The following is a 56,268-nucleotide window of genomic DNA, read 5'->3' as shown; positions in this document are numbered from 1 at the left end:
GGTCCAGCACTGCTGCTCGCGCAGGGACTCCGTGACGCGCGAAAGCTGCGTGACCGTCGCGACGTAGACCGTCAGCACCCCGCCCGGCACCAGGTGGGCGGCCACGTTCGGCAGCTGGTCCCACGGCGCCAGCATGTCCAGCACGACCCGGTCGACCTCACCCTCGTGCGAGGCCAGGTCGGCGACCGTGAGCGACCAGTTGGCCGGCTTCTCGCCGAAGAACTTGACCACGTTGCGCTCGGCGTGTTCGGCGTGGTCGTCGCGGATCTCGTAGGAGTGGACGTGCCCGGCCGGGCCGACCGCGCGCAGCAGCGAGCACGTCAGCGCGCCGGAGCCGGCGCCGGCCTCGAGCACGCGCGCGCCGGGGAAGATGTCGCCCCACATCACGATCTGCGCCGCGTCCTTCGGGTAGATCACCTGCGCGCCGCGGGGCATCGAGAGCACGTAGTCCGGCAGGAGCGGGCGCAGCGCCAGGTACGTCGACCCGCCCGCGGACGTCACCACCGAGCCCTCGGGCCTGCCGATCAGGTCGTCGTGGGCGAGGGCGCCGCGATGGGTGTGGTACTCACCGCCGTCGGCCAGGGTCAGGGTGTAGTGCCGCCCCTTCGAGTCGGTCAACTGCACCCGATCACCCGCGCGAAACGGTCCGCTGACCGACAACACTTCCTCCTGTACTGTGCTGCTCGTCACCCATCCAGCCACAGCCACGGCCGGATGACTTTCGCGGCAAGGTCACTTACTGCTCGGGGGCCGGATCGGTGACCCCGAATGGCCGACGACAGATCTTCGCAGGCCGTCCGGGGCCCGGCCTCAGCGGGTGCGGCGGTTCATCGCGGCGCGCAGGTCGTCCCGGCGCAGCACGCCCGCCGGGCGGCCCTCGTCGTCGACGACGAGGAACTGCCACGCGGCGGTTTCGCGGACCCGCTCGATGACGTCCTCGCCCGGCTCCGACGCCAGCAGCACGGTTTCGGCCCGGATCGGCTCGGCGGCCAGTTCGGCGGGCGCGTGCGGCGAGGAGCCCGCGAGCCGCTCCGCCGCGCCTTCGTCGAGGAGCCCGGCGGCCACCCCGTCGGCGCGGACCAGCACGACTCCCCGGCCGGCCGACGCGGCCAGCGCGTCCGACACCGGGCTTTCGGCCGGCAGCTGCAGCACCGGCCGGACCAGCTCGCCGAGGACGAGCCCCTCCGGCCACGTGCGGCGCGCCTCGGCGGCCAGCTCGGAGCGGGCGCCGAGGATCACGAACCACGCCGTCACGACGCAGACGCCCAGCCGCAGCCAGCGGTCCGGGCTCGCGGTCGCCAGGCCCCACAGCGCCCAGACGAGCAGCCCCGCGGCGACGACGGCCCCGCCGGCCACCGCGGCCCGCGTGCCCTTCGCGCGGATGCCGGTGACCGCCCAGACACCGGCGCGGACCAGCCGGCCGCCGTCCAGCGGCAGCCCGGGCAGCAGGTTGAACACGCCGACGGCGAGGTTCGCCACCGCGCACTCGCCGATCAGGAGCCAGACCGCGCCGTCGGCGGGGACGGCGAACATCAGCAGGCCGCAGAAGCCGCCGAGCAGCAGCGACACGGCGGGCCCGGCCGCGGCGACCAGGCCTTCGTCACCGGGGCGCTTCGGGGTGCGGGCCACTTCGGACAGGCCGCCGAGGAGGAACAGGCGCAGCCGCCGCACCGGGATCCCCAGCCGCAGCGCGACCAGGCAGTGCCCGAGTTCGTGGGCCAGCACCGACAGTCCGAGCAGCAGCGCGAAGGCACCGGCCAGCAGCCACGACGTCCCGCTGGAGGCGTCCGGCAGCAGCCGCCCGACCAGCGGCGCGTACAGCACGACGACGATCAGCGAGCCGACCCACCAGGACGGGGCGAGCAGCACCGGCACCCCGGCGACCCGGAACAGCACGAGGCCACCGTCCGGGTGGACGGCCTGCCGGGTGCCCCCGGTGCCCTGCTCACTGGTCGCGGCCATGCGGAGAGCCTAGAGCCCCGGGTGTGGGCCCCGGGTGATCCGGGTCGGCGGGTGTCGCCCGGCCGGCCCGCGTACCTGCACAGTCACCTCGCGTACCTGGAGGGTCGGTTCGCGTACCCGGAAGGTCGGCTCGGTGCCCGACCGTCCGGGTACGCAAACCGACCCTCTGGGTACGCCAACCGGCCGTCCGGGTACGCGAACCGGCCGTCCGGGTGCTGATGGGCGGGGCGGCGGGCGTTGCGGTCGCCGGAACTGTCGGACCCCGGCGTTACGCTCTGCCCATGCCCGACGCCGACACTGTCACCACCGACACCCCAGCCTCCGCCGTCGCCACCGAGGTGCGCCGGCGGCCCGCGCTGTCGCCGTCGAGGGCCAGCGACTTCAAGCAGTGCCCGCTGCTCTACCGGTTCCGCGCGGTCGACCGGCTGCCGGAGGTCCCGACGAAGGCCCAGTTACGCGGCACGCTCGTGCACTCCGTCCTGGAGCGGCTGTTCGCGCTGCCCGCCGCCGAGCGCGTCCCGGCGCAGGCGCGGGAGCTGCTCGGCCCGGCGTGGACCGACCTGTCCGCGGACCGTCCGGAGTGGACCGAGCTGTTCGACGGCGGGAAACCCGAAGACCACGCCGACTGGCTGCGCTCGGCGGAGAAGCTCCTGGACGCCTACTTCGAACTCGAGGACCCGCGGCGGCTCGAACCCGAGGCCTGCGAGCTGCACGTCGAGATCGAGCTCGGCTCCGGCGTCCTGCTGCGCGGCTACATCGACCGGCTCGACGTCGCGCCGACCGGCGAAATCCGGGTCGTCGACTACAAGACCGGTGCCGCGCCGCGCGAGATCGGCGAGGCCAAGGCGATGTTCCAGATGAAGTTCTACGCCGTGGTGCTGTGGCGGCTGCGCGGGATCGTGCCCCGCCAGCTGAAACTCATGTACCTCACCGACGGCCAGTCGCTGGCCTACACGCCCGACGAAGCCGAGCTGCTGCGCTTCGAGCGCACGCTGGAAGCCATCTGGCAGGCCATCCTCAAAGCGGGCAGGACCGGCGACTTCCGGGCGAACAAGAGCAAGCTGTGCAACTGGTGCGACCACCAGGCGCACTGCCCCGAGTACGGCGGCACGCCACCGGAATATCCCGGCTGGCCGGAGCCCGACGCGGGCGACGAGACGCCGCTGGACCGGGCCGACTGATGGCCGACGCCTTCTACGTCCCGCTCGGCGACGGCCGGTTCACCGCGACCGCGCACACCGCCGGGCCCTGGACCCCGGACGCCCAGCACTTCGGCCCGCCGTCGGCGTTGCTGGTCCGGGCCCTCGAAAACGTCGAATCCGCGCACCCGGCGGAACTCGCGCGGGTCACCGTGGAGATCCTCGGCCCGGCACCGGTCGCGGAACTCACCGTGCGGGCCCGGATCGAGCGGCCGGGCCGGTCGGTCGAACTGCTGCAGGCCGAACTGGCGAGCGCCGAGCGGGTGGTGGCGCGGGCGTCGGCGTGGCGCATCGCGACGTCCGACACGGCGGAGGTCGGCACCGACGCCGGCCCGCTGCTGCCCGGGCCCGGCAGCGTCGAAGAGTCGCCGTGGCCGGAAGGGTGGCAGGGCGGCTACCTCGACGCGGTGGAGTGGCGCGCGGTGCGCGGCGGCATGGACGTGCCCGGCCCGGCGGCGGTGTGGGCCCGCCAGCGGGTCCCGCTGGTCGACGGCGAGGAACCGAGCGGGCTGCAGCGGCTGTTCGCCGTCGCCGACTCCGGCAACGGCGTGTCCAACTACCTCGACCCGCGCCAGTGGTGGTTCATCAACTCGGAACTCACCGTGCACCTGCGCCGGGTGCCGTCGGGCGAGTGGATCGGCCTGGACGCGGTCACGCTGGTCGGCAGGCACGGCATCGGCACGGCGACCAGCATCCTGCACGACGGCGACGGCCCGGTGGCCACCGGCGCGCAGGCGCTGATGGTCCGGCCGCGACAGGCCGGGGGCGGATAGCCACCCACAACGGGCCCGCATCCAATAACCTTCGCGGAACGACCGACTTGAGGAGCGCTCGGGCATGCAGATCACCTCGGTGGTCAACCAGAAAGGCGGGGTCGGCAAGACCTCACTGAGCGTCGGCACCGCGGCCGCACTGGCCGAGCGGGGCCGGCGGGTGCTGCTGGTCGACCTCGACCCGCAGGGCCACGCGACGACCGAGATGCTCGGGTTGTCCGAGGTCGCCGCGGACCAGCCGAGCCTGGCGAAGGCGCTGGCCAAGACGTGGAAGGGCCCGATCGAGGAACTCGTCGTGCCGCACCCGCGCAGCAACCTCGGCAAGGGCGGCGCGCTCGACGTCGTGCCGACGTCACCGGGGATGTTCGACCTGATCCGGCGGCTCGACTCGTTCCGCGTCCCGGGCTGGCAGCTCGCCCGGGTCATCCAGTTCGCCAACTACGACCACTGCGTCATCGACTGCCCGCCGGCGCTGGACGTGCTGACGAACAACGCGCTGGCGGCCTCGCACGGCATCCTGGTGCCGGTCCAGCCGGACAAGACGAGCATCCGCGCGCTGCGGCTGCTGGCCGACCAGGTCCGGTACGTCGAGCAGACCGTAGGACGCCAGCCGCTGTCCTGGTTCGGCCTGGTGCCGAGCCTGTACCGGCGGCCGATCTCGCACTACGCGGCCGCGGCGCTGCAGGAGATGTACGACTTCGGCATCCCGATGCTGTCGCACCTGCCGCTGGGCGTGGTGATGAACGAGGCGGCGGCGCACGGGGTCCCGGTGACGACGTACGCGCCGGAGACGCTGCAAGCGCTGTCCTTCCGCGAGATCGCGGAGACCCTGGACGGCTACCTGGCGGAGAACGCGGCCCCGGCGGTGGTCCCGGCCGACGAGGAGTTCGTCTTCGAGGACTTCATCTCGGAGGTCGCGGTGGCCCGCAACGTCAACGACAACGGCGCCCGCAAGGGCCTCTACGACCTGCTGCCGAAGAAACCCAACCGTCCCCGGTCGTGAGTGGTGAGGCGGGTTCCCACCCGCCTCACCACCCACGACGGGTGTGCGTCAGAGGCGGCAGGAGCGGATGTCCGACGCCAGGATCGCCTTCGCGCCGACCTCGGCCAGCTCGTCCATGATGAGGTTGACCTTCTTGCGCGACACCATGGCGCGCACGGCCACCCAGTCCTCGTCGGCCAGCGGGGCGACCGTCGGCGACTCCAGGCCCGGCGTGATCGCGATCGCGCGCTCCACCAGCGTCCGCGGGCAGTCGTAGTCCAGCATCATGTACTGCTGCGCGAACACGACCCCGCGCAGCCGTGCGGCCAGCTGCGTCTTCGCCTTGCTCTGCTCGGTCCCGCGGCGCTGCAGCAGCACGGCTTCCGACACGCAGATCGGATCGCCGAAGGCCACCAGGTTGTTCTGCCGCAGCGACCGGCCGGACTCGACGACGTCGGCGATCGCGTCCGCGACGCCGAGCTGGATCGAGATCTCCACCGCGCCGTCGAGGCGGATCACCTCGGCCTCGACGCCGTGGCGGGCGAGGTCGTCGCGGACCAGCCGCGGGTACGACGTCGCCAGCCGCTTGCCGTGCAGGTCGGCCGGCTTCCAGTCCCGGCCGGCCGGCGCCGCGTAGCGGAACGTCGAACCGCCGAAGCCCAGCGCCTGGATCTCCTCGACCGGGGCGCCGGAATCGAGCGCGAGGTCGCGGCCGGTGATGCCGAGGTCGAGCTCGCCGGAGCCGACGTAGATCGCGATGTCCTTGGGCCGCAGGAAGAAGAACTCGACCTCGTTGACGTGGTCGAGCACGGTCAGGTCGCGCTGCTCATGCCGCTTCCGGTAGCCCGCCTCGCCGAGCATCTCCGTCGCCGCGGCGGCGAGGGCTCCCTTGTTCGGCACGGCAACACGCAGCATTTCGCTTTTCTCCTCGTTGTCAGAGCGACCCGTCACAGGTAGCGGTAGACGTCCTCGGTCGACAGGCCGCGGCCGAGCATCAGCACCTGAAGCCGGTACAGCAGCTGGGAGATCTCCTCGGCGAGGCGCTCGTCGGACTCGTGCTCGGCGGCGATCCACACCTCGCCGGCTTCCTCCAGCACCTTCTTGCCCTGGGCGTGCACCCCGGCATCGAGGGCGGCGACGGTGCCGGACCCGTCGGGACGGGTACGCGCGCGCTCGGCAAGCTCCGCGAACAGCTCATCGAAGGTCTTCACAGTCCGGAATCCTTCCATCCCGGGCCGCCGCCCGCCGCCCCGGCCCGCCGGGGATGCCGCCCATCTCACACGCACGTGGACGGTGTTTCCCACGGGTTGGGAATCAGAAGAGCGCGCCCTGCTCGAAGTCCAGCAGGTACCGCTTGCGCTCGAGCCCGCCGCCGTAGCCGGTGAGGGAGCCGTTCGAACCCACGACCCGGTGGCACGGGACGATGATCCCGATCGGGTTCTTGCCGTTGGCCAGGCCGACCGCCCGCGATGCCGCCGGCTTGCCGAGGCGGTCGGCCAGCTGGCCGTACGAGATCGTCGTGCCGTACGGGATCTTGCGCAGTTCCGCCCAGACCAGCTGCTGGAACGGCGTGCCCGCGAAGACCAGCGGTACCTCGAACTCCTGGCGCTGCCCGGCGAAGTACTCCTTCAGTTCGGCCTCGGCGCGGGCGAAGACGTCCCCGCCCGGGTCGGACGAGCCGAAGGTCAGCTCGTCCGGGCGGTGGCGCTGGTCGACCATGTAGAGGCCGCAGAGGGCGCCGCCCTCGGCGACCAGCGTCAACGGGCCGCACGGGCTGTCGACGACGGCGTGGGATCGCATGGTTCCTCCGGTCGGGTTCATGCCGCGGGCATCCGGTTGATCGCGTGGTCACCGGTGGCCCACAGGTGCTGGGTGGCGTAGGCGCGCCAGGGGCGCCACGCGGCGGACCGGGCGACGACGGCGGCCTGGCCGCCGAGGCCGAGGGTCTCCGCCGCGTACTTGATGCCGAGGTCGGTGGGGAGGAAGGCGTCCGGGTCGCCGAGCGCGCGCATCGCGATGCTTTCGACGGTCCACGGCCCGAACCCGGGCAACGCGGTCAGGGCCGCCCTGGTCGCCTCCCAGTCGCTGCCCGCGCCGAGGTCGAGGCCGTCCGTCAACGCCGAGACCAGCGTCAGCAGCGTGCGACGGCGGGTACGGGGCATGGCCAGGGTCTCCGGGTCCAGCGAAGCCAGCGCGTCGGGCGACGGGAACAGGTGGGTCAGGCCGCCTTCGGGGTCGTCGACCGGTTCGCCGTGCGCGACGACCAGCCGGGCCGCGTGGGTCCGCGCGGCCGCCGTCGAGACCTGCTGGCCCAGCACGGCCCGGACGGCGAACTCGGCGCCGTCGACCGTGCGCGGGACGCGGCGGCCGGGCGCGGCCGCGACGAGCGGGGCGAGCAGCGGGTCGGTGGCGAGCTGGTCGTCGACGGCGACCGGGTCGGCGTCGAGGTCGAGCAGGCGGCGGCACCGGCTGGTCGCGGCCGGCAGGTCCCGGAGGTCGGCCAGGGTGAGCCGGCAGGCGATGTGGCCGTCCTCCGGCCGCAGCGCGACGACGCCGTGGCCGTGCGGCAGCCGCAGCGTCCGGCGGTAGGCGCCGTCCCGCCACTCCTCCACCCCCGGCACGCCGGTCGCGACGAGGTGCCCGAAGAGGTTGTCCGGGCACAGCGGCTTCCGGTACGGCAGCCGCAGGACGAGCGCCCCGGCCGCCGACGGCTTGCCCTTCGCGCGCTGCCGCAGCTCGGTCGGCGAGAGGGCGAACACCTCACGGACGGTGTCGTTGAACGTCCGGATGCTGCCGAACCCCGCGGCCAGGGCCAGCTCGGTCATGGGCAGCGTGGTCGTCTCGATCAGGGTCCGCGCGGTCTGCGCGCGCTGGGCCCGCGCCAGCGCCAGCGGGCCCGCGCCGAGCTCGGCGAAGACCTGGCGTTCGACCTGCCGGACGCTGTAGCCGAGCCGGGCGGCGAGGCCCCGGACGCCTTCGGTGTCGACGACGCCGTCGGCGATCAGCCGCATCGCCCGCGCGACGAGGTCGGCGCGCTCGTTCCACAGCGGTGAACCGGGGCTCGCGTCGGGACGGCAGCGTTTGCAGGCCCGGAACCCGGCCTGCTGGGCGGCCGCGGCGCTCGGGTAGAAGCTCATGTTCTGCCGCTTGGGCGGCACCACCGGGCAGCTGGGCCGGCAGTAGATCCGGGTGGTCAGGACCGCGCAGTAGAACCACCCGTCGAACCGGGCGTCCTTCGCCTGCACGGCCCGCACGCACCGTTCGAAGTCCTCATGCACCGCATCAGCATCGCGGACGCGGACCACCCGGGCTAGCGGAAAAGCGACATGGTCGTGGTCAGCCGAGCAGGGCCGCCAAAGCCGGTACGTCGATGCCCGCCAAGGAGTCGCGGAACACCCGCCGCTCCCCCGCTTCGACCACGACGTCGTTCGGGATCACCAGCACCGTGCAGCCCGCCGCGACCGCGGACGCCGTGCCCGGCGGCGAGTCCTCGACCGCCACACACCGCTCGGGCGAAACGCCGAGCAGTTCGGCCGCCTTGAGGTACGGGCGCGGGTGCGGCTTGTTCAGACCTTCGACCTCGTCACCGCACACGGTGACGTCGAAGAAGTCCCGGCCGATCGTGTTCAGCGCCAGCTCGGTCAGGTCGCGTTCGGTGGAGGTGACCAGCGCCGAGCGCAGGCCCGCTTCGCGCACCGCCGTCAACGCTTCACGCGCACCCGGGCGCCACGGCAGCTCGTCGTCGAACAGCCCGGCCGTGCGGCGGCGGATCTCCTCCCCCGTCGAGGCGATCGCCTCCGGCGTCGCCGGAAGGCCGACCACCTCGAGGAGGTACGCCGAGGTGTCGTCCATGTTGGACCCGACGAGCGTCATCCGCTGTTCTTCGGAGAGGCGGCCACCCAGCCACTCCGCCGTTTCGTAGAGGGCGACGTCCCACAGCTTCTCGGAATCGACGAGCGTGCCGTCCATGTCCCAGAGCACGGCGGCCAATCCGTCCACAGTGGAGTCTCCCTCAGGTGTTGAAGTACTTGGCTTCCGGGTGGTGGCAGACGATCGCGTCGGTCGACTGCTCGGGGTGCAGCTGGAACTCCTCGGACAGCTTGACGCCGATCCGGCCCGGTTCGAGGAGGGCGACGATCTTCGCCCGGTCTTCGAGGTCGGGACAGGCGCCATAGCCCAGGGAGAACCGGGCTCCACGGTAGCCGAGCTTGAAGAAGTCCTCGACGTCGTCGGGGTCCTCTGAGGCCACCGCCACACCGCCGGGGAAGGTGAGCTCTCCCCGGATGCGGCAGTGCCAGTACTCGGCGAGCGCCTCGGTCAGCTGGACGCCGAGGCCGTGGACCTCGAGGTAGTCGCGGTAGGCGTCGGCGGCGAACAGCTCGTTCGCGTAGTCGGCGATCGGCTGGCCCATGGTGACCACGGTGAACGGCACGACGTCGACCTCGCCGGACTCCCGCGGCCGGTAGAAGTCGGCCAGGCAGAGCCGCCGGTCGCGGCGCTGCCGCGGGAACGTGAAGCGCAGCCGTTCCGGCGCGTCGGGCGAAGGTTCGGTGAGCACGACCAGGTCGTCGCCCTCGGCGACGCACGGGAAGTAGCCGTAGACGACGGCCGCGTGGGCCAGGACGCCGTCGGCGGTGAGCCGGTCGAGCCAGTACCGCAGCCGCGGCCGGCCTTCGGTCTCGACGAGTTCGTCGTACGTCGGCCCGGCGCCGCCACGGGCGCCCTTGAGCCCCCACTGCCCCATGAAGGTCGCGCGCTCGTCGAGCATGGCGGCGTAGTCGGCGAGCGGGACGCCCTTGACCACCCGCGAACCCCAGAACGGCGGGCTCGGCACCGGCACGTCGGTGGCGACGTCCGAGCGCGCGGGCGGCGGCCCTTCGAGGGCTTCCTCGCCGGCCTTGCGGGCTTTGCGCGCCTCGGCGATCCGCAGCGAGCGTTCGCGGCGTTCCTTGCGCTCCTGGCGCTTCTTCTCCGCGTCGGCGTCCACCAGCGGCGATTCGCCGCGTTTGGCGGCCATGATCGCGTCCATCAGCCGCAGTCCCTCGAACGCGTCCCGCGCGTAGCGGACGTCGCCGAGGTACAGCTCGGTCAGGTCGTTCTCCACATAGGACCGCGTGAGCGCGGCGCCGCCGAGCAGCACCGGCCAGCGCGCGGAGACGCCCCGGGAGTTCATCTCCTGGAGGTTCTCCTTCATGATCACCGTGGACTTGACCAGCAGCCCGGACATGCCGATCGCGTCGGCGCCGTGTTCGTCGGCCGCGTCGAGGATGGTCGTGATCGGCTGCTTGATGCCGAGGTTGACCACTTCGTAGCCGTTGTTGGACAGGATGATGTCGACGAGGTTCTTGCCGATGTCGTGGACGTCGCCGCGCACGGTGGCCAGCACGATCCGGCCCTTGCCCGAGTCGTCGCCCTTCTCCATGTGCGGTTCGAGGTGGGCGACGGCCGCCTTCATCACCTCGGCGGACTGCAGCACGAACGGCAGCTGCATCTGCCCGGAGCCGAACAGCTCGCCGACGGTCTTCATGCCCGACAGCAGCGTGTCGTTGATGATCTGCAGGGCGGGCCGCTGCTGCAGGGCCGCGTCGAGGTCGTCGGTGAGGCCATTGCGTTCGCCGTCGACGATCCGGCGTTCCAGGCGTTCGAACAGCGGCAGCGCGGCCAGCTCTTCGGCGCGCGACGCCTTCGACGACGCCGCGCTCACGCCCTCGAACAGGGCCATCAGCTCCTGCAGCGGGTCGTACCCCTCGCGGCGGCGGTCGTAGACGAGGTCGAGGGCGACCGCGCGCTGGTCGTCCGGGATCCGCGCCATCGGCAGGATCTTGGACGCGTGCACGATCGCGGTGTCCAGCCCGGCTTGGACGCACTCGTGCAGGAACACCGAGTTGAGCACCTGCCGCGCGGCCGGGTTGAGGCCGAAGGAGATGTTCGACAGGCCGAGCGTGGTCTGGACCTCGGGGTGGCGGCGTTTGATCTCGCGGATGGCTTCGATCGTTTCGATGCCGTCGCGGCGGGATTCCTCCTGGCCGGTCGCGATGGTGAAGGTCAGGGCGTCGACGATGACGTCGGAGGTGCGCAGCCCCCAGTTGCCGGTGATGTCCGCGATGAGCCGGCTCGCGATGTCGGCCTTCTTCTGCGCGGTGCGCGCCTGGCCTTCCTCGTCGATGGTCAGGGCGACGACCGCGGCGCCGTACTCCCTGACCAGCTCCATGACCTGGGTGAACCGGGATTCCGGGCCGTCGCCGTCCTCGTAGTTGACGGAGTTGACCGCGCAGCGGCCGCCGAGCCGTTCGAGCCCGGCGCGCAGGACGGCGACCTCGGTGGAGTCGAGCATGATCGGCAGGGTCGAGGCGGTGGCCAGGCGCCCGGCCAGTTCCGCCATGTCCGCGGTGCCGTCGCGGCCGACGTAGTCGACGCACAGGTCCAGGAGGTGGGCGCCGTCGCGGGTCTGTTCGCGGGCGATCTCGACGCAGTCGTCCCAGCGGCCTTCGAGCATCGCGGTGCGGAAGGCCTTCGATCCGTTGGCGTTGGTCCGCTCGCCGATCATCAGCACGCTGGCGTCCTGCTTGAACGGCACGGCCTGGTAGAGCGACGACACGCCGGGCTCGGGCCGCGGCCGCCGCGGAACCGGCGCGGTGCCGGCCACGGCCTCGGCGAGCTGCCGGATGTGCTCGTCGGTCGTCCCGCAGCAGCCGCCGACCAGGCCGACGCCGAACTCGCGCACGAACCCGGTCAGCGCCTCGACCAGCGCTTCCGGGCCGAGCGGGTACACCGCGCCGTCCGGGCCGAGTTCCGGCAGGCCGGCGTTCGGCATCACCGACAGCGGCACCCGGGCGTGCTTGGCCAGCTGCCGCAGGTGCTCGCTCATCTCGGCCGGCCCGGTGGCGCAGTTGAGCCCGATGACGTCGATGCCGAGCGGCTCCAGCGCGGCCAGCGCGGCGCCCACCTCGGTGCCGAGCAGCATCGTGCCGGTCGTTTCGACGGTGATCGAAGCGAGGATCGGCACGTGCCTGCCCTCGGCGGCCATCGCCCGTTTCGCACCGATGATCGACGCCTTGGTCTGCAGGATGTCCTGGGTGGTCTCGACGATCACCGCGTCGACGCCGCCGGCGAGCAGGCCGCGGACCTCCTCGCGGTAGGCGTCCCGCAGTGTGGTGAACGGCGCGTGGCCGAGGGTCGGCAGCTTCGTGCCCGGGCCGACCGAGCCGAGCACGAACCGCGGGCGGTCCGGCGTCGCGAACTCGTCGGCGGTCTCGCGGGCCAGCCGCGCGCCGGCCTCGGCGAGCTCGAAGATCCGCCCGGTGATGCCGTACTCGGCGAAGTTGGCGAAGTTGGCCCCGAAAGTGTTGGTCTCGACGGCGTCCGCGCCGGCCTCCAGATACCCGCGGTGGACCGAGCGGACCACGTCCGGCCGGGTGACGTTGAGGATCTCGTTGCAGCCTTCGAGACCGGCGAAATCGTCCAGGGCGAGGTCGTGGGCCTGCAGGGCGGTGCCCATCGCCCCGTCGGCCACCAGGACGCGGGACTGCAGGGCGAGCAGGAACGGTGACGACAGGCGGTCGGACATGCTGAACAGCGTAAGGCCGGTGGTCGTAGGCTGGTCCGGTGAGTGAGCCCGTCGACGAGACCCCGCGGCCGCCCGGCGACCGCACCGAACCCACCCGGCCGCTGATGGTCGTCGCCTTCGAAGGCTGGAACGACGCCGGTGACGCGGCGAGCCGGGCGGTCGAGCACCTGCAGCTGAACTGGGACGCCACCCCGCTGGCGGAACTGGAGCCCGACGACTACTACGACTTCCAGGTCAGCCGCCCGACCGTCCGGATGGTGGACGGTGTCACTCGCCGGGTGGACTGGCCGACCACGACGCTGTCGGTGTGCCGGCCGGACGGGTTCGACCGGGACGTCGTCCTCGTGCAGGGCCCCGAGCCGAACATGCGCTGGCGCGCCTTCTGCGCCGAGCTGCTGGACCACATCAAGCAACTGGACGTCGCCACCGTGGTGACGCTGGGTGCGCTGCTCGCCGACACCGCCCACACCCGGCCGGTCCCGGTCACCGGGACGGCCTACGACAAGGACACCGCGTCGCTCTACGGGCTCGACCTGAACAACTACCAGGGACCGACCGGGATCGTCGGGATCCTGCAGGACTACTGCGTGCAGGCGGGCATCCCGGCCGTGTCGATCTGGGCCGCGGTGCCGCACTACGTGTCGCACCCGCCGTCCCCGAAGGCGACGCTGGCGCTGCTGCACAAGCTGGAGGACATCCTCGACGTCGAGATCCCGCTGGGGGCGCTGCCGGAGCAGGCCGAGGAGTGGCAGCGCACGGTCACCGAGATGGCCGACGAGGACGAGGAGATCAGCGAGTACGTCCGCAGCCTCGAGGAGCGCGGGGACGCCCAGACCGAGGTGGCGGAGCAGGACGTCAGCGGCGACAAGATCGCCGCGGAGTTCGAGCGCTACCTGCGCCGGCGCGGCCGCGGCGGCGGGCAGGAAGGCTTCGGCCTGCGCTGAGTCACTTGCGCCAGCTGGTGGCGAACGCCCGGGCGGGGTTCGCCACCAGCATGGCCGTGACGACGTCACCGCCGAGCTGCCTGGCCAGCCGCGGTGCGAGCGTGGTGAGCAGGTAGGACGCGCCGGGCTGGTCCCGCGCGGCGGCGGTGGTCGTGTCGCCGCCGAGCAGGATCTGCCCGCCGTGCCCGGCCTCGACGAGCGCTTCGAGGCCGTCGAAGAGCCGCCAGTCGGTGGCGTGGTTGGCCCGCGACGGGCCGTCGAAGCCGAGGAACACGCCGGTCTCGGCGATCTCCCGCTGCAGCGGCGGGTCCGGGTTCCGGTTGAGGTGCCCGAGGATCACCTTGTCGGGTGAAACGTCGAGCTTGTCGCAGAGCAGTTCGGCCGTCTGCAGGCCCGCCGTGCCGAGTTCGAGGTGCACGGCGATCGGCGCGCCGGTCTCCTCGTGGGCGACCGCGGCGGCGGTCATCGTCAGCCGGGCGTGCGAATCGATCGTGTGGAAGGCGCCGGCCACCTTGATCAGCCCGGCACGCGGGCCGGTCCGCGGCTCGTCGGGCAGGTCGGCGGGCTGGGTGCCCTCGGTCAGGTCGGCGACGAACTCCTGGACCAGATCGTCGATGACGCGGCCGAGGATCACCGGGGCGTAGTGCTCCGCGCGGTGCAGGCCGGTGGCCGCGACCACGTGCACGCCGATCTGCTCCGCCATCCAGGCGAGCTCGCGGGTGCGCCGGGTCAGGCCGTACGGCGTCCACTGGACGAGCGCGTCCCCGCCCCGCGCCTTGAACTCGAGGAGCGTGTGGGCGGCGGCGGCCGGGTCGTCGAGCTCCTGGCCCGGCAGCAGCTTCGAGGCGAAGAAGAGGTGGTCGTGCGAGTTCGTCACGCCGAGCTGGGCCGGATCGACGTCACCCAGCACCGTGCGGACCTTGGGTTCCCCAGTCACGATCGCGAGTGTAACGTCTCAACCGTTACGATGGCGAGGTGTCCGAAGACTTCCGCCTCGACATGGGCGCACCCTGGCTGAACCTGCTCGCCACCCGCGGCCGCCACTTCGGGGCCCAGCCGGTCGAGCGCATGATGACCGTCGAGCAGCTGCGCGAGTGGCTGGCCCGCTCCGAGCTGACCCCGCTCGCGCCGGTCACGTACGCCGACGTGCGCGCGGCCCACCAGCTCCGCGAGGCGCTGCGCGAACTCGCCTTGGGCGCGCTCGACGGAGTTCCGCCCGGCGCCGACCAGGTGAGCGCACTGCGGCCCTTCCTCAACACCGAGCCGGTGCACCTGGCCGCGCTCGACCGGCTCCAGCGGAGCGCCCCGGCGACCGCCGCCGACGCGCTGGGCCGGCTGGCCCACCAAGCCGCGGACTGGCTGACCGGACCCCTGCGGCACGACCTGCGCGCCTGCCCCGAGCAGGACTGCCGGGGGGTGTTCGCCGACCCGGGCGGACGGCGGCGGTGGTGCCCCTCCCCCGCCTGCGCCAGCCGCGGCCGCGTCCGCGCCCTCAGGGAGCGGCGGCGCGAGGAATCATGACGGCCAGAGGATGCGGCGCATCGGAACCGCGCCCCGCGCCCGCTTCCGCCACTCCCGCGGGTAGCCGAGCGAAACCTCTTCGAACCGGACGCCGTCGGCCTCCGTGCTGCGCGGGATGTGCAGGTGCCCGTACACCGCGATCTCCGCGCGGTAGCGGACGTGCCAGTCCTCGGTCTTCGTCGTGCCGCACCAGAGCGCGAACTCCGGCCAGTACAGCGGCGCCGTCGGGTGGCGGTGCAGGGGCCAGTGGGACATCAGGATCGTGCCGTGGTCGTCGGGAATCGCGTCGAGGCGCTCGGTGCTGATCTTCAGGCGGTCCTCGCACCACGCCTGGCGGCTCGGGTACGGGTCCGGGTACAGGAAGTACTCGTCCGTGCAGACCACCCCGGCCTCGCGGGCCTGCCGCAGGGCTTCCTCGAGGGGCTTGCCTTCGGCTTCCGGGGTCCGCCAGCTGTAGTCGTAGAGCAGGAACAGCGGCGCGATGGTCAGGGGCCGCGGACCGGACCGCCAGACCGGGAACTCGTCCTCCGGGGTCAGCACGTCGATCTCGCGGCACTGCTCGACCAGGTACTCGTACCGGGCCTGCCCGCGCAGCTGGCAGTCGTCGTTCTTCGTCGTCCACAGTTCGTGGTTGCCCGGCACCCAGACGACCTTCGCGAACCGGCTGCGCAGGGTCTTCAGCGTCCCGATGGTGGCTTCGGCCAGCTCGGCGACGTCGCCGGCGACGAGCAGCCAGTCTTCGGGGGTTTCCGGGACGACCGAGTCGAGGATCGGGCCGTTGCCCTCGTGGGTCACGTGGAGGTCGCTGGTGGCGAAGAGGTGCGGCACCCCTCCACCGTAGCCACCGCGGGCGGGGAAGCCGGCCGGATCCCGCCTTTCCGGACCAACATCAGAGCACCGGCGAGGACGTGGACCCCGGCCTGGACGTTCAGCAGCACGGCGGGCCCGGTCGTCGCCACCAGGGTCCCGGCCAGCAACGCGCCGGCCGTCGTGCAGGTGGCGATGGCGGCGAACGTCGTGCTCAGCACCCGTCCGGCGCGCTCGGGGGCGACCGCGCTCTGGATCTCCGACAGGGTCCCGGCGCCCACGACCACGCCCGGTGCGCCGGCCACGACGAACAGCCCGACGTAGACCCCCAACGCCGTCGTGACCAGCGAGAGGTTCCAGATCACCGCGGACAGCAGGCCCAGCGCGAGGGAACCCCAGCCGAGCAGGGCGGCCGGCGCGACTCGCCGCGCGACCGTGGCCAGAGCGAACCCGGCGGCCAGCCCGCCGAGCGCCTGCACGCCCCGCAGCAGGCCCACGTCGGCCTCGCTGCCGCCGAGCACCTGCAGGACGTAGACCACGAACAACACCAGGAACATGCCCTGCGCGAGCGAGGTGAACACCAGCGCGGCACCGGTGCGCCGCAGCCGCCGGTTGCCGACCAGCTCGCGCAGGCCGTCCAGCCAGGCCCGGACCACCGGTTCCCGCGCGGGCGCCGGCGGGGACGCGGCGACCCGGCGGAACGGCTTGGCCAGCAGGGCCGCAGCCACCGCGAGCACGGCCAGGTAGCCGGTGACCACGTCGGCGAGCCCGCCGGAACCCAGCAGGGCACCCCCCGCCCAGCCGCCGGCCAGCCGGGCGACGCTGCCGTTCACGCTCATCAGCCCGTTCGCCGCGGTCACGTCCGCGACGCCGACCAGCTCCGGCACGAGCGCGTTGCGGGCCGGTTCGAACACCGAGGCCAGCGCCGCCTGGGCGGCCATCACGGCGTACACCACGGCGACGCCGGGCTCGGCCAGCAGCGGGAGGGCCACGACGGCGAGCCCGAGGCAGACGCCGAACAGCACCGCGCGGCGGTTCCACCGGTCGGCGACGACCCCGGCGACCGGGCTGAGCAGCACCGCGGGCAGCAGGCCGAGGACGATGCTCAGCGCCGTCGTCGCGGCGGAGCCGGTGCGCTGGAAGACGTGGACCGGCAGCGCCACCTGCAGCATCCACTCGGCCGTTTCGCCGAAGAACGCCGCGACCCACAGCCGCGCGAACGCAGGCACCCCCAGCAGCTGCTTCATTCCTCCGCCTTTCCCGAGTGCTCGATGCGGGGGAACGCCCGCAGGCCGACGTGCACCGAACGCGCGTCCGCGGGAGCGTCGGTCCGGATGGCGCCGATGTAGGGGCGGAGCAGCGCGTCGATCGCCTCGGTCAGCCGGGTCAGCTCCGCCGGGCTGACGCGCAGGGCGTAGGTGGACAGCCCGGTCGCGGCGCGCCATTCCGGGGCGAGGTCGTCGAGGGAGTCCAGGTAGCGCTGGGTCAGCTCCTGTTCGTGGGTCAGCGTCGCGCCGACGACGCCCAGCTGCGCCGCCCGGTGCGCCGGGTCGTCGGCCAGCTCCCCCATTTCCAGGCCGACCTGCCGGGCGCGCCACGGCCGTTCGCGGCCGTCTTCGCCCTCGGCGCGCTCGACCAGGCCGTACTGGGCCAGCTGCCGCAGGTGCCAGCTGCAGTTGGACGCCGTCGAGCCGACCGCCTCGGCGCACTCGCTCGCGGTGCGCGGGCCGACGGCGGTCAGGTGGTTCAGCAGCGCCGACCGCAGCGGGTGTGCCAGGGCCCGCAGCAGCTCGACGTCTTCGATCCGCTTGCGCGGCGGCAGCCCGGCCATCGGTCGTCCAATCTGAAAGAAGTATTTCGAAAGCTCTCTTTCATACTTGGTCCCGCCTGCGGCTTTGTCAATCGGCTTCGCTATCCTTCGCGGTGCAGTGACTGCACCGGGCAGTGACTGCGTCGTGACCCGACCTTGGATGGACGTTGCCCGACCAGCGCGAACTCGCCACCGCCGCCGCCCTCGCCCTCCCCCGCTTCGTGGGTTCGACCGCACTCTTCCACGCCGCGGTCGCCGAGCGGATGGGCGTCACCCCGACCGAGCTGCACTGCCTGCACCTGCTCCACGGCGGGGTCAGCGATTCGCCGTCGGAACTCGCGCGGCTGCTCGGGATGAGCACGGGCGCGTTCACCCGGCTGCTCGACCGGATGGAACGGCACCGGCTCGCCGAGCGCGCCCCCGATCCCGCCGACCGCCGGCGGCTCGTCGTCCGGCCGCTGCCCGACCGGATGGCCGAGCTCGCCGAGCTCTACGCGCCGATGGCCCGGTTCGTCGGCGAACGCCTCGCCCGCTTCGACCGCCGTCAGCTGACGGCGCTGCTGGAGTTCCTCACCGACGGCACCGCGGCGGCCGAACGGTCGACGAGCGAGCTCCCGGATGTGACCCAGGCCATAACGAGTTGACTAACTCTACTGATGTTGCGTTAACCTGGTTCCACTATGAGGAACTGAACCGCGCCCATCCCGCCTGAGGCGGCACCCGGTCGAGCCGACGCTCCCGCGTGCCACGACGCCCGGTGTGGATATCCGCTTTCTTCCCCCAGGGCCCGGTGATCGCACATGTCTCCCGTTTTTCCGTTGCAGGCCAAGGACGTCGTCTTCGGCTACGGCACCCGCGTCGTCCTCGACGGCGTCTCCCTGACCGCGTCGGCCGGGCAGCGGCTCGGCCTGGTCGGTGAGAACGGCACCGGCAAGTCCACGCTGCTGCGCCTGCTCGCCGGGCTGGAAGAACCCCGCTCCGGCGAGGTGCTCCGCGGCCCCGACGTCGGATTCCTGGTGCAGGAACTGCCGTTTCCCATGGACGCCACGTTCTCCGACGTCATCGACGACGCCCTCGCCGAGATCCGCACCGCGGCGGCCCGGCTCGACGAGCTGACCGCGGCCATGACCGACCGGCCCGACGACGGGGGCGTGCTCGAGGAGTACGGCCGCGTCCTGGAGTGGGCCCAGGCCCACGACCTGTGGGACGCCGACCGCCGCGCCAAGCTCGTCTGCGACGGGCTCGGCCTCGGCGGCGTCGAACCGGACCGGCGGCTCGGCACGCTGTCCGGCGGGCAGCGGTCCCGGCTCGGCCTGGCCGCGCTGCTGGTCCGGCAGCCGGAGACGCTGCTGCTCGACGAGCCGACCAACCACCTCGACGACACCGCGATGGCGTTCCTGGAACGCCACCTCACCGAGCTGACCGGGATCGTGGTGCTGTCCTCGCACGACCGGGTGTTCCTCGACGCCGTCTGCACCGACATCGTCGACCTCGACCCGGCCGCGGCCGACCGCCAGGCCGGCGGCGCGGTCCGCTACGGCGGCAGCTACACCGCCTACCTCGGCCACAAGAAAGCCGAGCGGGCCCGGTGGGAGCAGCGCTACGCCGAAGAGCAGGAGGAGCTGAAGGAGCTGCGCGAAACCGTCGCGGTCACCGCGCGGAACGTCGCCTACGGCCGCGGCCCGCGGGACAACGACAAGTTCATCCACGCCTTCAAGGGCGCCCGCGTCCAGAAGACGATCTCGCGGCGGGTGCGCGACGCCGAGCAGCGGCTGGAGCACCTGGAACGCGACCAGGTGCGCAAACCCCCGGCGCCGCTGCGGTTCCGGGCGGAGCTCACCGGCCGCGCGACCGGCGACGGCCCGGCGATTTCGGTACGCGCACTGGAAGTTCCGGGACGGCTGCGGCTGCCGCGGCTCGACGTCGACGGCTCGGCCCGGCTGCTCGTCACCGGCGGGAACGGCGCCGGGAAGTCGACGCTGCTGTCGGTGCTGGCCGGCCGGCTGGCCCCGGCGGCCGGGACGGTCCACTTCGGACACGGCGTGCGGGTCGGCCTGCTGGAGCAGGACGTCGTGTTCGCTTCACCCGAGCGGACCGCCGCCCGGGTCTACCGGGACACGCTCGGCGAGGACGCTCCCCCGCTGAGCCGGCTCGGCCTGCTGGCGTCCCGGGATCTGCGGCAGCCGGTCGGGGCGCTGTCGGTCGGGCAGCGGCGGCGGCTGGCGCTGGCCATCCTCCTCGCCGAGCCACCGGACGTGCTCCTGCTGGACGAGCCGACGAACCACATTTCGCTGACCCTGGCGGAAGAGCTGTTCGCGGCCCTGGAGACGGCGCCGGGCGCGGTCGTCATCGCGTCCCACGACCGGTGGCTGCGCCGCGACTGGCAAGGCGACCACCTGGAGCTGGCTGCGGGCCAACCGGTCGCCGTATAGGTCGTTATACACCCGGAGGGCCCGGTGGTGAGCCGGGCCCTCCGGGGTCAGAGCTCGATGCCGAGGAGGGCGTCGACGGCGTCGCGGATCAGGCCCGGGGCCGTCGGGTCGGTGCCGTCGCGGCGCAGGGCCTCGTTCGCCCACGCGTCGATCGCCGCCAGGGCCTTCGGTGTGTCGAGGTCGTCGGACAGGTGGTCGCGCAGCCGCGTGACGGTCTCCTCCGCCGCCGGGGCGGTCGAGAGCGAGACGGCTTCGCGCCAGCGCGCGAGCCGGGTTTCGGCTTCGGCGAGGAGGGCGTCGGTCCACGGCCGGTCTTCGCGGTAGTGGCCGGAGAACAGGGCCAGCCGGATCGCGCCCGGGTCGACCCGGTCGGCGCGCAGGCGGGAGACGAACACGAGGTTCCCGCGCGACTTCGACATCTTCTCGCCGTCGAGGCCGATCATCCCGGCGTGCACGTAGTGGCGGGCGAACGGCCCGTCCTTGGCGACGGCCTCGGCGTGCGCCGCGCTGTACTCGTGGTGCGGGAAGATCAGGTCCGAACCGCCGCCCTGGAGGTCGAACCCGAGGCCCAGCCGGTTGACCGCGATCGCGCTGCACTCGATGTGCCAGCCCGGGCGGCCGGCCCCGAGCTCGGACTCCCACGACGGCTCGCCTTCGCGGGCCACGCGCCACAGCAGCGCGTCCAGCGGGTGGCGCTTGCCGGCGCGGCCGGGGTCACCGCCGCGCTCGGCGAAGAACTTCGCCATCGTCTCGGCGTCGTAGTTCGACTCGTAGCCGAACCTGCCGGTGGCCGTGTGGTCGAAGTAGACGTCCGGGAACTCCGGGTCGTCCGCGCGGTAGGCGGCGCCGTTGGCCAGCAGCTTCGCGATGACCTCGACGATCTCCGGGATGCTCTCGACCGCGCCGACGAACTGCCGCGGCGGCAGTACCCGCAGGGCGACCATGTCCTCGCGGAACAGCGCCGTCTCGCGCATGCCCAGCACGACCCAGTCGTCGGAGTCCCGCTCGGCCCGCTCCAGCAGCGGCTCGTCGATGTCCGTGACGTTCTGCACGTAGTGGACGTCGTGCCCGTTGTCCCGCCAGACGCGGTTCACCAGGTCGAAGGCGAGGTACGTCGCGGCGTGCCCCAGATGCGTCGCGTCGTAGGGCGTGATGCCGCAGACGTACATCCGGGCGGTGGCGCCGGGCGCGGTCGGGCGGATCTGCCCGGTGGCCGTGTCGTGGAGCCGCAGCGGGCGGGGGGTGCCGGGGATGCGGGGCACGTCGACCGATGACCAAGTCTGCATACCCTCGACTGTAAGGGCTGGTGGGTCAGGCCTTCCCGAGCGGTGGGACGAGCCTCACGCGCGCGTAGGCTTCGATGGCCCGCGCCAGCCAGCCCGGCAGGTCCGGATCGGCCCGTGCGGCCAGCTCCCGCTGCCGGGGATCGGTCCGGTAGAGCCCGCCCAGCGCGGCGTAGGCCGGCGCCGTCGGCTGCCAGAAGTGGCTCACCGACCGGTAGTGCTCGGCGACCGCGTCGAGCGCGGCCGGGTCGTCGGGGGCCGCGCCGGAGCGCATGACGGCGGCCAGCCGCCGGAACAGCGCCGCGCTCTGCGCCGCGGCGTGCTGGTAGTCCGCGGCGGTGAGCCCCTCCTGGGCGGCCTGGGCGGCGTCGAAGGCCGCCGCGGCCCCCTCGCCGAACGTCTCCCGGTAGGTCCGCCGCATGGCGGCACCGTCCTTGCGCAGGCCGGCGAAGAACCGGCCGGGGTCGTCGATCCGGGTGTCGCCGAGGTCGGCGATCGTCTCCTCGACGGTGGCGATCACGCGGTCGAGGCGGCGCCGCTCCTGTTCGAGCTGGGCCAGGTGCCCGCGCAGCGCGGCGGCCTCGTCGCCCTGTTCGCCCAGTACGGCGCCGATCTCGGCCAGGCCGAGCCCGAGCCGCCGCAGCAGCAGGATGCGCTGCAGGCGCAGCAGTTCGAACCGGCCGTACCAGCGGTACCCGTTCGCCGCCACGGACGCCGGGGTGAGCAGGCCGATCGCGTCGTAGTGGCGGAGCATCCGCGCCGACACGCCGGACGCCTTCGCGACCTGGCTGATCGAATACTGCATCCGTTCACCTTGGAATTGACCTTCACACGGTGTCAACTTCTACCGTGGCCGCCGTGACCACGACCACCATCACCGGCGCCCGGATCTTCGACGGCGAGCGCCGCACCGAGCACACCGCCGTCCGGCTCGCGGACGGCCGCGTCGACGCGGTCGGCGACGACACCCTGCGCCGCCCCGGCGACGAGCACGTGGACGCCCGCGGCGGCACCCTGCTGCCCGGCCTGATCGACGCCCACGTGCACCTGCTGCCCGGCGCGCCCCGGCAGGCGCTGACCTTCGGCGTCACGACCGTGCTCGACATGTTCAGCAAGCCGGACACAGTCCGCGAGGCCCTCGCCGCCGGCCCCGGCGGCGCCGACGTGCGCTCCTCCAGCGTCGGAGCCACGGCGCCGGGCGGGCACCCGAGCATGATGTACGCGCCCTTCCCGACGGTGACCGGCCCGCAGGACGCCGAGCGGTTCGTCGCCGGCCGTCTCGCCGAAGGCGCGACGCATCTGAAGGTGCTCTACGACGATGGCACGGGCGGCCCGATGCCGATGCCGTCACCGGACGTGCCGACGATCGCGGCGCTGACCGAGGCCGCGCACGCCGCCGGTGTGGTCGTCGCCGCACACGTGTCGACCGCCCGCGCGGCCATGGACCTGCTCCCCACCGGAGTGGACGTGCTGGCCCACGTCCCGTTCGACGCCCTGGCCCCTCGTCAGGTCGACGCGATCGCCGCGGCGGGCGTGGCGGTGATCTCGACGCTGTCGATCGCCGACGGTTTTCCCGGTTTCTCCTTGCTCGACGAGCCCGCGCTCGTGGCCCGGCTGGGCCCGGCGTGGTGCGCGGTGCTCGAACGGCAGGCGCAGCGGTGGCTGCCGCCGCAGCTGCCGGACTTCGCGGTGGCCCGGGAGAACGCCCGGCTGCTGCACGCGGCCGGGGTGCCGGTGCTGGCCGGAACGGACGCGCCCAACCCGGGCACGGTCCACGGTGCCAGCCTGCACCGGGAGCTGGGGCACCTCGTGGGCGCGGGTTTCTCGCCGTCCGCTGCCCTGACCGCGGCGACCGCCCGTCCCGCGGACGCGTTCGGGCTGGCCGACCGCGGCCGGATCCGTCCCGGCCTGCGCGCGGACCTCGTCCTGGTCGACGGCCGCCCGGACGAGGAGATCACGACGACGCAGCGACTCAGGGCGGTGTGGAAGCAGGGGGTGCGCGCGGATCTCGCGAGTTACGTCGGCTCGGCCGACGAGGGGGCCGGTTTGGCCGCCCTCCGGGCGCAGACGGAGAAAGTGATCGCCGCCGTCCGCGACCGGCTGGGGATCACCCTGTGACGCCGGGCGGGCGCGCCTGCGCGCCCGCCCGGGATCAGCGTCGCGTGCGCAGGTAGTCGCCGACCACGGCGGCGCCCAGGCCGTCGAGGTCCGGGGCGATCACCCGGCCGCCCGAGCGGCGGGCGATCAGGTCCACGAACGCCGTCAGCCGCGGGTCGTCACCGAGGCGGAACACCGAGATCGACGCGCCCAGCTTGGCCAGCCGGTCCACTTCGGACAGTGTCTTGTGGAGGGTCCGTGGCTGGGGCGGGTAGTCGAAGACCGCCTCGCCGTCGGGTTCCAGGTGGGCCGTCGGCTCGCCGTCGGTGACCATCAGGACCACCGGCTGGGCGTCCGGGTGCCGCCGCAGGTGCTGTCCGGCCAGCAGCAGCCCGTGGTGGGCGTTCGTGCCCTGCTCCCACGCGCCTTCCAGCCCGACCAGCTCCGGCAGCTCCATCGACTGCGCGTAGCGGCCAAAAGTGATCAACTGCAGGGCGTCGTTGCGGAAGCGGGTGCTGATCAGCTGGTGCAGCGCGAGGGCCGTGCGCTTCATCGGCAGCCAGCGCCCTTCCTGCACCATCGACCACGACGTGTCCACCAGCAGCGCCACCGCCGCGCGCGTCCGGTGCTCGGTCTCGACCACTTCGACGTCCTCGACGTCGAGCCGCACCTGCCGCTCCCCCACGGAAACCGAGCGCAGCACGGCGTTGCGGATGGTCCGCGGCACGTCCCAGGGCTGCATGTCCCCGAACCGCCACGGCCGCGACGCGCCGGTGGGCTCCCCGGCCGCGCCCGCCGACTCGGTTTCGCGTTCGCCGGTCTTGCCGCGCAGCGCGTTCACGATGTCGGACAGCACCGTCTCGCCGAGGCGCCGCAACGCCTTGGGCGACAACCGGAGCGAACCGTCGGCGGCCCGTTCGAACAGGCCCTGGCGGCGCAGTTCGCGCTCCAGCTCGGCCAGCCGGCGGGCGTCCACCCCCGCGTCCTTGCCGAGCTGACGCTCGAGCGCCTCCAGGTCGATGTCCTCCAGCCGCGCGCCGGGGTACGACTGGCCGAGCTGCTCGGCCAGCGCGTCCAGCTCGGCGAGTTCCTGCATGGCCTGGGCGCCCTCGCCCATGCCCAGCGGGTTGTTGCCGCGGAAGCGCGCCGAACCCGTCCAGTCCTCGCCCGGCCGCGCCGCCCGCAGCTGACTGTCCAACCGGGACAGCTGCTGGGCCAGCCGCGGGTCGCCGAAGGCCTGCTGGGTCAGCTCGGCGAGTTCCGCGCGTTGTTCGGCGGACATCGAGTTGAGCATCCGCTGCGCGGCCGCCGACCGCTCGGCCAGCGCGTCGATCAGCTCCTCGACGTTCCGCGGATTCTCCGGGAAGAACTCGCCGTGCTTGGCCATGAAGTCGTCGAAGCGCTGCTGGATGTCCTCGGCGCCGCGGGCGTGTGCTTCCAGGAGGCCGTTGAGGTCGTCGAGCATCTCGTTGATCCGCTCGACGTCCTCGGGCCCGGCGTTCTGCAGCGCCTGCTTCATGCCCTGGAACCGGGACTCCATCAGCTCCTGGCCGAGCAGATCCCGGATCTTCTGGTAGTTCTCCCGGCCCTGTTCGGACTGCCAGTCGTAGTTCGCCAGCTCGTTGACGGCCGCGGCCGTGCCCGGTGGCAGCGCGTCGAGCTGGGCTTCCCGGAACCGGGCGTCGTCGTCCGGGTCCGGGAACAGCTCGCGGCGCTCGGCGTCGAGGGCTTCCTGCAGCAGGCGCTGGACCTCCTGCAGGGTGCCGTCGAGGTTGTTGCGCCGCTGGATCTGCGACCGGCGCTGCCAGAGCCGCCGGGTCAGCTCGTCGAGGCCGGCGGTGCGGTTCGTACCGCGCCGCAGCATCTCCTCCAGCGCGGCCCGCGGCGAGGCTCCGGCCATGACGTCCTGGCCGATCTCGTCGAGTGCGTCGCGCAGGTCGGCCGGCGGCGCGAGGGGATCCGGCCCGTCGTGCCACGGGCCGTAGGAGTAGCCGTCGGGAAGCGGGACCGCGGTCATCGGCCGTAGACGGTCGTCGCGTCGTCGGAGTCCTTTGCGAGCCTTCGCGAGAGGAACAGCGATTCGAGGGCGAGTTCGACGGCGGCCGCGATCCGGCCGGCGGGCTCGTCGGCGGCGACGCCGGCGCGCTGGGCGACCTCGTGCAGCACCGGAAGCTCCGGCAGCGCTTCGAGGACGTCCTTGCCCGGCACGCGCTCGCCGGTGGCGACCAGGTGGCCGTCACCGACCGCGTCGGCCAGCGGCCGCAGGTCCAGACCGGCGAACCGGTCTCGCGCGGTCTCGGCGATCGCGAGGCGCAGCAGGTGCACGAGGTGCTCGATCTCGCGGCCTTCTTCGCCGGGCTCGAACTCGATCTTGCCGCGCAGCACCGAGGGGACGGCGTCCAGGTCGACCGGGCGGGCCACCGCGGGCTCCTCCCCCGTCAGCGCCGAGCGCCGCAGGGCCGCGGCCGCCACGGTTTCCGCCGCGGCGACGGCGAACCGCGCCGAAACGCCGGAGCGCTGGTCGATCACCGTGGATTCCCGGAGGTTCCGGACGAACCGGGCGAGGACTTCCAGCAGCGGCTCGCCGACTTCGGCGACGAGGTTCGCCTCCTGCCGGACGACCGCGACCTCCGCCTCGACGTCGAGGGGGTAGTGCGTGCGGATTTCGGCGCCGAAGCGGTCCTTCAGCGGGGTGATGATCCGGCCGCGGTTGGTGTAGTCCTCGGGGTTCGCGGTGGCGACGAGCAGCACGTCCAACGGCAGCCGCAGGGTGTAGCCGCGGACCTGGATGTCGCGCTCCTCCATCACGTTGAGCAGGGCGACCTGGATGCGCTCGGCGAGGTCGGGCAGCTCGTTGATGGCGACGATGCCGCGGTGGGCGCGCGGGACCAGGCCGAAGTGGATGGTCTCCGGGTCGCCGAGGCTGCGGCCTTCGGCCACCTTCACCGGGTCGACGTCGCCGATCAGGTCACCGACCGAGGTGTCCGGGGTGGCGAGCTTTTCGGTGTAGCGCTCGGAGCGGTGGCGCCAGGTCACCGGCAGGTCGTCGCCGAGTTCGGCGGCGCGCCGGATCGACGCGGGCGTGATCGGCTGCAGCGGGTGTTCGCCCAGCTCGGAGCCTTCGATGACGGGCGTCCACTCGTCGAGCAGGCCGGCCAGGGTGCGCAGCAGGCGGGTCTTGCCCTGGCCGCGTTCACCGAGCAGGACGACGTCGTGCCCGGCCAGCAGCGCGCGTTCGAGCTGCGGCAGGACCGTGCGCGAGAACCCGACGATGCCGGGCCAGGCGTCCTCGCCGTTCTTCAGCGCGGTCAGCAGGTTGTCGTGGATCTCTCGGGCGATCGGGCGCGGCTCGTAGCCGGCCGCGCGCAGGGCCCCGGCGGTGCGGGGAAGAGCGTCGGGAACAGCGTTCACCCGTTCGACGCTACTGCGGGATCGGCGGTGCGTCGACGTGGAGCGGCTCCAGCGTGGGCGCACTGCTGTGGTGTCCGCCCGCCCGGTAAAATAGGGCGTCGTGTGCCGTCCCAGTGCGACTTTCGCCGTCTGGTCGAGCGCGTGGCTCAACGGGGCCGCCGCGTCCGACGATGTCCTCGATGCCCTGCTCGCGTGGGGTGAGGCCCATGACGTCGTGGCCGCCGACGCGGCCGCGGCCGAGGCGTTCGCGCTGCCGCTGGCGTTCAACCGGGCGGCCACGCCGGTGCAGCTGCTGATGGCGCTGCGTTCGCAAGGAGCGAAATCGCTGCAGCTGGTGCTCCCGGTCCCGGGCGACGTCCGCGGCCTGGGCGGCGGTGGCCCGTTCACCGAAGCGGCCTTGCGCGCGGGCGACGCGCTGGTGCTGCCCGACCTCGGGTTCGGCCTGGTGCCGGAGCCGATCGCCGAAGGACTGGTCCGCTGGACGGTCTACTCGCTGGCCACCCCGACGGCGCCGGAGCACGTCGCGCTCGGCGAGGCCGAGCACGGGCTGACGGACGCGATCCGGGCCAGCGCCGGGGCGTTGCAGACCCTCGACGTGGCCTCGGACCGGCCCGGCGTGCGCGCGGAGCTGTCGGCCCACCTGCGTTCGCGGCCGGAGGTCGACTGGCCGGCCGGCACGCCCGGGCGCGCCCTGCGGGTCCTGCAGCGGGCCGAGGAGATCGCGGCGATCCTGGTGATCGCCTCGACGGACGAGCCGGGCGGGGCCCTGTCGGCTTCGGCTTCGACCCTGCGGGCCCAGGCCCTGCGGCCGCTGTCGGACGCGGTCCGGACGGCCCGGTGCGCGGCGGTCAACGAGGCGGTGCGGGTGTTCGCGGAGCAGACGGCCCGCGAAGGCTGAGCGGTGCCGGACGACACCTGGGCCGCGGTGGCCGACGATTTCGCCGACGGAGCCTATGCGTCGGCCAAGGGGCGCGTGCGCACCTCGGTGATGCACCGGCAGCTGCTGGAGCACCTGCCTGCCGCGCCGGCCTCCGTGCTGGACGTCGGCGGCGGGGCCGGTCACCAGTCGCTCCCGCTGGCCCGGGCGGGCTACGACGTCACCCTGCTCGACTCCTCGGCGGCGATGCTGGCCAAGGCCCGGCAGCGGCTCCCGGCCGCGGTGAGGTTCGTGGAAGCCGGCGCCGCGGACGCCGTGGCCGCGGTCGAGGGGCGTCTCTTCGACGCCGTCCTGTGCCACGGCGTGCTGGGGTACCTGGAGCGGCCGGAACCCGTGCTCGACCAGTTGTGCCGGTGCGCCGCGCCGGGCGGTCTCGTGTCGATCATGACGGGCAACGCCGACGCGGCCGCGGTCCGCCCGGCGCTGGAAGGACGCTGGGAGGACGCCCTGGCCGCCTTCGACGCCCGCACCGAAATCGGCGTGCTGGGCCTGCCGACGCGCGCCGACACCGTGGCGGAACTCAGCGAGTCACTGCGCAGCCGTGGGGTGGAACCCCTTGCGTGGTACGGGGTCTGGCTGTTCGTCGACTGGCTCGACCTCAGCGGCGCCGCCCCGGACCCGGCCGAAGCCGAGCGCATCGCGGCCGTCGAGTTCGAAGCCGGCCGTCGGGATCCCTACCGCCGGCTCAGCCGCGTCTTCCACCTCGTGGGGCGCCGGACCTAACGGCTCGGGCGCTTCGCCGGTTCGCAGCAGCCGACCGCGCAGGGAGCGCCGTTGACCGTGCACCCCGCCGACGGGAACGGTGACAGCTTCCGCGGCGCCACGCCGTGCGTGTGCTCGCGGATCAGCTCCACCACCAGCTCCGCGAACCGCGGGTCGGACCCCGCGGTCGCCGCACGGGCGAAGGCCATTCCGTGCTCGGCCGCGCGTTCCGCGGCCTCGTTGTCCAGGTCCCAGATGACCTCGAGGTGGTCGGACACGAACCCGATCGGCGAGACGACCACCCCGGGCACCCCGGCCTCGTGCAGCGTGTCGATGTGGTCGACGATGTCCGGTTCCAGCCACGGCACCTGCGGCGGCCCGGACCGCGACTGCCAGACGACGTCGTACTCCGCGATCCCCGCCTCGGCCGCGACCAGGCGGGCCGCCTCCGCGATCTGGCGCGAGTAGCGGCGGCCGCCGTCGGCCGGCGGACCCGAGGCCCGGTCGGCGCTGTCCGGCACCGAGTGGGCCGTGAACACCGTGCGGATGCCGGGCTCGTTCCCGAGCGACGCGTGGGCCGCGCGCACGCCGTCGGCGACCGCCGAGACGAACAGCGGGTGGTCGAAGAACTGGCGGATCTTCACCAGCTCGGGGGCACCGTCGCCGACCGCCGCGCGGGCGCGCTCGATGTCCTCGTCGTACTGGCGGCACGCGGAGTAGCCGCCGTACGCGCTCGTGGGGAACACCAGAACCCGCTTCGCGCCTTCCGCCGTGAGCGCGGCCAGGGTGTCCTCGACCATCGGGTGCCAGTTGCGGTTGCCGAAGTGCACCGGCAGCTCCATGCCGGCGCCCGCGAGCTGCTTCTCCACCGCCGCCATCGCCTCGCGGTTCAGCCGGTTGATCGGCGAGACCCCGCCGAAGTGCCGGTAGTGCTCGGCGACTTCCAGGAGCCGCTCGCGCGGCACCCCGCGGCCCTTGGTGACGTTCTCGAGGAACGGCATGACGTCGTCGGGCCCTTCCGGACCGCCGAACGAAAGCCACAGCAACGCGTCGTATCCCACCCCGTCATCTTGCCGATGTGGCCGCCCGCACGCCGACCCGGCCCCGTTATGAATCGATCAGTACAAAACTGTGGTACGGTCTTCCCATGCCCAGGCCACGGGAGTTCGACGAGACCACCGCCGTCGAGAAGGCGATGCACGCCTTCTGGGAGCACGGCTACGAAGGGACGTCGACGCAGGACCTGTGCGAGGCCACCGGCCTCGGCCGCAGCAGCGTCTACAACACGTTCACCAGCAAGCGGGCCCTGTTCGGGCGTTCACTGGCGCACTACACCGGCACCCAGCTGGACAAGCGCCAGGCGATCCTCGACGGTCCGGGCACCGCGGCCGAGCGGCTCGCCGCGGTCCTCGGCAGCACCATCGAGGACGACCTCGAAGAGCACCGCCGCGGCTGCCTGGTGGTCAACACCCTGGCCGAACTCGGGGTACCCGACGACGAGGTGGGCGCCGCGCTGCGGGCCGACACCGACCGGAATCTCACCATGTTCACCCAGTGCGTCCGGGAGGGCGTGCTCGACGGCAGCCTCCGGGACGGCCTCGACCCCGCCGACGTGGCGGAATACCTGCTCAGCACCACCTCGGGCCTGCGCGTGATGGCCCGCCGGGGCAGCAGCCGCAAGAGCATGCACGCGGTCGCCGACCTGGCGCTGTCCGCCATCACCCGCTGAGGACCGCCCGGCCCGGATCAAGCACGCCCTGATTTTGAACTGAACGATACATAACCAGGAGGGACTCTCATGCCGTTGGCCGTCTTCGTCCTCGGGCTCAGCGTGTTCGCGCTGGGCACGTCCGAGTTCATGATCACCGGCCTGCTCCCCGGCATGGCCGCCGACCTGCAGGTGAGCATCCCCGACGCCGGACTGCTGATCTCGGCGTTCGCCGTGGGCATGGTGGTCGGCGCGCCGCTGCTGGCGATCGGGACCCTGCGGCTCCCCCGCCGCCGGACCCTGCTGGCGCTGCTCGGCGTGTTCGCCGTGACGCACGTCGTCGGCGCCCTCGCCGGGAGCTACGCGCTCCTCTTCGCGACGCGCGTGATCGCGGCCCTCGCCTGCGCCGGGTTCTGGGCCGTCGCCCTGGCGACGACGATCGCGCTCGTGCCGGTGGACCGGCGCGGGCGGGCGATGGCCGTGCTCGTCGGCGGCCTGACCGTGGCGAACATCGCCGGGGTCCCGGCCGGCACGTTCCTCGGCCAGCACGCCGGCTGGCGGACGGCGTTCTGGGCGGTGGCGGTGGTGACGCTGGTCGCGGTGGCGGGGGTGGCGCTGCTGGTGCCGGAGACGACCGGCGAGGCGGTGAGCGTCCGCGGTGAGCTGCGGCTCTACCGCCGGGGCCGGGTCTGGCTCGCGCTCGGGGTGATCGCGTTGTGCCAGGCCATGATCTTCGCCGCGTTCAGCTACCTCGCCCCGCTGCTGACCGAGACCGACGGGCTGGCCGAGGGCTGGGTGCCGGGGGTTCTCGCGCTGTTCGGCGTCGGCGCGCTGATCGGGATCAGCGCGGGTGGCCGGCTGGCCGACCGGCGGCCGTTCGCCACGCTCTACGGCTGCCTCGCGCTCGCGCTGGCCGCGCTGCTGGTGCTGGCGCTGACCACCGACGCGCTGGTGGCCGTCGGGGCCGTGATGGTGTTCGGCGTGGCCGCGTTCGGCGCCAACCCGGCCCTGAACCTCCGCGCCTTCCAGGCCGCCGGGGACGCGCCCACCCTCGTCGGCGCCAGCACGACGTCGGCCTTCAACGTCGGCAACACCGCCGGCCCGTGGCTGGGCGGCGTCGCGATCGACGCCGGCTTCGGCTTCCCGAGCGTGGCCTGGACCGGCATCGCCCTCGGCGTGGCCACGCTGGCCGCGCTCACGGTCGCCGCCGCCGTGCAGCGCAGCGACGACCGTGAGCTGGTCGCGGTGTGAGCCTCAGACGCCCAGGAAGTGGACGCCGCCGTCGACCATGATCATCGAGCCGGTGGTGGCGGGGAGCCAGTCCGACAGCACCGCGCAGACGCTCTTCGCCACCGGGTCCGGGTCCGTGCTGTCCCAGCCGAGCGGCGCGCGCTCGCCCCAGCCGTCCTCCAGGTCGACGAAGCCCGGGATGGACTTCGCGGCCATCGTCTTCATCGGGCCCGCGCTGACCAGGTTGACCCGGATGCCCTGCGGCCCGAGTTCCTTGGCCAGGTACCGGTTGACCGACTCGAGCCCGGCCTTCGCGACGCCCATCCAGTTGTAGACCGGCCACGCGACCCGCGCGTCGAAGTCCATGCCGACGTAGGACGAACCGCGGCCCATCAGCGGCAGGCAGGCCTTCGCCAGCGACATGTACGAGTACGTCGAGATCTCGATCGCGGTCTTGACGTCCTCGGCGGGCGCGTCCATGAACGGTGCGCCGAGGCAGGTCTGCGGGGCGAAACCGATCGAGTGCAGCACGCCGTCGAGGCCGTCGACGTGCTCGCGGACCTTGTCGGCGAGGCCGTCGAGGTGCTCGGAGTTGGTGACGTCCAGCTCGATCACCGGCGCCTCTTCGGGCAGCCGCTTCGCGATGCGCTCGACCAGCGACATGCGGCCGAAGCCGGTCAGCACGACCTTGGCGCCCTCCTGCTGCGCGATCTTGGCCGCGTGGAAGGCGAGCGAAGCGTCGGTGATGATGCCGGTGATCAGCAGGCGCTTGCCTTCGAGCAGTCCGGGCACGGGTCCTCCAAGTCTTGGTTCTGGGTAACGGGAATCAGTGGCCGAGGCCGAGGCCGCCGTCGACGGGCAGCACCGCGCCGTTGACGTAGCCGGCTTCGTCGGAGGCCAGGTAGCGCACGGCGGCGGCGATCTCCGACGGCTCGGCGTACCGGCCGGAGGGCACCTGCGCGAGGATCTCCTTCTTGCGGGCCTCGGGCAGCTCGTCGGTCATGTCGGTGTGCACGAACCCGGGCGCGACGACGTTCGAGGTGATGTTGCGCGAGCCGAGCTCCCGGGCCAGCGACCGGGCGAACCCGACCAGGCCGGCCTTGGACGCCGCGTAGTTCGCCTGGCCGGCCGAGCCGGAGAGGCCGACGACCGAGGAGATGAAGACGAACCGGCCCCACTTGCCACGCAGCATGCCGCGGGAGGCGCGCTTGGCGACGCGGAAGGCGCCGGTGAGGTTGGCGTTCAGGACGCGTTCGAACTGCTCGTCGCTCATCCGCATCAGCAGCGTGTCGTCGGTCAGGCCGGCGTTGGAGACGAGCACCTCGACCGGGCCCTGGTGCTCCTCGACGAGCTTGAAGGCGGCGTCGACCTGCTCGGTGTCGGTGACGTCGGCCTGCACGCCGAACAGTCCTTCGGGCGCCCCCGAACCACGGTGCGTGACGGCGACCCGGTGCCCCTGCTCGGCGAGGTCCCGGGCGATCGCCAGACCGATGCCCCGGTTGCCCCCGGTGACCAGAACCGACCGTCCCACTGTGCTCTCCTCTTCTCGCCGTTCGCGGATGCCGCGCACGAGGTTATCGGCAGGGCCCGCGGGTCGCGCACCCGCGCCCGGCTCACCGCGACCGTCCTAAGCCGGTGTTAGGAACTGCCTCCCGACCTTGCTGGTTACCCGCTGGTTGGTCACCGTGAGTCGCAACACAGGAGGTCGACGATGACAACCCGGATCAGTCCCGCGACCGCGGGGACCGTCAGCGAAAAGCGCGTGATCGGCAACGTGCTGCGCGGCTCCATCGGCAACTTGATCGAGTGGTACGACTGGTACGCCTACGCCGCGTTCACCACCTACTTCGCCAAGTCGTTCTTCCCGACGTCCGACACGACCGCCGCGTTCCTGGGGTCCGCCGCGGTGTTCGCCGTCGGGTTCCTCATGCGGCCGCTGGGCGGGTGGATGCTCGGCCGGTTCGCCGACCGGTTCGGCCGCCGCCGGGCGCTGGTGCTCTCGGTCACGCTCATGGCCGGCGGCTCGCTGCTCATCGCCGTCACGCCGAACTATCACACGATCGGGATCGCCGCGCCGATCCTGCTGCTCACCGCGCGGCTGATCCAGGGCCTGTCGGTCGGCGGCGAATACTCCACCTCGGCGACCTACCTGTCCGAAGTGGCCACTCCCGGCAAGCGCGGCTTCTACTCGAGCTTCCAGTACGTGACCCTCTACGGCGGCCAGCTGCTCGCCCTGGGCCTCCAGCTGATCCTGCAGGCGCTGCTCACCGAGCAGCAGCTGACGTCGTGGGGCTGGCGGATCGCGTTCGGCGTCGGCACGGTCGCCGCGCTCACCGTGATGTGGCTGCGGCGCGGCATGGACGAGTCCGAGAGCTACCGGCGCGAGGCCGCGGACACCCAGGGCGACCGCGGCACCCTGCGCACGCTCGCCAAGTACCCCAAGGAGATCGCCCTCGTCGTCGGCCTGACCCTCGGCGGCACGGTCGGCTTCTACACCTTCGCCACCTACAGCCAGAAGTTCCTGGAGAACACCGCGCACGTGCCGCGGCGGCAGGTCACCATCGTGCTGTTCTGCGCGATCCTCGTCGCGGCGGTCCTGCAGCCGGTGTTCGGGCGCCTGTCCGACCGGATCGGCCGCCGCCCGCTGCTGCTGTTCTTCGGCATCGGCGGCACCCTGCTGACCGTCCCGCTGATGACGGTGATGGGTTCGACCCGCAACCCCGTCGGCGCGTTCTTCCTGGTGCTGGCCGGCCTCGTCATCGTCGCCGGGTACACCTCGATCAACGCGATCGTGAAGGCCGAGCTGTTCCCGACGAAGATCCGCGCGCTCGGCGTCGGGCTGCCGTACGCGCTGACCGTGGCGATCTTCGGCGGCACCGCCGAGCTCATCGCGCAGGCGCTGAAGAGCGCGGGGCACGAGACGGTGTTCTTCTGGTACGTCGCGGGCTGTGTCCTGGTCTCCCTGATCGTCTACGGCACAATGCGGGAAACCTCGAAGACCTCCGAGCTCGAAGAGCGCAGCGAAGACGAACACTGACAAGGGGATGGCCGTGCGCGTGCTCCTCGTCGAAGACGACGCGGGTGTCGCCGGCGCGCTCGCCGAGTCGCTGCACGCGCGCGGTCACCCCGTCACCAGCGTCGCCCGCGGGGCCGACGCCCTGCACCACCACCGCGCCGCCGACCTCGTCCTGCTGGACCTGGGCCTGCCCGACCTCGACGGCCTGGACGTCCTGCGCAAGATCCGGGCCGTCTCGCCGGTCCCGGTGATCGTGCTGACCGCCCGCGGCGACGAACGCTCGGTGGTGCGCGGGCTGCGGCTCGGCGCGGACGACTACCTCACCAAGCCGGTCCGGCTGGCCGAGCTGCTGGCCCGGATGGACGCCGTCGTGCGGCGCGCGGTGGCCCGCACCGCCCCCGCGGACGACGTCGTGCGTGTCGAAGACGTCGAGATCGACCTCGGTGCCCGCCGGGTGCTGGTCGCCGGGCACGACATCGCGCTGACCACCAAGGAGTTCGAAATCCTGGCCGTGCTCGCCGCCCGCCCCGGCACCGCCGTCAGCCGCCAGCAGCTCATGGACGAGGTCTGGGGCGACGCCTACCTCGCGGTGTCGCGGTCGCTCGACGTCCACCTGACCGGGCTGCGCGCCAAGCTCGACCGGCCGGGGCTGCTCACCACCATCCGCGGCTTCGGCTACCGCCTCGGCCGGGACTGACCCGCCGTGCGCACCCGGCTGCTGGTGGTCCTGGTCGCCCTCGCCCTCGCGGTGGTCGCCGCGTTCGCCGTGCCGCTGCTCGCTTCGACGGCGGAGCAGCGCACGCAGCAGCTGGTCATCTCCCGCACCGCCGACGTCGACCGGTTCGTCGTGCTGGCCCAGCAGGCCGTCGACACCCGCGACCCGGCCGCGCTCGCCGCCGACGCGGCCCGCTACGCCGAGCTGTACGGCGAAGGCGTCGTCATCGTCGACGCCCGGCGCGTCCCGCTGGTGCAGGCGGGCGGGCTGACCGCGGCCGACCCGGCAGTGCACACCCTGGTCGAGGCGGCCATGCGCAACGAACCGGCCCCGCGCGTGGACGGGCTCTCGCCGTGGTCGGCCGAACCGGCCTACTTCGCGCGCCCGGTCGGCACCGGCACCCGCGTGTCGGGCGTGGTCGTGCTGCGTGCGTCCGTGACGGCGGCGGCCGCGGACGTCGCCACCCGCTGGAGCACCATCGGCGCCGGGGCGCTGCTGGTCGCGGTGGTGTTCGTGCTGCTCGCCGTGGTGCTGGCGCGGTGGATGGTGCGGCCGCTGCACGAGCTGGAGACCGGCGTGCTGGCCGTGGCCGCCGGGCACCGCGCGCACGTCCCGGAGCGTGCCGGGCCGCGCGAGCTGCGGTCGCTGGCCGCCGAGGTCAACCGGATGTCCGAAGCCGTCCTCGAAGCCGCCGAGCAGCAGCACCGGCTGGTCGCCGACGCCTCACACCAGCTCCGGAACCCGATGGCCGCGCTGCGGCTGCGCGTCGATTCCCTCGCCGGGCGCATCGAAGGCGACGACAGCGCGTACCGCGCCACCGTCGCCGAGGTGGAACGCCTCGAGAAGCTCCTCGACGGCCTGCTGGCGCTCGCCCTGGCCGAGAGCACCGCGACCCGGGTGGCGGCCGGGGGCACGGACGCGGCGTGCGACCTGGCGTCGGTGCTGGCCGAGCGCGTCGACGCCTGGCGCCCGGCCGCCGAAGACGCCGGTGCGGCGATCGTGCCCCCGCCGGGCCACGAGGAGCCGGTCACCGTGCGCTGCCCCGAGGGCGAGCTCGCGCAGATCCTCGACGTCCTGCTCGACAACGCCGTCCACTACGCCGGCCGCGGCGCGACGATCACCACCCACTGGGAGACCGGCCCTTCCACCGCCACGCTGATCGTCGCCGACGACGGGCCGGGACTGTCCACTGCGGACCGTGCGCGGGCGACCGAGCGGTTCTGGCGCGCGGGCGGCGAAGGCGCCCCTCGCGGCACCGGTCTGGGCCTGGCCATCGCGCACCAGCAGGTCCGCACCCGCGGCGGGGTCCTCGAACTGCGGCAGGCGCACCCGCACGGCCTCGAAGCCCGCGTGACACTGCCGGTGCAGGAGGTGCCCGGATGACGCTCACCCGCCGCACGGCCCTGCTCGGCGGCCTCGGCCTCGCCCTGGCCGGGTGTTCGGCCCGGGGCTACGACGGCCCCGAACGGGACATCACCATCGCCGCGGGCGAGCGCGGCGGTTTCTACCTGGCCTTCGCGGAGCTGCTGGCGGCCGAGCTGAGCCGCGCCGAGCCGCGGCTGCACGCCACCGCGGTCCCGACCGAGGCGAGTGTCGCCAACGTCGAGCTGGTGCGGCGCGGCCGGGCCGACCTCGGGCTGGTGCTCGCCGACGTCGCCCAGACGGCGGTGCGCGGCGACGCGCCGTTCGCCGGGAAGGTGCCGCTGCTCGCGCTCGGCCGCGTCTACGAGAACTACCTGCAGCTCGTGGTCCGGGCCGACGGGCCGGTGCGCCGGTGCGCCGACCTGGCCGGGCGGCCGGTGTCGCTGGGCGCGAGCGGCTCCGGCGCGGCCCAGCTCGGCGAGCGCGTGTTCGCGAAGGCGGGCGTCCCGGTGGATGCCCGGCACCTGCTGTTCGACGACGCGGTCCGGGCCTTGGCCGGCCGGCGGATCGACGCGATGCTGTGGTCGGGCGGGGTGCCCACGCCGAAGCTCGCGGACCTCACCCGGACCACGCCGATCGCGCTGCTGCCCCTTGACACCGTGGTGCCGGCCCTGCGGGCGGCGTACGGGCCGGTGTACGACCAGGTCCAGGTCCCCGACGGGGCCTACCGCGGCGTCGGCGCTCTCGGCACGATCGGCGTCGCGAACCTGCTGGTGTGCGCCCCTTCCCTGCCGGACGACGTCGCCGCGGCGGTGGTCCGGCTGCTCGTGGAACGCGCCACGGCGCTGGTGCCCGCGGAGGCCGTCGGCACGCAGTTCCTGGACGTGCGGACGCTGATCGGCACGGAACCGGTCCCCCTGCAGCCCGGCGCGGCGGCCGCGTACCGGGCGCTGCACGGCTGAGCGCTAGATTGGCGGGTGTGACCGAACCCCGCCGCCCGCTCGTCGAAATGCCGTTGCGCGTGCGCTACCACGAATGCGACGGCCAGGGCATCGTCTTCAACGCCCACTACATGGCCTATGTGGACATGTGCGCCTTCGAGGCGGAGAAGGCGCTTTTCGGCTCGCACGACGAGTTCCTCGCGCACCGCACCGACGTCGTCGTCGCGGAGGCGAACCTCAAGTTCCGCGCACCGGCCCGGTACGACGAGGAACTGGTCGTCTCGCAGTACCTGACCCACCTCGGCACCACGTCGCTGGTCTTCGACTTCGAGATCCACCGCGACGGGACGCTCCTGCTGACGGCGAACGTCCGGTACGTCTTCATCGACCCGGCCACCCTGCGGCCCGCCCCGCCGCCCGACGCCGTCCGCAAGGTGTACGCGGGCCTGCTCGGGGACTGAGCCCGTGTTCCGCGTTCTCTTCTACCACCCGGAAATCCCGCCCAACACCGGCAACGCGATCCGCCTGGCCGCCAACACCGGCTGCGAGCTGCACCTGGTCGAACCGCTCGGCTTCACGTTGGAGGACAAGCAGCTCCGCCGCGCCGGGCTGGACTACCACGACCTGGCCCGCGTCCACGTCCACGCTTCGCTGGCCGCGGCCTGGGAAGTGCTGCTGCCGGCGAAGGTGTACGCGTTCAGCGCGTCGGCGACCCGGCTCTACACGGATGTCGAGTACACGCCGGGCGACGTGCTGATGTTCGGGCCGGAGTCGGTGGGACTGCCCGCCGAGGTCCAGGAGGCACCGGAGGTGACCGACCGCGTGCGGCTGCCGATGCTGCCGACGAGCCGGTCGCTGAACCTGGCCAACACCGCGGCCATCACGGTCTACGAAGCCTGGCGCCAGAACGGCTTCCGGTAGGTTCGCCGGATGCGACAGCAGTTCCTGGGGGTGCTCATCGGCGCTGCGTTCGGCACGGTGTTCGTCCTCGTCAACTCCGGTGCCCCGCTCCCCGCCGCGCTCGGCTGGGTGCTGCGCGCCCTCGCGGTCGTCGCGCTCGCGGCAGTCGTCGTCCTCGGCCTCCGCGCGGGCGGGCGGCCGACGCTCGACGACCGGCCGGTGTTCGGGCCGAGCTACCGCGTCATCGTCGTCGGCGAGGTCGTGCTGCTCGTCGCCGGGTTCTTCGTGCTGAGCCTGCTCGACGCGCCGGTCCAGGCCAACGTCGCCTGGATCGCCACCATCGTCGGGCTCCACTTCGTCGCGCTCGCCTCGGCGTGGAAGACCCGGTCGATCCTCGTGGTCGGTGTGGTCCTGACCGCGCTCGGCGTCATCGGACTCGCCCTGCTCGGGACCGCCGCCGCGTGGGTGCCGTTCGTCAGCGGCGTGCTCTCCGGGGTGACCCTGCTCGGCGGAAGCCTGTACGGCGTCCGCCGAGCCTGAGTCACGGCAATCTCTGCCCGAAGAAAAGGCTGGCCACCGCGCCCAGCATGAGGATCAGCGTGCCCACCACGACCCACGGCTTGCTGGCGTCGGCGTCCTTGAGCTCGTAGCCGATCTGCTCGCCGAGGTCCGCGTAGACCTTCTTGAGCTCTTCGGCGCTCGCCGCCTTGTAGAAGTCGCCGCCCGAGAGCCGGGCGATCTCGCGCAGGGACTCGTCGTCCACGCTCACCGGCTGCTGCTTGTCGTCGATGGTGACCGAACCGTGGGTGGTGCCGAAGGAGATCGACGAGATCGGCACCCCGGCCTGCTTCGCCGCCTGCGCCGCGGTGTACCCGCCCCGCGCCGCGTACAGGTCCTCCGGGACCGTCTGCTTGCCGTCGGACATCAGCACGATTCGCGCCGGCGGCGGCCCGTCGGCGCCCCCGACGACGCTGGAGAAGCTCTCCACCGACTGCAGGGCCGCGAAGATGCCCTCCCCGGTCGCCGTCGACTGGGCCAGCTTCAGGTTTTCGATCGCCTTGATCACGCCGTTGCGGTCGGTGGTCGGGTTGACCAGCACCGTCGCCGTGCCCGCGAACGAAATCAGCCCCAGGTTGATCCCCGGTGTCATGTTCCGGGCGAAGCTCGTGGCCGCTTCCTGGGCCGCCTGCAGCCGCGTCGGGGCGACGTCGGTGGCTTCCATCGACAGCGACACGTCGATCACCAGCATCACCGTCGCCCGGTTGCGCGGCACCTTCTGCTCGGCGGTCGGCCCGGCCAGCGACACCGTGAGCAGCAGCAGCGACAGCACGATGAGCACCGCGGGCAGGTGCCGGACCCAGCCCTGGCTCTTCGGCGCGACCTTCTCCAGCAGCTCCAGGTTCGCGAACCGCATGGTCCGCTTCCGGCGCGCCCGCTGGGCGAGCACGTACCCGATCGCCACCGCGGCCACCGCGATCAGCAGCAGGAACCACCACGGCGAGGCGAACCCCGTCAAACTCACGCCACACCCCCCGACCAGCGGCGCTTGCGGGCGACGACGAACCGCACCATGTCGGCGATCCAGTCGGCGTCCGTGCGCAGCGTCAGGTGGGCCGCACCCGCGCGCCGCAGGCCGGCCGCCACCTTCTGCCGGTGGGCGTGGGCCGCGGCCCCGAACTCCTTGCGCAGCAAGGCCGAAGCGTGCACTTCGCGCTGTTTCCCTGTCTCCGGGTCGGCCAGCACGACGGTGCCCACCTCGGGCAGGTCGACGTCGCGCGGGTCGAGGACTTCGATCGCGATCAGTTCGTGGCGCCCGCCCAGCGCCCGCAGCGGCCGCTCCCAGGACGTGTCACCCAGGAAGTCGGAGATCACCACGGCCAGGCCACGCCGGCGCGGCGGACGGCGCAGGGCCTCGAGGGCCGCGGCGAAGTCACCACGGGTGCCCTCCGCCGCGCGCGGGGTCTCGGCGAGCTTGCGCACCAGCCCGCGGGCGTGTGCCAGGCCGCCGCGCGCCGGGATGCGCGCGGTGTCGGCGCCGGTGGAGATCAGCGCGCCGATCCGGTTGCCGCCACCTCCGGTGAGGTGCGCGACCGCGGCGACCGCGCAGACCACCAGGTCGCGCTTCTCGCACAGCGCGGTCCCGAAGTCGAGGCTGGCCGACAGGTCGGCGACGATCCACGTCTCCAGTTCGCGGTCGGCCACGGTCTCGCGGATGTGCGGGGTCGTGGTGCGGGCGGTGACCGCCCAGTCCATCCGGCGCACGTCGTCGCCGGGCTGGTACGGGCGGGCTTCGCCGGGCTCGGACCCCGGCCCCGGCACCAGGCCGAGGTGGTTGCCCTGCAGCAGGCCGTCGAGCCGGCGGCGGACGTCGAGCTCCAGGGTGCGGAGCCCGGCTTCCAGGCGGTCGCCCCGCAGCACCGGGGGCGCCCACGAAGGGCGTGCGCCCTTCTCGTTCTTCGCCATCGCCGGGTTACCTGACCGGCGCGCCCGCCGGGACCGGGCCGCCCTGGCCGGCCCCGCCCTGCGGCCGGGCCGAGACCTGCGGCAGCGGCACGGTCTGCAGCACGCGGGTGATGATGTGGTCGATCGGCACGCCGTCGGCGAGGGCGTCGTAGGACAGCACGAGCCGGTGGCGCAGCACGTCCGGCACGACGTCGACGACGTCCTGCGGCAGCACGTAGTCGCGGCCGCGGACCAGGGCCAGCGCCCGGGCGGCGGCGATGATGCCGAGGCTCGCGCGCGGCGAAGCGCCGTAGGACACCCAGCCGGCGACGTCGGCGAGGCCGTGCTCGTTCGGCGTGCGGGTGGTCAGCACCAGCCGCACGACGTAGTCGACGAGGGCGTGGTGCACGAACACCTGCGACGCGACGCCCTGCAGCCGGACCAGCTCGCCGGGGCTGAGCACCTCGTGCGGGGTGGGCGGGGTGACGCCCATCCGGTAGATGATCTCGCGCTCCTCCTCGGCGGAGGGGTACTCGACGACGATCTTGAACAGGAACCGGTCGCGCTGGGCTTCCGGCAGCGGGTACACACCCTCGTTCTCGATCGGGTTCTGGGTGGCGAGCACGAGAAACGGGTCCGGCATCGGGAAGGTCTGGCCGCCGATGGACACGTGCCGCTCGGCCATCACCTCGAGCATCGCCGACTGCACCTTGGCCGGCGCACGGTTGATCTCGTCGGCGAGCACGAAGTTCGCCACGACCGGGCCGAGTTCGACGTCGAAGCGCTCGGCGCCCTGGCGGTAGATCCGGGTGCCGAGGATGTCGGCGGGCACCAGGTCGGGGGTGAACTGCACGCGCGAGAACGAGCCGCCGACGACCCGGGCGAACGTCTCCACCGCGAGGGTCTTCGCCACGCCGGGCACGCCTTCGAGCAGCAGGTGGCCCTTGGCGAGCAGGCCGACCAGCATCCGCTCGACCAGGCGGTCCTGGCCGACGATGATCCGCTTGACCTCGAACACGGTCCGCTCCAGCAACTGGGCGTCCCGCGCCGGTGTCGCCTGCTGGCCGTTCCCGCCCTCGGCGTAGCCGGGCTCGGTCACTCTGCCTCCTCGAATTCTCGTGCGCCGCCCCCGCGACGGTGATCACGCGGTGCGACCGTACTGCGCCCCCGGTCGTCCGGCTCATCCGGCACGCGGACGGGCCTGCCCCGGGATCAGCCAACACGGTCAGCGGTGTGGCACCTGTGAAGGGCCTCTTCGACCTGACAGCGCACCCGTGCCGGGCGAGGATGCGGGGTGAGCCGTGTCGGGCTCACCGAGCTGGTCGCGACCCTGTCGCCGGTGGCCGAGCGCTACTGCCCGGACGGACGGTGATCGACCCCGGTCACCAGCCCCGGCGCGGCTCACCGATGCCGGTCGAGGCCGGCGCCGGTACGTCCGAATCGCCAGCCCGTGCGGCTCACCGATGCCGTTCGAGGTCCTCGGGCGTGTCGATGTCGTCCGCTTCGCCCCGTTCCGCCGGGATCTCGCGGACACTGAGCCCGCCCAGGACCCGGCGCAGGGCCGCGTTGGCCACGTCGTCCGGCAGCGCCGCGCGCAGGGCCGCGGCGCGCCACGCACCCAGCAGCCACTGCCGCTTCCCCGCCGCGTCGACCAGGACCGCGCCGTCGCCGTCGCCGAGGGCCGCCACCAGGCGGTCCACTGTGGACCGGCGGACGCCCGGGAGGTCGGCGGCGAGCACCACGACGGTCTCGATGTCCTCCGGCACGAACACCAGGCCCGCGGCCAGCGCCGCCACCGGTCCGGTGCCGGGCACCGGTTCGCGGGTCCACACCACGTCGAAGCCGGGCCGGCGCGGGCCGACCGCGATCACCCGTTCGGCGCCCTCCAGGGCGTGGATCGCGCGGGCGAGCAGCGGCTTGCCGCCCACCGACAGGGCCGGCTTGTCCACACCGGACAGCCTGCGGGCCGAGCCCCCGGCCACCACGATCCCCGCGTAGCGCATCCGGGGAATCTAGCGGCCCAGCACGAGGTAGGTGAAGCCCAGCACGCCGCGGTACTGCGTGACGTACTCGCGCAGCCGCCGGTCCAGCCATTCGCGGACCGCCCCGGCCCGCGGGTCGGCCGGGTGCGCGGCCGCCCATTCCGCCCACGCGGCCCGCGAGGTCGACTCGAAGTCGTCCCATTCCCGCTGGTCGGCCACGCTGAAGTGCAGCACGTGCCAGCCGGCGCCGGTCGCGGCGGCGAGCAGGTCCGGCAAGGTCAGCAGGTCCGGCCCGAAGATTTCGCGGGCCGCCGGGCCGGGCGGCGCCGCCCAGAAGCCGTCGCCGTAGAGCAGCCGGCCGGACGGCCGCACGATCCGGGCGAGCCCTTCCAGGGCGGCCTTCGTCGAGCCGAAGACGTGGGCGGCCCCGATGCAGAACGCCCGCTCGGCGGGTTCGTCCCAGGTCGCCGCGTCCGACTCGAGGAAGTCGACGGCCAGGCCACGCGAACCGGCCGCCGCCCGGCCCCTCGCCAGGGAGACTTCGTCGGTGTCGATCCCGGTCGCGTGCAGGCCCGGCGCCCGGGCCGCCGCGCGCAGCAGCAGCTCGCCCCAGCCGCAGCCGAGGTCGACCAGGTGCCCGCCGTCGAGGGCCATCCGGTCGAGCAGCAGCTCCGCGTGCGGCTCGGACAGGGGCGTGTTCCAGCGCATCCGGGTGCGCCGCAGCGCGTTCAGTTCGTCGTCCACCGGGCGATCCTGTGGCGCCGCCCGCGGCCGCGTCGACCGGTTTTCGCTAGCCGATCAGCCGCGTCGCGTACGGCATGATCCCGCCGTAACGCACCGGGGCGACCCGGACCCGCAGGCCGGACTGCGGGGCCTCGACCATCTGGCCGCCGCCCAGGTACAGGGCCACGTGGTGGATGCCGCCGGGGCCGCCCCAGAACAGCAGGTCGCCGCGGCGCATCTGGGACAGCGGGACCTGGCGCCCCGACGAGTACTGGTAGCCGCTGTAGTGCGGCAGGGAACGGACCCCGGCGAAGGCGAAGATCATCAGGCCGGAGCAGTCGAAGCCGATCTTGTTGTAGTCGCCGTAGCGGTCGGCGACGCCGCCGTCGCGGATGCCGCGGGTGGCGCCGCTCGCGTTGCCGCCGCCCCACGCGTACGGCATCCCGAGCTTCGACAGCGCCCGGGCGATCACCGCCTCGATCGACGAGCCGGCCGGGCCCGACGGCGCCGCGCCCCCCGACGGGCGGTCACCGCCGCCGGCCGACGCGAGCGCGGCCTGGCGGGCGCGTTCCTCGTCTTCGCGCTGCTTCTGGGCGAGCCAGTCCTGGTAGCGCTGCCGCTGCCCCTGCAGGCCGCTGACCTTGGCCTGTGCGGCGTAGAGCTGCTGCTCGACGTCGGACTTGTTCTTCTCGAGCTGGGTGTTCTGCGCCGCCTGGCTGTCCTGGGCTCGCTCCGCGGCGGTCTGCGCGGCGTCGGCGCTGTTCTTCGCCCGGCGCGCGTCGTCCTGCTTCTGCTGGGCGATCTCGGCGGCCTTGCGGGCCGCGGCGTCCTTGTTCGACTTCTCCGTCTGCGCCTGCTGGAGCCGGTCGAGGGCGTTGAGCCGGTCGCCGCCGACGGCATCGAGCAGCTGCGCGCGGGCGAGCATGTCCTTCGGGCTGTCCGCGCTCAGGTACGCCGAGAGCGAGCCGACCGTGCTGCCCTGCTGGAAGCTCGCCGCGGCGAACGTCTTCAGGTCCGCGCGGGCCTGCTCGATGGCCGCCGACGCGGCGTCGGCCTCGGTGCGGGCGGCCCTGGCGTCGTTCTCCGCCTGCGTCGCCGCGTCCTGCGCGGTCTGCAGGTCGACCAGGGCCTTGTTGGCCTCTTCCTGCTTGAGCTCGACGTCGTCCTGCAGCTGCGACAGCTTCTGCTCGGCCTGGGCCAGCTGGTTGGTCAGCCGCCCGACCTCGCCGGCCTTCGCGTTCGCGTCGGCCTTGCCGGCCTGGATCTCGCTGTCGCTGGGGTTGGGCGGCGGCGGGGGCGCCGCGAGGCCCGTGCCGCCCGCGCCGAACAAGATCACCAGCGTGAGCGTGCTCACGCTGAGTCCCCGGCGGACGCGCGGCACCTTCGGACCCTCGCACCGTCCTAACAAGACCGCCACCTCCGCTCACCAGCGCACACCGCGTGTCACTGCAGTCACACCACTATCACAAGCATCAGCGGAAACTTACACAACGTAGGCACCAATTCCCCTCATTGAGGGACCCGAGGTTTCGGATGGCGCAGCCCACACCGCGTGTCGTCTTGTCCGTTAAACAGGACACGCGTACTGTTTGAGGCACCGCGAGGTGTGCCATCCCGCATCCGGTCCTACGGTGGGGGTGCGCAAGACTCGCTGCCACCGAACCCGACCGAACTGACCCGGGACTCGACCGCCGCACCGGCGCGGAAGTCCACGCCACTGGAGTTAGACGTGACCGCACCTGCCAGCAAGGACAGCTTCGGCGCCAAAGACACGCTGAAGGTCGGCGACGCCTCGTACGAGGTGTTCCGCCTGAACAAGGTCGAGGGCGCCGAGCGGCTGCCCTACAGCCTGAAGATCCTCCTCGAGAACCTGCTGCGCACCGAAGACGGCGCGAACATCACCGCCGACCACATCCGCGCGCTCGGCTCCTGGGACCCGAACGCCGACCCGTCGATCGAGATCCAGTTCACGCCCGCCCGCGTGATCATGCAGGACTTCACCGGCGTGCCGTGCGTGGTCGACCTGGCCACCATGCGCGAGGCGGTCACCGACCTCGGCGGCGACCCCGACAAGGTCAACCCCCTGGCGCCGGCCGAGCTGGTCATCGACCACTCGGTCATCATCGACGTCTTCGGCCGCGCCGACGCCTTCGAGCGCAACGTCGAGATCGAGTACGAGCGCAACCGCGAGCGCTACCAGTTCCTGCGCTGGGGCCAGGGCGCCTTCGACGAGTTCAAGGTCGTCCCGCCGGGCACCGGCATCGTGCACCAGGTCAACATCGAGCACCTCGCCCGCACGGTGATGTCCCGGGGCGGCCAGGCCTACCCCGACTCCTGCGTCGGCACCGACTCGCACACCACCATGGTCAACGGCCTCGGCGTGCTGGGCTGGGGCGTCGGCGGCATCGAGGCCGAGGCGGCCATGCTGGGCCAGCCGGTGTCGATGCTCATCCCGCGCGTCGTCGGCTTCAAGCTGACCGGCGAGATCCCGGCCGGCGTCACCGCCACCGACGTCGTGCTCACCATCACCGAGATGCTGCGCCGCCACGGCGTGGTCGGCAAGTTCGTCGAGTTCTACGGCGAGAGCGTCGCCGAGGTGCCGCTGGCCAACCGCGCCACCATCGGCAACATGAGCCCGGAGTTCGGCTCCACCGCGGCGATCTTCCCGATCGACGAGGAGACCGTCCGCTACCTCAAGCTGACCGGCCGCTCGGCCGAGCAGGTCGCGCTGGTCGAGGCGTACGCCAAGGAGCAGGGCCTCTGGCACGACCCCTCGCGCGAGGCCGCCTACTCCGAGTACCTCGAGCTGGACCTGTCGACGGTCGTCCCGTCGATCGCCGGCCCGAAGCGCCCGCAGGACCGCATCGAGCTGACCGACGCGAAGTCGTCGTTCCGCAAGTCGATCCACGACTACGTGAACGGCGAGCAGGAGACGCCGCACACCAAGATGGACGAGGCTTCGGAGGAGTCCTTCCCGGCCAGTGACGCCCCGTCGCTGTCGTTCGCCGAGGACGACGCCGCCCCGGTCACCAGCTCGGCCGCGAACGGCGCGTCGGGCCGCCCGAGCAAGCCGGTCAAGGTCTCGACGTCCGACCGCGGCGAGTTCGTGCTCGACCACGGCGCCGTGGTGATCGCTTCGATCACTTCGTGCACCAACACCTCGAACCCGTCGGTCATGCTCGGTGCCGCGCTGCTCGCGCGCAACGCCGTGGACAAGGGCCTCGCGGTCAAGCCGTGGGTGAAGACGTCGATGGCGCCGGGTTCGCAGGTCGTCACCGACTACTACACCAAGGCCAACCTGTGGCCGTACCTGGAGAAGCTGGGCTACCACCTGGTCGGCTACGGCTGCACCACCTGCATCGGCAACTCGGGCCCGCTCTCGGACGAGATCTCCGCGGCGATCCAGGAGAACGACCTCACCGCGGTCTCGGTGCTCTCGGGCAACCGGAACTTCGAAGGCCGGATCAACCCCGACGTGAAGATGAACTACCTCGCGTCGCCGCCGCTGGTCATCGCCTACGCGCTGGCCGGCACGATGGACTTCGACTTCGCGAACCAGCCGCTGGGCCAGGACACGGACGGCAACGACGTCTTCCTGAAGGACATCTGGCCGACGGCCAAGGAGATCCAGGAGACCATCGACCACGCGATCACGCAGGAGATGTTCACCAAGGACTACGCGGACGTCTTCGACGGCGGCGAGCGCTGGAAGTCGCTGCCCACCCCGGAGGGCAAGACCTTCGAGTGGGACCTCGAGTCCACCTACGTGCGGAAGCCCCCGTACTTCGAGGGCATGACGCCGGAGCCGGCCCCGGTCACCGACATCACCGGCGCGCGCGTGCTGGCGAAGCTGGGCGACTCGGTCACCACCGACCACATCTCCCCCGCCGGCGCGATCAAGCCGGGCACCCCGGCCGCGCAGTACCTGACCGAGCACGGCGTGGAGAAGAAGGACTTCAACTCCTACGGCTCCCGGCGCGGCAACCACGAGGTGATGATCCGCGGCACGTTCGCGAACATCCGCCTGCGCAACCAGCTGCTGGACGACGTGCAGGGCGGCTACACCCGCGACTTCACGCAGGAGGGCGCCCCGCAGGCGTTCATCTACGACGCGGCGCAGAACTACGCGAAGCAGGGCACCCCGCTGGTCGTGCTGGGCGGCAAGGAGTACGGCTCCGGTTCGTCGCGCGACTGGGCGGCCAAGGGCACGTCGCTGCTGGGCGTCCGCGCGGTGATCACCGAGTCGTTCGAGCGCATCCACCGCTCGAACCTGATCGGCATGGGCGTCATCCCGCTGCAGTTCCCGCACGGCGAGTCGGCTTCCTCGCTCGGCCTGGACGGCACCGAGACGTTCGACATCTCGGGCATCACGGCGCTCAACGAAGGTTCGACGCCCCGCACGGTGCACGTCACGGCCACCAAGGCGGACGGCACCAAGGTGGAGTTCGACGCGGACGTCCGCATCGACACCCCGGGTGAGGCGGACTACTACCGCAACGGCGGCATCCTGCAGTACGTGCTGCGGAAGATGACGCAGGCGTAAGGGTTTCCGCGCTTTCGGAGGGCCTCCCCGCTCGGTGAGCGGGGAGGCCCTTTCCTATGCGGGCACGGCGACCCAGCGGACGCTCGACACCGACGGCTCCAGCGAAAGCCGCGACACCGCCGCCTCCATCTGGGCGTCGTCGCGGTGGTCGCCGATCAGTTCCGCGCGGACCTCGACCGTGCGGTCGTCCCGGTCCGTGCTCAGCACCGACAGCAGGCGGAAGTCCGTGCGGGTCAGCGCCTGGACCAGCAGCGCTCGCACGTGGGCCTCGCCGTCGTCCCGGGTCACCGCCTGGAACTCGTACCGCGCGGGTGTCTCCTCGCCCGCGTCCGGCCGGCGGTCGACGACGCGGCCGAGCGGGCGCAGCACCACGTTCACCCCGACCACGACCGCGGTCCCGGCCGCCGCGACCACGTACAGCCCGGCGCCCGCGAGGGCACCGACCGCGGCCGAGCACCACAGGGTCGCGGCCGTGTTGAGGCCGCGGACGTTGAGGCCGTCGCGCAGGATGACGCCCGCCCCGAGGAACCCGATGCCCGAGACGATCTGGGCGGCCACCCGGGTCGGGTCGGCGTCGCCGCTGGAAGCCAATCCGCCGAACCCGTGGGCCGACAGCAGCACGAACAGCGTCGCCCCGACCGCGACGAGGGCGTTGGTGCGCAACCCGGCCATCCGGGCGCGGAACTGGCGCTCGAACCCGATGACGGCACCCAGGCCGACCCCGGCACCGACGCGCAGCAGCATTTCGAAGATGGTCATTTCCGGCTCTTTTCCGGCGTGCGTGCACTGCCGGACAGGGGGCGGCCGGGAGCTAACCCCGCCGGAAACCTCCGGTGAGCGCGGGCCCGGCCGTCCGATGACTGTCCGCTGGCATGTGCCGCTCACCTCGCTTCCCGTGTTCGTCGATGATCAACCCGGTCAGCGTAGCCGGTCCCGCGGCCCGGGGAAGGGCCGCGGGACCGGGTTCACACTCAGAAGGGCTGGACGTTCGGCTGGAACACCTGCCCGTTCGCCGGCACCTTGAGGTCGGTCAGGTAGTCGGCCACGGCCTGGTCGACGCCCAGTGCGTCACCGAGGATGCAGTGGCCGAACGCGTCGACCGACAGCAGCCGGGTGTTGCCCAGCTCGGCCGCCATCCGCTGGGCGAACCGGTACTGCGTCGCCGGGTCGTAGTAGTTGCCGACCACGACCACCGGGACGTCCGTCTTGGCCCGCCACGGGCCGCGGTAGACGTCCGGCCGCTTCGCCGGCCACACCGGGCAGGCCGCCGTGTCGGCGAACGCCTGGTAGCGGCCGAAGGTGCGCGATTCGCGCTCCCACTTCGCGGCGATGTCCGGCACCTGCTCCTGGCTGATCCGGAACGGCTTGTCGGAGCAGTTGACCGCGAAGTACGAGTCGTCGCCGGTGTACGGGCTGTCGGGGTTCTGGTCGGCGAGGCCCTGCTTGCCCGCGGTGAGCACCTTGAGCTTCGGCGCCTGCAGCGCCTGCGCCTGCGCGCCCGCCGGGTGGATCGCGGCGTAGAGCGCCTGCAGGTCCTGGGCCAGGCTGGGGAACCGCGCCGGCGAGTACAGGGCGCTCGACACGCCGCCGGTGAACCGGCTGATGTCGAGCGGGTCGGCGCCGGGCAGGGTGATCGGCTGCTTGCGCAGGTATTCGCGCAGCTCGTCGAACTTCGCCCGCGGGTCGCCGTCGCTGAACGCGCACTTCGGGCCCGCCTGGTCACAGCGCTTGAGGAACCCGTCGAGCGAGATCTCGAAGCCCTGCGCGCGCTCGCGGTCGTACTCGACGCCGTCGCTGGTGCGCAGGGCCGGGTCCACGTTGCCGTCGATCACGATCGCCCGCGACTGCTTCGGGAACATCGCCGTGTAGGTCGAGCCGATCAGCGTCCCGTAGGAGAAGCCGACGTAGGTCAGCTGCCGGTCGCCGACCGCCGCGCGCAGCGTGTCGAGGTCGCGCACGACGTCCTTGGTGGACATGTGGTTGAGCAGCGAACCGGCGTTGTTCCGGCAGAACCGGCCGTAGTCGCGGTAACTGGCCAGCGTGCCGGAGATTTCGGCGCGCGAGAGCGGCACGCCGACCTGGGCGCCGAAGACCTCGTCCGCGTCCTCCTGGGTGGTGAAGCACCGCAGCGGGTTGCTCTCGCCGACCCCGCGCGGGTCGAAGCCGATCAGGTCGAAGCGGTCGAGGACCTGCGGCTGGAAGTAGTACTGGCCCCCGGTCGGCATGGTCAGGCCCGAGCCACCGGGACCGCCGGGGTTGAGGAACAGCGAGCCGACGCGCTTGTCGGGCGTGCGGGCGGCACGCTTGAGGAGGGCGATGTCGATGGTGCCCAGCGAAGCGTTGTCGTGGTCGATCGGCACGCGGTAGCGCGCGCAGCTGTAGAGCTTGAGCTGGTCCGCGGGCACGCCGGCGAGGAGTTCGCTCGGGCAGGTGCCCCAGGCGACGGCCGGGGTCGCGCCGACGACGGCGGGCTTGACCGCCGCGTCTTCGGCCGCGGCGGCGGTGCCGGCCGGCCCGGCCAGCCCCACGCCGGCCACGAGCGCCCCCACGAGTGCGAGCGATCGCACCCGGCTCTGTGTGGATCTCGGCAAGACGTTCCCTCCCTAGGTCACGCACCTCGCCGCGCGAGCACGTCGTCACGGCGCGTTACCCGGGTGAGACTGGCACAAGGCGGTGAATCCCGGCACCGGCCGAACGGATGGTGGGAACTTACCGGGCCACCCGCGTGAGCACGAAAACCGGCAACGGCCGGCCGGCCTCGCGCTGCTCCATCGCGTAGCCCGGCCAGAAGGCCAGCAGCTCGCCCCACATCCGGTCGTACTCCTCCCCGTGCAGCTCCCGCGCGACGACGTCGGCCGGTTTCCCGGCCAGCGCCACCTCGCACTTCGGGTTCGCGCGCAGGTTGAGCGCCCACGCCGGGTCGTGCGGGCGACCCCAGTTGGACGCGGTCAGCACGAAGTCGCCGCCGCGCGGGAAGTAGAGCAGGTTCGTGCTCCGCGGCAGCCCGCTCTTCCGGCCGGTCGTCGTCAGGCGCAGGGACGGCAGCCCGGCGAGCGCCACGAGGCTCACCCGGCCGCCGAACGCCTTGTGCAGTTTCTTGTCCGCCCACACGACGAACCGCGCTGTGCGCATCAGCCACGGTTTCGTGCCGGCGGCCCGGGCCAGCGCCCGGAGAGGATTAGCCACGCACAGATCTTGCCAGGCTCACCCCGAACCGCTGCTGGGAGTCGGTCCACCAGTGCGCCAGCTCGAACCCGGCCGCGGCCAGCTCCGCCGCAACGCCGGCGGGCCGGAACTTCGCCGAGATCTCGGTCCGGATGTGCTCGCCGGCGGCGAAGTCCACCGTGAGGTCCGCGCCGGGGATCTCGACGGTCAGGTCCCGCCGGGCCCGCAGGCGCATCTCGATCCACTCGTTCCCGGCGTCCCAGTACGAGACGTGCTCGAACTCGTCGAGGTCGAAGTTCGCGCCGAGGCGGGTGTTGATCACCCGCAGCACGTTCTTGTTGAACTCCGAGGTGACGCCGGCGGCGTCGTCGTAGGCGCGTTCGAGGATCCGCGCGTCCTTGACGAGGTCGGTGCCGAGCAGCAGCCACTCCCCCTCGTCCAGGACCTCCCGCACCGAGCGCAGGAAGGTCGCGCGCTCGGCGGGCAGGAAGTTGCCGATCGTGCCGCCGAGGAAGGCGACCACCCGCGGCTGGCCGTCCGGCAGCAGGGCCAGGTGCTGGGTGAAGTCGCCGACGACGCCGCGGACGGCGAGGCCCGGGTAGTCCTTCGAGATCGCTTCGGCGGCCTCGGCCAGCGCGGATTCGGACACGTCCAGGGGGACGAACGCCTCCAGGGTGCCGTGCCCGGTGAGGGCGTCGAGCAGCAGCCGCGTCTTCTCGCTCGATCCCGAGCCGAGCTCGACGAGCGTGTGCGCATCGGTCAGCTGCGCGACGTCGCCGGCGTGCGCGGCCAGCACCTCGCGCTCGCTGCGGGTCGGGTAGTACTCCGGCAGCTGGGTGATCTTCTCGAACAGCTCGCTGCCGTCGGCGTCGTAGAACCACTTGGGCGGCAGCCACTTCTGCGCCGCGGTGAGCCCGGCGACGACGTCGGCGCGCAGTTCCGCGGTGACGGCGTCGCCGGAGCGGTGGTGGTCGAGATCGACTTCGGTCATGACAGCTCCTGGGTCAGGGGAAGCAGGTCGACGCCGGCCGCGGTGGCGCGCACGGCGTGGTGGTCGGGGACGGGCCGCCAGCGCGGGTCACCGTCGAAGGGTTCGGACGCCAGCCACACGTTGCTTCCGGGGGTTCCGGGTGGCGGAGCCCCCGGCCCGGGGCGAAGCCCCGGCACAACACTGCCGGCCGGGGTCTCCAGCACGGACAGCGCGTGCGTCCAGGTCGTGCCGATCAGCGTGGCGCCGTCGGTGAGCAGGAAGTTGAGCCGGGAGCCGGGCGCGGCCGCTTCGACGGCGGCGGTCAGCGCCGCCACCGCGGTCAGCGGGTCCTCGCCCGTGGCGAGCCGGGCCCGCAGCAGGGCCCAGAGCACCACCGAATCCGTCGGCGCCTCCAGCGTCAGCAGTTCGGTGACCGGCAGGGTCTTCGCCAGTTCCGCCAGCGAATCCGGATAGCCGCGCACCACGCCGTTGTGGCTGAACAGCCAGGGTCCGGCGGTGAACGGCGCCGCGGCCGCTTCGGTCACCGGCAGGCCGGTGGTGCCGTTGCGGACCGCGGCGACGAAGGCGCCCGAGGTCACCGCCGCGGCCAGCGGCGGCAGCGTCTCGTCCGTCCACAGTGGAGTCGAACGCCGGTGGCGCAACGGCGGCGAGCCCGGGCCGGGGTACCAGCCCAGCCCGAACCCGTCGGCGTTCACCGAGCCGCCGCCGCGCATGTCTGCCGGCGCGTACGACTGCACCAGCAGCGAATGCGGGGCGCGGAAGAGCGCCTCGGCGGGCGAGAGCGGCTCGCCGAGGTAGCCGATGTGGCGGCACATGCGCCTACCCCACCTCGCCGGGGGCCGCGTCGCGGGCAGTGCGGAAGCCGGCGAAGATCTGCCGCCGGATCGGGTAGTCCCAGTTGCGGAACGTGCCCCGGATCGCCGCGGAGTCGGTGCCGAACGAGCCGCCGCGCAGCACCTTGTACTCCGGACCGAAGAAGACCTCCGAGTACTCCCGGTACGGGAACGCCGAGAAGCCCGGGTAGCCGTGGAAGTCGGTCGACGTCCACTCCCAGACGTCACCGATCAGCTGGTGCACACCGGTCGGCGACGCGCCGGCCGGGTACGCCCCCGCGGGCGCCGGGCGCAGGTGCCGCTGGCCGAGGTTGGCGTGCTCGGCGCCCGGTTCCTCGTCGCCCCAGGGGAACCGGCGCGACCGGCCGGTGGCCGGGTCGAACCGCGCCGCCTTCTCCCACTCCGCCTCGGTCGGCAGCCGCCGCCCGGCCCAGGCCGCATACGCCTCGGCCTCGTGGTAGGAGACGTGCACGACCGGCTCGCCGGCGGGGATCCGCTCGTACACGCCGAAGCGCGTCCGCCACCAGCCGTCCTGTTCGCGCTTCCAGAACCGCGGCGCGGTGATCCCGTTGTCCTGCCGGTAGGCCCAGCCGGCCGGGCTCCACCAGCGCCGGTCGTCGTAGCCGCCGCCGTCGAGGAATTCGGCGTACGCGCCGCACGTCACCGGCACGGTGTCCATCCAGAACGCGTCGACGGCGATCTCGTGCGCCGGGCGCTCGTTGTCCAGCGCCCACGGCTCGGCCGACGTGCCCATCGTGAAGGCACCGCCCGGCACCAGCACCTCGGCCGGCAGCGCCCCGGACCGCGCCGGCGGCGGCTCGGGCGCGTGCAGCACCGGGTCGCCCTTGCGGAGCTGGTGGGTGGCCAGCATGGTCTCGTCGTGCTGCTGCTCGTGCTGGGTGATCATGCCGAAGGCGAACGCCTGCTCGGTCAGCCGCCGCCCCTCCATCGGCGCGTGCTCCAGCACGTCGAACGCCTTCTCGCGCACCTGTTTGACGTACGCGCGCGCCTCGGCCGGGCCGAGCAGCGGCAGCTCCGGCCGGTCGGCGCGGGCGTGCTGGAAGGCGTCGTAGATGTCGTCGATGTCCGGCCGCAGCGGCTCCCGGCCGCCGACGTCGCGGACCAGCCACAGCTCCTCCTGGACGCCGATGTGCGCCAGGTCCCAGACCAGCGGCGACATCAGCTTCGAGTGCTGGCGGACCAGGTCCTCGTCGTCCACGGCGTCGGTCAGCGCCACGCTGCGCGCCCGCGCCCGGGTCAGTGCTTCGGCCGCCCGGGCGCGCAGGTCCTGCGCGCTCAGGTCGCCCAGTGCTTCCGTGCTCATGCTTGACTCCTCGATCGGTACGCGCGCCCCAGCACGCTCTCGCTGATCTCGGTGATCGACTCCTCCGCCAGCCCCGTCACGCCCAGCTCGGCGCACCCGAGGTCGGCCAGCGCCGCCGCGGCGGCCGCCAGCTCCGGGTCGGCCAGGCCGCGGCGCGCGGCCGTGGTCCACCGGTCCGCGACCGGGGCGCAGACCTCGCGCACCTTGTCCACTGTGGACGGCCGGGCCAGCAGCGCCGACACCAGCGCGACCGGCGCCAGCCACGCGTCCGGCGGCTGTGCGTCGAGGTACCGGATCTCCAGGTACCCCTGCGGCCGGACCGGGGTGAACATCGTGGTCAGGTGGTAGTCGAGGTCCGCCTCCGTCGGCTTGGGCAGCAGCGCGGCCGCGCCCCGGCCGTCGATCCAGTCGGCGAACGTCAGCCCCTCCGGCGCGTCCCACGGGCGGTCGCCGCGGGGCAGCACCATCAGGGGGACGTCCATCAGGCGCCCGGCCCACTCCGCGGCCGGATCGCCCGCCACGGTGGCCGTGCGCGTGCGCACCGCTTCCGTGTCGTGCACCGCCAGCCAGCGGGCCGAGGCGTGTCCCGTGTCCCGCCCGGCGTGGACGCGGGAGTTGGCGAAGAGGGCGAGCAGCGGCGGGCCCATCGCGTGGGCCGCTGCCCAGCGGGCCGCGTAGTGCTCCTGCTCCCCCGCGTCGACGCAGATCTGCAGGCCCGCGGTGCTGCACATCATCGTGAGGCCACCGGGACCGATCGGCGCGAACCGGCGTTCCATGGCGGCGTACCGCGGTGTGTGCAGGATCCGGCGCGGCGCACGGTGGGCGTCGATGCCCGTTTCGCCCAGTTCCAGACGGTGCCGGGCGAGGCGGTCGCGCAGGTGGTGGAGGTCGGCCGTCACGGCTGCGTCGAGTTCACGCAGGGAGGCCTGGGGAAGAGCGGAAATCTCGACCTGGCACCCGGGTTCGAGGCTCACGGGTGAGCCGGCCGGGAGCGGGTGGGCGGGGCTGCCGGGGCGGAGTGTCCGCGGGGTGTGCGGACCCAGCGCCGCGGCGAGGACGTCGGGATCGAGGGGTCTGGCCGGGTCGTCGGCATGGTGCACGGTGAACTCCAGCTCCACGCCGGTCAGGCGGGGTGGCCCGTGCTTGAAACACACCGATGCGACGTACGCCTCGCCGGCCGCGCGGTCCGCCAGGACCCGCGCGGTGCGGTTCGACGCACTACCCGACTTCTCGGGGAAATCGTGCACCGCTGTCATGTCCGTTCCTGTTCCTGTGGGGTGGAACTTTCTCGTCTTCGGACGCTACACGCGGGGTACGACAAATTCAGGGCGGATCTTGCGGTGTAGGAGGTGTTCACCACCCTGTAAGAAGTCCCTGATCAGGGCAAAGCCGGTTCGGTACCGAGTCCGAGCTCGGCCGCGGAAGCCCGCACGGCATCGATCACGAGGTGCAGCGCGGGCCGCCGGAACGCCGTCCGCCGGTAGGCGATCGACACCGTCCGCAGCAGCGGCGTGGTGAGCGTGACGACGTCGATCCCGGGCGGCCGCAGCAGGCGCAGGCCGAGGTCGGAGACGAGGGTGATGCCCAGCCCGGCGCCCACCATCGCCATCGCCGTGGACTGCTCTTCGACCTCGTGGTTGATCTTCGGGGTGAAGCCGTGGCGCAGGCAGGCCGTGCGCATCGCCCGGCCGAAGTGGGATTTGGCGCCGGCCAGGATCCACGGGTGCTCGGCGAGGTCGTCCAGCGACGCCGACCCGGCGGGCACGGCCCCGCGGGGCACCGCCGCGTGCAGCCGTTCGACGGCCACGACGGCCCGCTCCAGTCCGGCGTCCCACGGCGTCGGCGCGTCGGAGTAGTCGATCACGAACGACAGGTCGAGGCTGCCGTCGCGAACCGCCTCGGCGGTGTCTTCGGGCGCCAGTTCGCGGGTGCGGACCTCGATGCCGGGGTGCTCGCCGGCGAGCGC

53 protein-coding genes (2 of these 53 running past the window's edge) are annotated in these 56,268 nt (G+C 72.7%); 20 read left to right on the top strand and 33 right to left on the bottom strand.

Going from position 1 to position 56,268, the window contains the following annotated elements; genetic code table 11:
* Both AB0J55_RS05290 and AB0J55_RS05285 read right to left on the bottom strand, forming a co-directional pair.
* On the bottom strand, positions 1 to 660 hold the 5' portion of the coding sequence (locus tag AB0J55_RS05290; RefSeq protein ID WP_364243056.1) for a tRNA (adenine-N1)-methyltransferase. The gene continues 171 nt to the left of window position 1, outside the view; 660 of the gene's 831 nt are visible here — the first part of the coding sequence; the start codon lies at positions 658 to 660; its stop codon lies beyond the left edge, outside the window.
* A gap of 150 nt (positions 661 to 810) precedes the next feature.
* Complete coding sequence (locus tag AB0J55_RS05285; RefSeq protein ID WP_364243054.1) at positions 811 to 1,962, bottom strand: site-2 protease family protein; 1,152 nt, start codon at positions 1,960 to 1,962, stop codon at positions 811 to 813.
* Positions 1,963 to 2,243: 281 nt separating this feature from the next.
* Between AB0J55_RS05285 and AB0J55_RS05280 the strand changes: the two genes are divergently transcribed.
* The 3 genes from AB0J55_RS05280 (at position 2,244) to AB0J55_RS05270 (ending at position 4,937) form a co-directional block, all read left to right on the top strand.
* Positions 2,244 to 3,143 (top strand): RecB family exonuclease, encoded by a 900-nt coding sequence (locus tag AB0J55_RS05280; protein WP_364243051.1) that lies wholly within the window; start codon positions 2,244 to 2,246, stop codon positions 3,141 to 3,143.
* The gene (locus AB0J55_RS05275) at positions 3,143 to 3,934 is read left to right on the top strand and encodes a thioesterase family protein (RefSeq protein ID WP_364243048.1); all 792 of its coding nucleotides are present in this window, start codon (positions 3,143 to 3,145) and stop codon (positions 3,932 to 3,934) included. Before AB0J55_RS05280 ends, AB0J55_RS05275 begins: the two co-directional genes overlap by 1 nt.
* Positions 3,935 to 3,998: 64 nt before the next feature.
* Entirely contained in the window at positions 3,999 to 4,937 is a 939-nt protein-coding gene (locus tag AB0J55_RS05270; RefSeq protein WP_364243045.1) for a ParA family protein, read from the top strand.
* Between the two features lie 48 nt (positions 4,938 to 4,985).
* Here the strand turns inward: AB0J55_RS05270 and hisG are convergent, their stop codons facing one another.
* The 6 genes from hisG to metH form a co-directional block, all read right to left on the bottom strand.
* Positions 4,986 to 5,831: an ATP phosphoribosyltransferase gene (hisG, locus tag AB0J55_RS05265; protein ID WP_364243043.1), complete on the bottom strand. Its 846-nt coding sequence runs from the start codon at positions 5,829 to 5,831 to the stop codon at positions 4,986 to 4,988.
* 32 nt (positions 5,832 to 5,863) lie between these two features.
* Positions 5,864 to 6,127, bottom strand: coding sequence for a phosphoribosyl-ATP diphosphatase (locus AB0J55_RS05260; protein WP_285996397.1), 264 nt, complete (start codon positions 6,125 to 6,127; stop codon positions 5,864 to 5,866).
* A 103-nt stretch (positions 6,128 to 6,230) separates the two neighbouring features.
* Complete coding sequence (locus AB0J55_RS05255; protein WP_364243040.1) at positions 6,231 to 6,716, bottom strand: methylated-DNA--[protein]-cysteine S-methyltransferase; 486 nt, start codon at positions 6,714 to 6,716, stop codon at positions 6,231 to 6,233.
* Positions 6,717 to 6,733: 17 nt separating this feature from the next.
* A complete protein-coding gene (locus tag AB0J55_RS05250) occupies positions 6,734 to 8,194 on the bottom strand; it encodes an AlkA N-terminal domain-containing protein (protein ID WP_364243037.1) in 1,461 nt (486 codons plus the stop codon).
* A gap of 58 nt (positions 8,195 to 8,252) precedes the next feature.
* Positions 8,253 to 8,915: an HAD family hydrolase gene (locus AB0J55_RS05245; RefSeq protein WP_364243034.1), complete on the bottom strand. Its 663-nt coding sequence runs from the start codon at positions 8,913 to 8,915 to the stop codon at positions 8,253 to 8,255.
* 13 nt (positions 8,916 to 8,928) lie between these two features.
* A complete protein-coding gene (gene metH, locus AB0J55_RS05240) occupies positions 8,929 to 12,483 on the bottom strand; it encodes a methionine synthase (protein ID WP_364243031.1) in 3,555 nt (1,184 codons plus the stop codon).
* Positions 12,484 to 12,521: 38 nt separating this feature from the next.
* Here metH and AB0J55_RS05235 point away from each other — a divergent pair, with 38 nt between their 5' ends.
* Entirely contained in the window at positions 12,522 to 13,427 is a 906-nt protein-coding gene (locus tag AB0J55_RS05235) for a PAC2 family protein (RefSeq protein WP_003064933.1), read from the top strand.
* Between the two features lies 1 nt (position 13,428).
* On the opposite strand, the gene AB0J55_RS05230 is transcribed toward AB0J55_RS05235, so the two are convergent.
* Complete coding sequence (locus AB0J55_RS05230) at positions 13,429 to 14,364, bottom strand: phosphotriesterase (RefSeq protein ID WP_364243028.1); 936 nt, start codon at positions 14,362 to 14,364, stop codon at positions 13,429 to 13,431.
* 38 nt (positions 14,365 to 14,402) lie between these two features.
* On the opposite strand from AB0J55_RS05230, the gene AB0J55_RS05225 reads away from it, so the two are divergent.
* Positions 14,403 to 14,948 (top strand): CGNR zinc finger domain-containing protein, encoded by a 546-nt coding sequence (locus tag AB0J55_RS05225; protein ID WP_364243026.1) that lies wholly within the window; start codon positions 14,403 to 14,405, stop codon positions 14,946 to 14,948.
* On the opposite strand, the gene AB0J55_RS05220 is transcribed toward AB0J55_RS05225, so the two are convergent.
* The 3 genes from AB0J55_RS05220 to AB0J55_RS05210 are packed head-to-tail and all read right to left on the bottom strand — an operon-like array spanning position 14,943 to position 17,586.
* Positions 14,943 to 15,776 (bottom strand): metallophosphoesterase, encoded by an 834-nt coding sequence (locus AB0J55_RS05220; protein ID WP_364243023.1) that lies wholly within the window; start codon positions 15,774 to 15,776, stop codon positions 14,943 to 14,945. The genes AB0J55_RS05225 and AB0J55_RS05220 overlap by 6 nt on opposite strands.
* Positions 15,740 to 17,002: an MFS transporter gene (locus AB0J55_RS05215; protein WP_364243020.1), complete on the bottom strand. Its 1,263-nt coding sequence runs from the start codon at positions 17,000 to 17,002 to the stop codon at positions 15,740 to 15,742. The genes AB0J55_RS05220 and AB0J55_RS05215 overlap by 37 nt, the downstream gene beginning before the upstream one ends.
* On the bottom strand, positions 16,999 to 17,586 hold the full coding sequence (locus AB0J55_RS05210) for a helix-turn-helix domain-containing protein (RefSeq protein ID WP_364243017.1): 588 nt from the start codon (positions 17,584 to 17,586) through the stop codon (positions 16,999 to 17,001). Before AB0J55_RS05210 ends, AB0J55_RS05215 begins: the two co-directional genes overlap by 4 nt.
* Positions 17,587 to 17,732: 146 nt before the next feature.
* On the opposite strand from AB0J55_RS05210, the gene AB0J55_RS05205 reads away from it, so the two are divergent.
* Complete coding sequence (locus AB0J55_RS05205; protein WP_364243014.1) at positions 17,733 to 18,209, top strand: MarR family transcriptional regulator; 477 nt, start codon at positions 17,733 to 17,735, stop codon at positions 18,207 to 18,209.
* A 156-nt stretch (positions 18,210 to 18,365) separates the two neighbouring features.
* Complete coding sequence (locus AB0J55_RS05200; protein ID WP_364243011.1) at positions 18,366 to 19,997, top strand: ABC-F family ATP-binding cassette domain-containing protein; 1,632 nt, start codon at positions 18,366 to 18,368, stop codon at positions 19,995 to 19,997.
* Positions 19,998 to 20,044: 47 nt separating this feature from the next.
* Here the strand turns inward: AB0J55_RS05200 and mshC are convergent, their stop codons facing one another.
* Together mshC and AB0J55_RS05190 are read right to left on the bottom strand one after the other, a co-directional pair.
* On the bottom strand, positions 20,045 to 21,283 hold the full coding sequence (gene mshC, locus AB0J55_RS05195; RefSeq protein WP_364243008.1) for a cysteine--1-D-myo-inosityl 2-amino-2-deoxy-alpha-D-glucopyranoside ligase: 1,239 nt from the start codon (positions 21,281 to 21,283) through the stop codon (positions 20,045 to 20,047).
* A 25-nt stretch (positions 21,284 to 21,308) separates the two neighbouring features.
* Complete coding sequence (locus tag AB0J55_RS05190) at positions 21,309 to 22,085, bottom strand: MerR family transcriptional regulator (protein ID WP_364243005.1); 777 nt, start codon at positions 22,083 to 22,085, stop codon at positions 21,309 to 21,311.
* 53 nt (positions 22,086 to 22,138) lie between these two features.
* On the opposite strand from AB0J55_RS05190, the gene AB0J55_RS05185 reads away from it, so the two are divergent.
* Positions 22,139 to 23,398: an amidohydrolase family protein gene (locus AB0J55_RS05185; RefSeq protein ID WP_364243002.1), complete on the top strand. Its 1,260-nt coding sequence runs from the start codon at positions 22,139 to 22,141 to the stop codon at positions 23,396 to 23,398.
* A gap of 34 nt (positions 23,399 to 23,432) precedes the next feature.
* On the opposite strand, the gene AB0J55_RS05180 is transcribed toward AB0J55_RS05185, so the two are convergent.
* Entirely contained in the window at positions 23,433 to 25,394 is a 1,962-nt protein-coding gene (locus AB0J55_RS05180; RefSeq protein ID WP_364242999.1) for a VWA domain-containing protein, read from the bottom strand.
* A complete protein-coding gene (locus AB0J55_RS05175; protein ID WP_364242996.1) occupies positions 25,391 to 26,788 on the bottom strand; it encodes an ATP-binding protein in 1,398 nt (465 codons plus the stop codon). The genes AB0J55_RS05180 and AB0J55_RS05175 overlap by 4 nt, the downstream gene beginning before the upstream one ends.
* A 100-nt stretch (positions 26,789 to 26,888) precedes the next feature.
* Here AB0J55_RS05175 and AB0J55_RS05170 point away from each other — a divergent pair, with 100 nt between their 5' ends.
* Together AB0J55_RS05170 and AB0J55_RS05165 are read left to right on the top strand one after the other, a co-directional pair.
* Positions 26,889 to 27,686, top strand: a complete 798-nt coding sequence (locus AB0J55_RS05170; RefSeq protein ID WP_364242993.1) for a hypothetical protein — start codon at positions 26,889 to 26,891, stop codon at positions 27,684 to 27,686.
* A 3-nt stretch (positions 27,687 to 27,689) separates the two neighbouring features.
* Positions 27,690 to 28,448 carry a methyltransferase domain-containing protein gene (locus tag AB0J55_RS05165; protein ID WP_364242990.1) on the top strand — a complete coding sequence of 253 codons (759 nt, stop codon included), beginning with the start codon at positions 27,690 to 27,692 and terminating at the stop codon, positions 28,446 to 28,448.
* Here AB0J55_RS05165 and AB0J55_RS05160 read toward each other — a convergent pair.
* Positions 28,445 to 29,488: a ferrochelatase gene (locus tag AB0J55_RS05160; RefSeq protein ID WP_364242987.1), complete on the bottom strand. Its 1,044-nt coding sequence runs from the start codon at positions 29,486 to 29,488 to the stop codon at positions 28,445 to 28,447. The genes AB0J55_RS05165 and AB0J55_RS05160 overlap by 4 nt on opposite strands.
* 86 nt (positions 29,489 to 29,574) lie before the next feature.
* Between AB0J55_RS05160 and AB0J55_RS05155 the strand changes: the two genes are divergently transcribed.
* Together AB0J55_RS05155 and AB0J55_RS05150 are read left to right on the top strand one after the other, a co-directional pair.
* Positions 29,575 to 30,156, top strand: a complete 582-nt coding sequence (locus AB0J55_RS05155) for a TetR/AcrR family transcriptional regulator (protein ID WP_364242984.1) — start codon at positions 29,575 to 29,577, stop codon at positions 30,154 to 30,156.
* A gap of 69 nt (positions 30,157 to 30,225) precedes the next feature.
* Positions 30,226 to 31,386 carry a Cmx/CmrA family chloramphenicol efflux MFS transporter gene (locus tag AB0J55_RS05150; RefSeq protein ID WP_364242981.1) on the top strand — a complete coding sequence of 387 codons (1,161 nt, stop codon included), beginning with the start codon at positions 30,226 to 30,228 and terminating at the stop codon, positions 31,384 to 31,386.
* A gap of 3 nt (positions 31,387 to 31,389) precedes the next feature.
* On the opposite strand, the gene fabI is transcribed toward AB0J55_RS05150, so the two are convergent.
* Together fabI and AB0J55_RS05140 are read right to left on the bottom strand one after the other, a co-directional pair.
* On the bottom strand, positions 31,390 to 32,157 hold the full coding sequence (fabI, locus tag AB0J55_RS05145) for an enoyl-ACP reductase FabI (protein WP_364242978.1): 768 nt from the start codon (positions 32,155 to 32,157) through the stop codon (positions 31,390 to 31,392).
* Positions 32,158 to 32,191: 34 nt separating this feature from the next.
* Positions 32,192 to 32,896: a beta-ketoacyl-ACP reductase gene (locus AB0J55_RS05140; RefSeq protein WP_364242975.1), complete on the bottom strand. Its 705-nt coding sequence runs from the start codon at positions 32,894 to 32,896 to the stop codon at positions 32,192 to 32,194.
* Between the two features lie 180 nt (positions 32,897 to 33,076).
* On the opposite strand from AB0J55_RS05140, the gene AB0J55_RS05135 reads away from it, so the two are divergent.
* From AB0J55_RS05135 to AB0J55_RS05105, 7 genes are read left to right on the top strand one after another with little or no spacing between them, the layout of a single operon-like run.
* On the top strand, positions 33,077 to 34,402 hold the full coding sequence (locus AB0J55_RS05135; RefSeq protein WP_364242972.1) for an MFS transporter: 1,326 nt from the start codon (positions 33,077 to 33,079) through the stop codon (positions 34,400 to 34,402).
* A 7-nt stretch (positions 34,403 to 34,409) separates the two neighbouring features.
* Complete coding sequence (locus AB0J55_RS05130; protein ID WP_364242969.1) at positions 34,410 to 35,078, top strand: response regulator transcription factor; 669 nt, start codon at positions 34,410 to 34,412, stop codon at positions 35,076 to 35,078.
* A 6-nt stretch (positions 35,079 to 35,084) separates the two neighbouring features.
* Positions 35,085 to 36,479 (top strand): HAMP domain-containing sensor histidine kinase, encoded by a 1,395-nt coding sequence (locus AB0J55_RS05125; protein WP_364242966.1) that lies wholly within the window; start codon positions 35,085 to 35,087, stop codon positions 36,477 to 36,479.
* Complete coding sequence (locus AB0J55_RS05120) at positions 36,476 to 37,420, top strand: TAXI family TRAP transporter solute-binding subunit (protein WP_364242963.1); 945 nt, start codon at positions 36,476 to 36,478, stop codon at positions 37,418 to 37,420. Before AB0J55_RS05125 ends, AB0J55_RS05120 begins: the two co-directional genes overlap by 4 nt.
* Positions 37,421 to 37,437: 17 nt before the next feature.
* Entirely contained in the window at positions 37,438 to 37,860 is a 423-nt protein-coding gene (locus AB0J55_RS05115; protein WP_364242960.1) for a thioesterase family protein, read from the top strand.
* A 4-nt stretch (positions 37,861 to 37,864) separates the two neighbouring features.
* Positions 37,865 to 38,320: a tRNA (cytidine(34)-2'-O)-methyltransferase gene (locus AB0J55_RS05110; protein ID WP_364242957.1), complete on the top strand. Its 456-nt coding sequence runs from the start codon at positions 37,865 to 37,867 to the stop codon at positions 38,318 to 38,320.
* A gap of 9 nt (positions 38,321 to 38,329) precedes the next feature.
* Positions 38,330 to 38,839, top strand: coding sequence for a hypothetical protein (locus tag AB0J55_RS05105; RefSeq protein ID WP_364242954.1), 510 nt, complete (start codon positions 38,330 to 38,332; stop codon positions 38,837 to 38,839).
* Position 38,840: 1 nt separating this feature from the next.
* Here the strand turns inward: AB0J55_RS05105 and AB0J55_RS05100 are convergent, their stop codons facing one another.
* From AB0J55_RS05100 to AB0J55_RS05075, 6 genes are all read right to left on the bottom strand, one after another.
* The gene (locus AB0J55_RS05100; RefSeq protein WP_364242951.1) at positions 38,841 to 39,821 is read right to left on the bottom strand and encodes a VWA domain-containing protein; all 981 of its coding nucleotides are present in this window, start codon (positions 39,819 to 39,821) and stop codon (positions 38,841 to 38,843) included.
* The gene (locus AB0J55_RS05095; RefSeq protein WP_364242948.1) at positions 39,818 to 40,762 is read right to left on the bottom strand and encodes a DUF58 domain-containing protein; all 945 of its coding nucleotides are present in this window, start codon (positions 40,760 to 40,762) and stop codon (positions 39,818 to 39,820) included. The genes AB0J55_RS05100 and AB0J55_RS05095 overlap by 4 nt, the downstream gene beginning before the upstream one ends.
* Positions 40,763 to 40,769: 7 nt before the next feature.
* Entirely contained in the window at positions 40,770 to 41,840 is a 1,071-nt protein-coding gene (locus tag AB0J55_RS05090; protein WP_033260648.1) for a MoxR family ATPase, read from the bottom strand.
* Positions 41,841 to 42,198: 358 nt separating this feature from the next.
* Positions 42,199 to 42,744: an NTP transferase domain-containing protein gene (locus tag AB0J55_RS05085; protein WP_364242945.1), complete on the bottom strand. Its 546-nt coding sequence runs from the start codon at positions 42,742 to 42,744 to the stop codon at positions 42,199 to 42,201.
* A gap of 9 nt (positions 42,745 to 42,753) precedes the next feature.
* Positions 42,754 to 43,467: a class I SAM-dependent methyltransferase gene (locus AB0J55_RS05080; RefSeq protein ID WP_364242942.1), complete on the bottom strand. Its 714-nt coding sequence runs from the start codon at positions 43,465 to 43,467 to the stop codon at positions 42,754 to 42,756.
* A 46-nt stretch (positions 43,468 to 43,513) separates the two neighbouring features.
* Entirely contained in the window at positions 43,514 to 44,827 is a 1,314-nt protein-coding gene (locus tag AB0J55_RS05075; RefSeq protein WP_364242939.1) for an NlpC/P60 family protein, read from the bottom strand.
* 348 nt (positions 44,828 to 45,175) lie between these two features.
* Between AB0J55_RS05075 and AB0J55_RS05070 the strand changes: the two genes are divergently transcribed.
* Complete coding sequence (locus tag AB0J55_RS05070) at positions 45,176 to 47,989, top strand: aconitate hydratase (RefSeq protein WP_364242937.1); 2,814 nt, start codon at positions 45,176 to 45,178, stop codon at positions 47,987 to 47,989.
* Between the two features lie 54 nt (positions 47,990 to 48,043).
* Here the strand turns inward: AB0J55_RS05070 and AB0J55_RS05065 are convergent, their stop codons facing one another.
* From AB0J55_RS05065 to AB0J55_RS05030, 8 genes are all read right to left on the bottom strand, one after another.
* The gene (locus AB0J55_RS05065) at positions 48,044 to 48,748 is read right to left on the bottom strand and encodes an MgtC/SapB family protein (protein ID WP_364242934.1); all 705 of its coding nucleotides are present in this window, start codon (positions 48,746 to 48,748) and stop codon (positions 48,044 to 48,046) included.
* A gap of 212 nt (positions 48,749 to 48,960) precedes the next feature.
* Entirely contained in the window at positions 48,961 to 50,556 is a 1,596-nt protein-coding gene (locus AB0J55_RS05060) for an alpha/beta hydrolase (RefSeq protein ID WP_364242932.1), read from the bottom strand.
* Positions 50,557 to 50,698: 142 nt separating this feature from the next.
* On the bottom strand, positions 50,699 to 51,121 hold the full coding sequence (locus AB0J55_RS05055; protein WP_364243429.1) for a nitroreductase family deazaflavin-dependent oxidoreductase: 423 nt from the start codon (positions 51,119 to 51,121) through the stop codon (positions 50,699 to 50,701).
* 46 nt (positions 51,122 to 51,167) lie between these two features.
* Positions 51,168 to 52,145 (bottom strand): L-histidine N(alpha)-methyltransferase, encoded by a 978-nt coding sequence (gene egtD / locus AB0J55_RS05050; RefSeq protein ID WP_364242929.1) that lies wholly within the window; start codon positions 52,143 to 52,145, stop codon positions 51,168 to 51,170.
* Positions 52,142 to 52,960, bottom strand: coding sequence for an ergothioneine biosynthesis protein EgtC (gene egtC, locus AB0J55_RS05045; protein ID WP_364242926.1), 819 nt, complete (start codon positions 52,958 to 52,960; stop codon positions 52,142 to 52,144). Before egtC ends, egtD begins: the two co-directional genes overlap by 4 nt.
* A gap of 4 nt (positions 52,961 to 52,964) precedes the next feature.
* Positions 52,965 to 54,302, bottom strand: a complete 1,338-nt coding sequence (egtB, locus tag AB0J55_RS05040) for an ergothioneine biosynthesis protein EgtB (protein ID WP_364242923.1) — start codon at positions 54,300 to 54,302, stop codon at positions 52,965 to 52,967.
* Positions 54,299 to 55,558, bottom strand: a complete 1,260-nt coding sequence (locus AB0J55_RS05035) for a glutamate-cysteine ligase family protein (RefSeq protein WP_364242920.1) — start codon at positions 55,556 to 55,558, stop codon at positions 54,299 to 54,301. The genes egtB and AB0J55_RS05035 overlap by 4 nt, the downstream gene beginning before the upstream one ends.
* A 122-nt stretch (positions 55,559 to 55,680) precedes the next feature.
* Positions 55,681 to 56,268: the 3' portion of a LysR substrate-binding domain-containing protein gene (locus tag AB0J55_RS05030; RefSeq protein WP_364242918.1), read on the bottom strand. The gene runs 339 nt beyond the window's last position; 588 of the gene's 927 nt are visible here — the last part of the coding sequence; the start codon falls outside the window, past its right edge — the gene reads right to left on this strand; the stop codon is at positions 55,681 to 55,683.

It is taken from the genome of Amycolatopsis sp. NPDC049688 (assembly GCF_040674975.1).
GTDB lineage: Bacteria > Actinomycetota > Actinomycetes > Mycobacteriales > Pseudonocardiaceae > Amycolatopsis.
The sequence above is the reverse complement of the archived record's forward strand: the minus strand, read 5'-3'. Positions and strand labels throughout refer to the sequence as shown.

What these genes read in the sequence shown, in the direction of transcription:
- AB0J55_RS05135 (WP_364242972.1), top strand. Translation starts at nt 33,077, where the DNA reads ATGACAACCCGGATCAGTCCCGCGACCGCGGGGACCGTCAGCGAAAAG.
- metH (WP_364243031.1), bottom strand. Translation starts at nt 12,483, where the DNA reads ATGTCCGACCGCCTGTCGTCACCGTTCCTGCTCGCCCTGCAGTCCCGC.
- AB0J55_RS05215 (WP_364243020.1), bottom strand. Translation starts at nt 17,002, where the DNA reads ATGAAGCAGCTGCTGGGGGTGCCTGCGTTCGCGCGGCTGTGGGTCGCG.
- AB0J55_RS05180 (WP_364242999.1), bottom strand. Translation starts at nt 25,394, where the DNA reads ATGACCGCGGTCCCGCTTCCCGACGGCTACTCCTACGGCCCGTGGCAC.
- AB0J55_RS05275 (WP_364243048.1), top strand. Translation starts at nt 3,143, where the DNA reads ATGGCCGACGCCTTCTACGTCCCGCTCGGCGACGGCCGGTTCACCGCG.
- AB0J55_RS05055 (WP_364243429.1), bottom strand. Translation starts at nt 51,121, where the DNA reads ATGCGCACAGCGCGGTTCGTCGTGTGGGCGGACAAGAAACTGCACAAG.
- AB0J55_RS05200 (WP_364243011.1), top strand. Translation starts at nt 18,366, where the DNA reads ATGTCTCCCGTTTTTCCGTTGCAGGCCAAGGACGTCGTCTTCGGCTAC.
- AB0J55_RS05190 (WP_364243005.1), bottom strand. Translation starts at nt 22,085, where the DNA reads ATGCAGTATTCGATCAGCCAGGTCGCGAAGGCGTCCGGCGTGTCGGCG.
- AB0J55_RS05210 (WP_364243017.1), bottom strand. Translation starts at nt 17,586, where the DNA reads ATGGCCGGGCTGCCGCCGCGCAAGCGGATCGAAGACGTCGAGCTGCTG.
- hisG (WP_364243043.1), bottom strand. Translation starts at nt 5,831, where the DNA reads ATGCTGCGTGTTGCCGTGCCGAACAAGGGAGCCCTCGCCGCCGCGGCG.
- AB0J55_RS05155 (WP_364242984.1), top strand. Translation starts at nt 29,575, where the DNA reads ATGCCCAGGCCACGGGAGTTCGACGAGACCACCGCCGTCGAGAAGGCG.
- AB0J55_RS05035 (WP_364242920.1), bottom strand. Translation starts at nt 55,558, where the DNA reads ATGACAGCGGTGCACGATTTCCCCGAGAAGTCGGGTAGTGCGTCGAAC.
- AB0J55_RS05085 (WP_364242945.1), bottom strand. Translation starts at nt 42,744, where the DNA reads ATGCGCTACGCGGGGATCGTGGTGGCCGGGGGCTCGGCCCGCAGGCTG.
- egtC (WP_364242926.1), bottom strand. Translation starts at nt 52,960, where the DNA reads ATGTGCCGCCACATCGGCTACCTCGGCGAGCCGCTCTCGCCCGCCGAG.
- AB0J55_RS05255 (WP_364243040.1), bottom strand. Translation starts at nt 6,716, where the DNA reads ATGCGATCCCACGCCGTCGTCGACAGCCCGTGCGGCCCGTTGACGCTG.
- AB0J55_RS05270 (WP_364243045.1), top strand. Translation starts at nt 3,999, where the DNA reads ATGCAGATCACCTCGGTGGTCAACCAGAAAGGCGGGGTCGGCAAGACC.
- AB0J55_RS05095 (WP_364242948.1), bottom strand. Translation starts at nt 40,762, where the DNA reads ATGGCGAAGAACGAGAAGGGCGCACGCCCTTCGTGGGCGCCCCCGGTG.
- egtD (WP_364242929.1), bottom strand. Translation starts at nt 52,145, where the DNA reads ATGACCGAAGTCGATCTCGACCACCACCGCTCCGGCGACGCCGTCACC.
- AB0J55_RS05105 (WP_364242954.1), top strand. Translation starts at nt 38,330, where the DNA reads ATGCGACAGCAGTTCCTGGGGGTGCTCATCGGCGCTGCGTTCGGCACG.
- AB0J55_RS05130 (WP_364242969.1), top strand. Translation starts at nt 34,410, where the DNA reads ATGGCCGTGCGCGTGCTCCTCGTCGAAGACGACGCGGGTGTCGCCGGC.
- AB0J55_RS05150 (WP_364242981.1), top strand. Translation starts at nt 30,226, where the DNA reads ATGCCGTTGGCCGTCTTCGTCCTCGGGCTCAGCGTGTTCGCGCTGGGC.
- AB0J55_RS05280 (WP_364243051.1), top strand. Translation starts at nt 2,244, where the DNA reads ATGCCCGACGCCGACACTGTCACCACCGACACCCCAGCCTCCGCCGTC.
- egtB (WP_364242923.1), bottom strand. Translation starts at nt 54,302, where the DNA reads ATGAGCACGGAAGCACTGGGCGACCTGAGCGCGCAGGACCTGCGCGCC.
- AB0J55_RS05285 (WP_364243054.1), bottom strand. Translation starts at nt 1,962, where the DNA reads ATGGCCGCGACCAGTGAGCAGGGCACCGGGGGCACCCGGCAGGCCGTC.
- AB0J55_RS05120 (WP_364242963.1), top strand. Translation starts at nt 36,476, where the DNA reads ATGACGCTCACCCGCCGCACGGCCCTGCTCGGCGGCCTCGGCCTCGCC.
- mshC (WP_364243008.1), bottom strand. Translation starts at nt 21,283, where the DNA reads ATGCAGACTTGGTCATCGGTCGACGTGCCCCGCATCCCCGGCACCCCC.
- AB0J55_RS05065 (WP_364242934.1), bottom strand. Translation starts at nt 48,748, where the DNA reads ATGACCATCTTCGAAATGCTGCTGCGCGTCGGTGCCGGGGTCGGCCTG.